Annotated in this window: 57 protein-coding genes, 1 tRNA gene and 1 pseudogene (1 of these 59 running past the window's edge); 27 read left to right on the top strand and 32 right to left on the bottom strand. The window is 52.6% G+C overall.

The features are described 5' to 3' along the window. Positions 1–20: the 3' portion of a carbohydrate kinase family protein gene (locus tag ACXJJW_RS10375; RefSeq protein ID WP_456475672.1), read on the top strand. 907 nt of this gene lie to the left of the window's left edge; 20 of the gene's 927 nt are visible here — the last part of the coding sequence; its start codon lies off the left edge, out of view; the stop codon is at positions 18–20. Here ACXJJW_RS10375 and hypF read toward each other — a convergent pair whose 3' ends face one another. Together hypF and ACXJJW_RS10365 are read right to left on the bottom strand one after the other, a co-directional pair. Next, positions 21–2,288, bottom strand: a complete 2,268-nt coding sequence (gene hypF, locus ACXJJW_RS10370; protein ID WP_456475671.1) for a carbamoyltransferase HypF — start codon at positions 2,286–2,288, stop codon at positions 21–23. It abuts the gene before it with no gap. Between the two features lie 41 nt (positions 2,289–2,329). Beyond that, entirely contained in the window at positions 2,330–2,935 is a 606-nt protein-coding gene (locus ACXJJW_RS10365) for a CDP-alcohol phosphatidyltransferase family protein (RefSeq protein WP_456475670.1), read from the bottom strand. Positions 2,936–2,979: 44 nt separating this feature from the next. Here ACXJJW_RS10365 and ACXJJW_RS10360 point away from each other — a divergent pair, with 44 nt between their 5' ends. From ACXJJW_RS10360 to ACXJJW_RS10345, 4 genes are all read left to right on the top strand, one after another. Continuing rightward, the gene (locus ACXJJW_RS10360) at positions 2,980–4,476 is read left to right on the top strand and encodes a dihydropteroate synthase-like protein (RefSeq protein ID WP_456475669.1); all 1,497 of its coding nucleotides are present in this window, start codon (positions 2,980–2,982) and stop codon (positions 4,474–4,476) included. 63 nt (positions 4,477–4,539) lie between these two features. Then, entirely contained in the window at positions 4,540–6,273 is a 1,734-nt protein-coding gene (oadA, locus tag ACXJJW_RS10355) for a sodium-extruding oxaloacetate decarboxylase subunit alpha (protein ID WP_456475668.1), read from the top strand. A 28-nt stretch (positions 6,274–6,301) separates the two neighbouring features. Further along, entirely contained in the window at positions 6,302–6,715 is a 414-nt protein-coding gene (locus ACXJJW_RS10350) for a pyridoxamine 5'-phosphate oxidase family protein (RefSeq protein ID WP_456475667.1), read from the top strand. Between the two features lie 37 nt (positions 6,716–6,752). Continuing rightward, on the top strand, positions 6,753–6,959 hold the full coding sequence (locus tag ACXJJW_RS10345) for a type II toxin-antitoxin system HicB family antitoxin (RefSeq protein WP_456475666.1): 207 nt from the start codon (positions 6,753–6,755) through the stop codon (positions 6,957–6,959). Here ACXJJW_RS10345 and ACXJJW_RS10340 read toward each other — a convergent pair. The 4 genes from ACXJJW_RS10340 to ACXJJW_RS10325 form a co-directional block, all read right to left on the bottom strand. Beyond that, complete coding sequence (locus ACXJJW_RS10340; RefSeq protein ID WP_456475678.1) at positions 6,952–7,140, bottom strand: type II toxin-antitoxin system HicA family toxin; 189 nt, start codon at positions 7,138–7,140, stop codon at positions 6,952–6,954. The two genes, ACXJJW_RS10345 and ACXJJW_RS10340, sit on opposite strands and share 8 nt — an antisense overlap. Positions 7,141–7,258: 118 nt before the next feature. Continuing rightward, complete coding sequence (locus ACXJJW_RS10335) at positions 7,259–8,167, bottom strand: ABC transporter substrate-binding protein (protein ID WP_456475665.1); 909 nt, start codon at positions 8,165–8,167, stop codon at positions 7,259–7,261. After that, positions 8,157–9,278, bottom strand: a complete 1,122-nt coding sequence (comE, locus tag ACXJJW_RS10330) for a sulfopyruvate decarboxylase subunit beta (RefSeq protein ID WP_456475664.1) — start codon at positions 9,276–9,278, stop codon at positions 8,157–8,159. Before comE ends, ACXJJW_RS10335 begins: the two co-directional genes overlap by 11 nt. After that, on the bottom strand, positions 9,275–10,531 hold the full coding sequence (locus ACXJJW_RS10325) for a cysteate synthase (protein ID WP_456475663.1): 1,257 nt from the start codon (positions 10,529–10,531) through the stop codon (positions 9,275–9,277). The genes comE and ACXJJW_RS10325 overlap by 4 nt, the downstream gene beginning before the upstream one ends. Before the next feature lie 198 nt (positions 10,532–10,729). Here ACXJJW_RS10325 and ACXJJW_RS10320 point away from each other — a divergent pair, with 198 nt between their 5' ends. Then, the gene (locus ACXJJW_RS10320; RefSeq protein ID WP_456475662.1) at positions 10,730–11,650 is read left to right on the top strand and encodes a calcium/sodium antiporter; all 921 of its coding nucleotides are present in this window, start codon (positions 10,730–10,732) and stop codon (positions 11,648–11,650) included. Here the strand turns inward: ACXJJW_RS10320 and ACXJJW_RS10315 are convergent. Then, positions 11,642–12,559, bottom strand: a complete 918-nt coding sequence (locus tag ACXJJW_RS10315) for a sensor histidine kinase (RefSeq protein WP_456475661.1) — start codon at positions 12,557–12,559, stop codon at positions 11,642–11,644. The two genes, ACXJJW_RS10320 and ACXJJW_RS10315, sit on opposite strands and share 9 nt — an antisense overlap. Positions 12,560–12,765: 206 nt before the next feature. On the opposite strand from ACXJJW_RS10315, the gene ACXJJW_RS10310 reads away from it, so the two are divergent. After that, positions 12,766–12,999, top strand: a complete 234-nt coding sequence (locus ACXJJW_RS10310; protein ID WP_456475677.1) for a cytochrome b5 domain-containing protein — start codon at positions 12,766–12,768, stop codon at positions 12,997–12,999. A 289-nt stretch (positions 13,000–13,288) separates the two neighbouring features. Here the strand turns inward: ACXJJW_RS10310 and ACXJJW_RS10305 are convergent, their stop codons facing one another. After that, complete coding sequence (locus ACXJJW_RS10305) at positions 13,289–14,776, bottom strand: phosphatidylinositol-specific phospholipase C domain-containing protein (protein ID WP_456475660.1); 1,488 nt, start codon at positions 14,774–14,776, stop codon at positions 13,289–13,291. Between the two features lie 263 nt (positions 14,777–15,039). Continuing rightward, positions 15,040–15,112: transfer RNA gene (locus ACXJJW_RS10300), tRNA-Thr, on the bottom strand. A 97-nt stretch (positions 15,113–15,209) separates the two neighbouring features. On the opposite strand from ACXJJW_RS10300, the gene rnhB reads away from it, so the two are divergent. Next, on the top strand, positions 15,210–15,842 hold the full coding sequence (gene rnhB / locus ACXJJW_RS10295) for a ribonuclease HII (protein WP_456475659.1): 633 nt from the start codon (positions 15,210–15,212) through the stop codon (positions 15,840–15,842). On the opposite strand, the gene ACXJJW_RS10290 is transcribed toward rnhB, so the two are convergent. Beyond that, positions 15,843–17,255 (bottom strand): DHH family phosphoesterase, encoded by a 1,413-nt coding sequence (locus ACXJJW_RS10290; RefSeq protein ID WP_456475658.1) that lies wholly within the window; start codon positions 17,253–17,255, stop codon positions 15,843–15,845. It abuts the gene before it with no gap. 147 nt (positions 17,256–17,402) lie between these two features. On the opposite strand from ACXJJW_RS10290, the gene ACXJJW_RS10285 reads away from it, so the two are divergent. Next, positions 17,403–18,539 carry a pyridoxal-phosphate-dependent aminotransferase family protein gene (locus ACXJJW_RS10285; protein WP_456475657.1) on the top strand — a complete coding sequence of 379 codons (1,137 nt, stop codon included), beginning with the start codon at positions 17,403–17,405 and terminating at the stop codon, positions 18,537–18,539. Then, positions 18,536–19,006 (top strand): phosphatase PAP2 family protein, encoded by a 471-nt coding sequence (locus ACXJJW_RS10280; RefSeq protein ID WP_456475656.1) that lies wholly within the window; start codon positions 18,536–18,538, stop codon positions 19,004–19,006. The genes ACXJJW_RS10285 and ACXJJW_RS10280 overlap by 4 nt, the downstream gene beginning before the upstream one ends. Here ACXJJW_RS10280 and purQ read toward each other — a convergent pair. The 7 genes from purQ to ACXJJW_RS10245 all read right to left on the bottom strand — a co-directional run bounded on the left by purQ (position 19,003) and on the right by ACXJJW_RS10245 (position 24,705). Continuing rightward, on the bottom strand, positions 19,003–19,806 hold the full coding sequence (gene purQ, locus ACXJJW_RS10275) for a phosphoribosylformylglycinamidine synthase I (protein WP_456475655.1): 804 nt from the start codon (positions 19,804–19,806) through the stop codon (positions 19,003–19,005). The genes ACXJJW_RS10280 and purQ overlap by 4 nt on opposite strands. Further along, complete coding sequence (gene purL, locus ACXJJW_RS10270) at positions 19,803–22,139, bottom strand: phosphoribosylformylglycinamidine synthase subunit PurL (RefSeq protein WP_456475654.1); 2,337 nt, start codon at positions 22,137–22,139, stop codon at positions 19,803–19,805. Before purL ends, purQ begins: the two co-directional genes overlap by 4 nt. A gap of 3 nt (positions 22,140–22,142) precedes the next feature. Next, a complete protein-coding gene (gene purS, locus ACXJJW_RS10265) occupies positions 22,143–22,370 on the bottom strand; it encodes a phosphoribosylformylglycinamidine synthase subunit PurS (RefSeq protein WP_456475653.1) in 228 nt (75 codons plus the stop codon). Next, on the bottom strand, positions 22,367–23,380 hold the full coding sequence (locus tag ACXJJW_RS10260; protein ID WP_456475652.1) for a homoserine dehydrogenase: 1,014 nt from the start codon (positions 23,378–23,380) through the stop codon (positions 22,367–22,369). The genes purS and ACXJJW_RS10260 overlap by 4 nt, the downstream gene beginning before the upstream one ends. A gap of 1 nt (position 23,381) precedes the next feature. Further along, a complete protein-coding gene (locus tag ACXJJW_RS10255) occupies positions 23,382–23,885 on the bottom strand; it encodes an ACT domain-containing protein (protein ID WP_456475651.1) in 504 nt (167 codons plus the stop codon). A 5-nt stretch (positions 23,886–23,890) separates the two neighbouring features. After that, positions 23,891–24,430: a hypothetical protein gene (locus ACXJJW_RS10250; protein ID WP_456475650.1), complete on the bottom strand. Its 540-nt coding sequence runs from the start codon at positions 24,428–24,430 to the stop codon at positions 23,891–23,893. A gap of 89 nt (positions 24,431–24,519) precedes the next feature. Further along, positions 24,520–24,705 (bottom strand): MerR family transcriptional regulator, encoded by a 186-nt coding sequence (locus ACXJJW_RS10245; RefSeq protein ID WP_456475649.1) that lies wholly within the window; start codon positions 24,703–24,705, stop codon positions 24,520–24,522. Between the two features lie 104 nt (positions 24,706–24,809). Here ACXJJW_RS10245 and ACXJJW_RS10240 point away from each other — a divergent pair, with 104 nt between their 5' ends. Then, positions 24,810–25,166: a winged helix-turn-helix transcriptional regulator gene (locus ACXJJW_RS10240; RefSeq protein WP_456475648.1), complete on the top strand. Its 357-nt coding sequence runs from the start codon at positions 24,810–24,812 to the stop codon at positions 25,164–25,166. Here ACXJJW_RS10240 and larE read toward each other — a convergent pair. Continuing rightward, positions 25,163–25,918 carry an ATP-dependent sacrificial sulfur transferase LarE gene (gene larE, locus ACXJJW_RS10235; RefSeq protein WP_456475647.1) on the bottom strand — a complete coding sequence of 252 codons (756 nt, stop codon included), beginning with the start codon at positions 25,916–25,918 and terminating at the stop codon, positions 25,163–25,165. The two genes, ACXJJW_RS10240 and larE, sit on opposite strands and share 4 nt — an antisense overlap. 61 nt (positions 25,919–25,979) lie before the next feature. On the opposite strand from larE, the gene ACXJJW_RS10230 reads away from it, so the two are divergent. The 11 genes from ACXJJW_RS10230 (at position 25,980) to ACXJJW_RS10180 (ending at position 36,937) form a co-directional block, all read left to right on the top strand. Next, a complete protein-coding gene (locus tag ACXJJW_RS10230) occupies positions 25,980–26,990 on the top strand; it encodes an LVIVD repeat-containing protein (RefSeq protein ID WP_456475646.1) in 1,011 nt (336 codons plus the stop codon). Then, entirely contained in the window at positions 26,977–28,416 is a 1,440-nt protein-coding gene (locus ACXJJW_RS10225; protein WP_456475645.1) for an ATP-binding protein, read from the top strand. The genes ACXJJW_RS10230 and ACXJJW_RS10225 overlap by 14 nt, the downstream gene beginning before the upstream one ends. 1 nt (position 28,417) lies before the next feature. Further along, positions 28,418–29,062, top strand: a complete 645-nt coding sequence (locus ACXJJW_RS10220; RefSeq protein WP_456475644.1) for a response regulator — start codon at positions 28,418–28,420, stop codon at positions 29,060–29,062. After that, complete coding sequence (locus ACXJJW_RS10215; protein WP_456475643.1) at positions 29,046–29,597, top strand: thioredoxin family protein; 552 nt, start codon at positions 29,046–29,048, stop codon at positions 29,595–29,597. The genes ACXJJW_RS10220 and ACXJJW_RS10215 overlap by 17 nt, the downstream gene beginning before the upstream one ends. A gap of 139 nt (positions 29,598–29,736) precedes the next feature. Continuing rightward, positions 29,737–31,677, top strand: a complete 1,941-nt coding sequence (locus tag ACXJJW_RS10210; protein ID WP_456475642.1) for an ammonia-forming cytochrome c nitrite reductase subunit c552 — start codon at positions 29,737–29,739, stop codon at positions 31,675–31,677. A 251-nt stretch (positions 31,678–31,928) separates the two neighbouring features. Beyond that, on the top strand, positions 31,929–33,209 hold the full coding sequence (glyA, locus tag ACXJJW_RS10205; protein WP_456475641.1) for a serine hydroxymethyltransferase: 1,281 nt from the start codon (positions 31,929–31,931) through the stop codon (positions 33,207–33,209). Positions 33,210–33,365: 156 nt separating this feature from the next. Continuing rightward, positions 33,366–34,205, top strand: a complete 840-nt coding sequence (locus ACXJJW_RS10200) for a coiled-coil protein (protein ID WP_456475640.1) — start codon at positions 33,366–33,368, stop codon at positions 34,203–34,205. A 41-nt stretch (positions 34,206–34,246) separates the two neighbouring features. Next, positions 34,247–35,320 (top strand): DUF373 family protein, encoded by a 1,074-nt coding sequence (locus ACXJJW_RS10195; RefSeq protein WP_456475639.1) that lies wholly within the window; start codon positions 34,247–34,249, stop codon positions 35,318–35,320. Between the two features lie 21 nt (positions 35,321–35,341). Then, positions 35,342–36,121: an S-methyl-5'-thioadenosine phosphorylase gene (mtnP, locus tag ACXJJW_RS10190; protein ID WP_456475638.1), complete on the top strand. Its 780-nt coding sequence runs from the start codon at positions 35,342–35,344 to the stop codon at positions 36,119–36,121. Between the two features lie 103 nt (positions 36,122–36,224). After that, entirely contained in the window at positions 36,225–36,488 is a 264-nt protein-coding gene (locus ACXJJW_RS10185) for an AbrB/MazE/SpoVT family DNA-binding domain-containing protein (protein WP_456475637.1), read from the top strand. Continuing rightward, positions 36,485–36,937, top strand: coding sequence for a putative toxin-antitoxin system toxin component, PIN family (locus ACXJJW_RS10180; RefSeq protein WP_456475636.1), 453 nt, complete (start codon positions 36,485–36,487; stop codon positions 36,935–36,937). Before ACXJJW_RS10185 ends, ACXJJW_RS10180 begins: the two co-directional genes overlap by 4 nt. 24 nt (positions 36,938–36,961) lie before the next feature. Here ACXJJW_RS10180 and ACXJJW_RS10175 read toward each other — a convergent pair whose 3' ends face one another. Both ACXJJW_RS10175 and ACXJJW_RS10170 read right to left on the bottom strand, forming a co-directional pair. Continuing rightward, the gene (locus tag ACXJJW_RS10175) at positions 36,962–37,882 is read right to left on the bottom strand and encodes a branched-chain amino acid ABC transporter permease (RefSeq protein WP_456475635.1); all 921 of its coding nucleotides are present in this window, start codon (positions 37,880–37,882) and stop codon (positions 36,962–36,964) included. Beyond that, complete coding sequence (locus tag ACXJJW_RS10170; RefSeq protein WP_456475634.1) at positions 37,879–38,757, bottom strand: branched-chain amino acid ABC transporter permease; 879 nt, start codon at positions 38,755–38,757, stop codon at positions 37,879–37,881. The genes ACXJJW_RS10175 and ACXJJW_RS10170 overlap by 4 nt, the downstream gene beginning before the upstream one ends. A gap of 125 nt (positions 38,758–38,882) precedes the next feature. Here ACXJJW_RS10170 and ACXJJW_RS10165 point away from each other — a divergent pair, with 125 nt between their 5' ends. Beyond that, positions 38,883–39,302, top strand: coding sequence for an EamA family transporter (locus ACXJJW_RS10165; protein ID WP_456475633.1), 420 nt, complete (start codon positions 38,883–38,885; stop codon positions 39,300–39,302). Positions 39,303–39,537: 235 nt separating this feature from the next. After that, a complete protein-coding gene (gene cbpB, locus ACXJJW_RS10160) occupies positions 39,538–40,803 on the top strand; it encodes a peptide-modifying radical SAM enzyme CbpB (protein WP_456475632.1) in 1,266 nt (421 codons plus the stop codon). Here the strand turns inward: cbpB and truA are convergent. Next, on the bottom strand, positions 40,793–41,575 hold the full coding sequence (truA, locus tag ACXJJW_RS10155; protein ID WP_456475631.1) for a tRNA pseudouridine(38-40) synthase TruA: 783 nt from the start codon (positions 41,573–41,575) through the stop codon (positions 40,793–40,795). The two genes, cbpB and truA, sit on opposite strands and share 11 nt — an antisense overlap. Before the next feature lie 44 nt (positions 41,576–41,619). Between truA and ilvA the strand changes: the two genes are divergently transcribed. Further along, positions 41,620–42,825 carry a threonine ammonia-lyase gene (gene ilvA / locus ACXJJW_RS10150; protein WP_456475630.1) on the top strand — a complete coding sequence of 402 codons (1,206 nt, stop codon included), beginning with the start codon at positions 41,620–41,622 and terminating at the stop codon, positions 42,823–42,825. Here the strand turns inward: ilvA and hisS are convergent. Next, a complete protein-coding gene (hisS, locus tag ACXJJW_RS10145) occupies positions 42,803–44,098 on the bottom strand; it encodes a histidine--tRNA ligase (protein ID WP_456475629.1) in 1,296 nt (431 codons plus the stop codon). The two genes, ilvA and hisS, sit on opposite strands and share 23 nt — an antisense overlap. Before the next feature lie 49 nt (positions 44,099–44,147). Continuing rightward, positions 44,148–44,633 carry an SAM-dependent methyltransferase gene (locus ACXJJW_RS10140; protein ID WP_456475628.1) on the bottom strand — a complete coding sequence of 162 codons (486 nt, stop codon included), beginning with the start codon at positions 44,631–44,633 and terminating at the stop codon, positions 44,148–44,150. 60 nt (positions 44,634–44,693) lie between these two features. Here ACXJJW_RS10140 and ACXJJW_RS10135 point away from each other — a divergent pair, with 60 nt between their 5' ends. Beyond that, positions 44,694–45,200, top strand: a complete 507-nt coding sequence (locus ACXJJW_RS10135; protein WP_456475627.1) for a YkgJ family cysteine cluster protein — start codon at positions 44,694–44,696, stop codon at positions 45,198–45,200. On the opposite strand, the gene ACXJJW_RS10130 is transcribed toward ACXJJW_RS10135, so the two are convergent. The 9 genes from ACXJJW_RS10130 to cdhC form a co-directional block, all read right to left on the bottom strand. After that, complete coding sequence (locus tag ACXJJW_RS10130) at positions 45,195–45,980, bottom strand: hypothetical protein (protein WP_456475626.1); 786 nt, start codon at positions 45,978–45,980, stop codon at positions 45,195–45,197. The two genes, ACXJJW_RS10135 and ACXJJW_RS10130, sit on opposite strands and share 6 nt — an antisense overlap. Then, the gene (locus ACXJJW_RS10125) at positions 45,964–47,358 is read right to left on the bottom strand and encodes an Eco57I restriction-modification methylase domain-containing protein (RefSeq protein ID WP_456475625.1); all 1,395 of its coding nucleotides are present in this window, start codon (positions 47,356–47,358) and stop codon (positions 45,964–45,966) included. The genes ACXJJW_RS10130 and ACXJJW_RS10125 overlap by 17 nt, the downstream gene beginning before the upstream one ends. A 402-nt stretch (positions 47,359–47,760) precedes the next feature. Then, positions 47,761–48,720 (bottom strand): putative toxin-antitoxin system toxin component, PIN family, encoded by a 960-nt coding sequence (locus tag ACXJJW_RS11435; protein WP_503417201.1) that lies wholly within the window; start codon positions 48,718–48,720, stop codon positions 47,761–47,763. After that, the gene (locus ACXJJW_RS10110) at positions 48,687–49,016 is read right to left on the bottom strand and encodes a hypothetical protein (RefSeq protein ID WP_456475624.1); all 330 of its coding nucleotides are present in this window, start codon (positions 49,014–49,016) and stop codon (positions 48,687–48,689) included. The genes ACXJJW_RS11435 and ACXJJW_RS10110 overlap by 34 nt, the downstream gene beginning before the upstream one ends. Beyond that, entirely contained in the window at positions 48,992–50,404 is a 1,413-nt protein-coding gene (gene acsC, locus ACXJJW_RS10105; protein ID WP_456475623.1) for an acetyl-CoA decarbonylase/synthase complex subunit gamma, read from the bottom strand. Before acsC ends, ACXJJW_RS10110 begins: the two co-directional genes overlap by 25 nt. Positions 50,405–50,424: 20 nt before the next feature. Further along, positions 50,425–50,895, bottom strand: coding sequence for a (Fe-S)-binding protein (locus ACXJJW_RS10100; RefSeq protein ID WP_456475622.1), 471 nt, complete (start codon positions 50,893–50,895; stop codon positions 50,425–50,427). Between the two features lie 3 nt (positions 50,896–50,898). Then, entirely contained in the window at positions 50,899–52,071 is a 1,173-nt protein-coding gene (gene cdhD, locus ACXJJW_RS10095; RefSeq protein ID WP_456475621.1) for a CO dehydrogenase/acetyl-CoA synthase subunit delta, read from the bottom strand. 4 nt (positions 52,072–52,075) lie between these two features. After that, entirely contained in the window at positions 52,076–52,825 is a 750-nt protein-coding gene (locus ACXJJW_RS10090) for an ATP-binding protein (protein WP_456475620.1), read from the bottom strand. After that, positions 52,822–54,198, bottom strand: a complete 1,377-nt coding sequence (cdhC, locus tag ACXJJW_RS10085; RefSeq protein WP_456475619.1) for a CO dehydrogenase/CO-methylating acetyl-CoA synthase complex subunit beta — start codon at positions 54,196–54,198, stop codon at positions 52,822–52,824. The genes ACXJJW_RS10090 and cdhC overlap by 4 nt, the downstream gene beginning before the upstream one ends. A gap of 247 nt (positions 54,199–54,445) precedes the next feature. On the opposite strand from cdhC, the pseudogene ACXJJW_RS10080 reads away from it, so the two are divergent. Beyond that, positions 54,446–55,357 (top strand): annotated as a pseudogene (locus ACXJJW_RS10080) (transcription initiation factor IIB); the annotation flags it as partial. Between the last annotated feature and the right edge of the window lie 22 nt (positions 55,358–55,379).

Here is a 55,379-nt window from a genome sequence, read left to right as displayed (position 1 = left end):
TGGAACACTTTCTGGGGTAGCTACTCCTCCATGCGCTTTGCAGCGATGTAGCACTGTCCCAGGGCGATGCCGCCATCACCAGGCGGCGCAAGACGGTGCTGAAGTAATACAAAGCCCTCCTTCTCCACTTTCTCCTTTACCTTTCTTACAATTGCATCGTTGTAGGCCACGCCACCCGAGATGCCTATCCTTTCCACACCCCTTCGCTCTGCAGCACTAACAGCGAGCTTTGCCATGCTCTCGGCGAGCACAGCCTGGGCAGAGGCGGCAATATCCTCGCAGCGCTCGCCCTCCTGCAGGTATTCCAGGGCCTTCGCCACTATGCTGCCCGTATCAAGCACCATGGCATCACCCTCCCGCCTTATTTGCATAGGCATCTCAAGCTTTGCCTTTCCCTTAAGTGCAAGGGCTTCAAGCTTTATCGCAGGCTCACCCTCGTAGGTCCTCTTTCTACACACACCAAGAAGTGCTGCAATGGCATCGAGAACCCTGCCCATGCTAGAGGTTTCCACCACATTAAACCGCCTATCAAGCTGCCTTACCACCACGTTGGCCTCGCCCTCACGCACACCAAGGCTGATCAAAAGCTCACATAGTTCATCTCCCGAGTAGCGCCTGTACAGCATCCCTGCGAGCATGCGCATCGGGTAGCGCGCCGAGGCGTCTCCTCCAGGGGCGGGGTGATATTCCAGGTGCGCCTCCCTTGAAAACCTGCTGCCTGAGCAGTACAGCACCTCACCTCCCCAGGCTCTGCCATCGCTGCCATATCCAAAACCGTCCACCGCAATGCCCACCATCTCCTCTACCCCCGCCTCTGCGAGAAGGGATGCAGCATGGGCATGGTGGTGCTGTACCTCCAGCAGTGAGCAGCGATAGCGCGAGGCGATCTTCTTGGCTAGCTTTGAGGTAGCAAACTCAGGGTGGAGGTCTCTGACAACATATCCTGGCTTTTCCACGCGGTTGAGCTTCATCAGCGTGGAGCAGGCTTGGTCAAGAAATTCAAGGGTGCGCAGCTTCTTGGTATCGCCAATGTACTGGGTAAGGAAGGCACGTCCTCCCAGGAGCAGACAGCCGGTGACATTTTCCTCAGCCCCAACTGCAAGGACTGCGTGTTCATATTTTAGCTTCAGCTCTATGGGCAGAGGAACATAACCCCGCGAACGGCGCAGGAAAGCTGCGCTGCCTGCAACAGGCTTGATCACGCTGTCATCCACTCGGTTGCTTATCCTGCGGTTGTGCACAAGGGAGTAGTCCTGGTACCTCAGACTCAGAACATCTTTAGGGGTGATCGCCATGGGCTCGCCCGGCAGGTTGGCGGAGGTCATGATAAAAGCCGGCTGCGAGGAGTAGTGGAAGAGCAGGTGATGCACACCTGTGTATGGGAGCATTATCCCCACATTGTGCAGCCCGGGGGCCACGAGGGGGGAGAGGGGCGAAGGACTGCGCCTGCGCAGCAGCACTATGGGACGCTGGGGGCTGAGCAACAGCCTCTCCTCCTCTTCGCTTACATGGGCAAAGAGCTTCGCCGCCTCAAGGTCCCGCGCCATTATCGCAAAGGGCTTCTCTGGCCTGTGGGAAGCCTCACGAAGCTTCATAAGCGGCTCATCCTCAGTAACCTTCGCCGCAAGGTGCGTCCCCCCGAGGCCCATCACCGTAACGATATGGCCTTCATTGATGAGCCTCGCAGCCTCGCGTATCGGGTCGCTGACATCAAGCTTCTGCTTATCCTTATAAAGCTCATAACTCGGCCCGCATCTGGGACATGCGACGGGCTCTGCGTGAAAGCGCCTGTCTTCAGGATTCAGATATTCACTGGCGCATCCTTTGCACATCGCAAAGTCGCGCATCGTTGTATTCTTTCTGTCATAGGGCAGCGCCTCAATAATCGCATACCTGGGACCGCAGTCGGTGCACACGGTGAAAGGGTACATGTATCGCCTGTCTGAATTGTCGAACATCTCCTCCAGGCAGGCATCGCATATCGCAACGTCCGGAGGTATAACAGAGCCCTCACCGCCCCTGCGGGCGCTCCTGAGCACCACAAAGTCCTCATAATCTGCGCTCTCCCCTGCTGGCAGTTCCTGTATGGAGTGGATCTCCGCAAGGGGCGGAAGTTCCTCTTTGAGGCGGTCGATAAAACGCTCAACCCTGCCAATCGCGAGGACCTCAACACTGTTTCCCCTGTTGCGAACATAGCCGCGGATTCCCAGCTTCTTGGCTACACGATAAACAAAGGGTCTAAAGCCTACGCCCTGAACCACGCCGCGTACAATAAAGCGTTTTTTCATTGGTAGAGTATTGGCATTATGGTTTAAAGGGTTTTGCCTGGCTATTTCCGCTGCTTGTCAGCCTTTAGGAGGGCATAGGTGTAGAAGATTCGCTCAAGCGCCGTGGAGTGGGATAGCAGAGCAACGAGCACCAGCGTATAGTAAACTGCACTCTCGGGCTCCAGCACACCGGCAAGAGAGGCGGCGATGGCGGCGATGATTATCACAAGCCTCTCGGCACGCTCCCCCAGACCAACGTCGCAGCGCGGGACGAAGAGCTCCGCCCTCGCACGGGTGTAGCTCACCATCAAGCTTCCGAGGAGGGCAATGAAGGCAATGAGATAATGATTCTCCAGATAGAGGGCAAGACCAATAATAACAGCAGCATCGGCATACCTGTCCAGGGTGGCGTCAAAAAAGGCGCCAAAGTCGCTCACACGCTTTGAAATCCTGGCCACGGCGCCGTCGATGGCATCGAAGAAGCCAGTTAAGAGCAGAAGCACAAAGGCAAGCTCAAGGCGCTTCATAGCAAGGGCATAGGCTGTGGCAAAGCTTGCAAGTAAGCCGAGGAGTGTTAGAATGTTCGGAGGCACATTCAGCGCTGCAAAGAGCCTGGCTATGGGCACTATTACGATGTTCGCTGTTCCTCTGAAGCGCGCACTCAGCATGCTAAGCGTGTAAAGCTTTACTCGTTAAAATACTTATCGCGGGTATGAAGGTGCTCATAGTCACGGGAAAGCTTGCAGCTTCCCGGGCCCTTGCGATAGCCAGGCGCTTCTCTGCGAAGGTGCACATAACCGGCGAGGAGGTGGCAAGCCTTCTCACCCCGAGAAAGATTGCGAAGAGCCTGGGCAGAGTTGGCGATGCCGATATGGTGCTGGTACCAGGCCTGGTGAAGGGCGATGTTGGCGAGATTGCACGCATTATCGGCGTGCCCGTTTACAAGGGTACCCGGGACATCGCCGACCTAGAGGTTCTCCTCAGAAATCTGGATAAAATTGAGCTCTCCACCACAGAACCTGCGGATGCGCCGCTTGAGGACATGGTAATAGCGCAGGCGCTGCATGAGCTGAAGCGTATAGATTCCGCGAAGCTCAGGGAGAAACTGCTGAAGCGCAGGGGGAATATGCTTATAGGCAGCGTCGCTGTGGGCAGGGACTTCCCCATGAGGGTACTCGCTGAGATCGTCGGCATAGAGCACCTGAGCGACGGGGAGATTTTGAAGCGGGCGGAGTACTTTAAGCGCAGCGGTGCGGACATAATAGACCTGGGGATAATGGAATCTTCGCCCAAACGTGTGGCTGAGGTGGTGGAGCTTTTAAAGCCACTGGACGTGCCCCTGTCCGTGGATACAATGGATGCGCAAAACATCGCCTCCGCCATAGAGGCAGGGGCAGACCTCATACTGAGCTTTGACCACGAGCTTCTGAAGGAATTCTCAGGCATAGGCACGCCCTGTGTTATAATCCCTCGCCGTGGAGGTGAGGTGCCGGCAAAGCCTGAGCAGCGGGTGAAGCTTCTGGAGGAGAACATTGCCCTAGCGGAGGAGCAGGGATTTAAAAGGATTGTGGCCGACCCCCTGCTATCACCGCTGAACTTCGGATTTGTGGAATCTGTCGAGGCATATCGCCGCTTCGGTGCGCTTAATCCCGAGCGGGTGACGCTCTTCGGCGCGGGTAATGTGAGCGAACTCCTCGACGCCGACTCCACAGGCGTTAATGCACTCCTCGCGGGCATAGCAAGCGAGGTTGGGGCGAGCATACTCTTTACGCCTGAGGCGAGCGCCAAAGCCAGAGGCAGCGTTCGCGAGCTGAGCGTCGCTGCGAAGATGATGTTTCTGGCAAAGCGGCGCGGGGCAATGCCCAAAGACTTGGGGCTCAGTCTGCTCCTGTGCAAGGAGAAGCGCCTCAGGCGGGAGCCTGTGCCCGAGGAGGTAAAGCGAGCCAGGGTGAAGGCGAGGCAGAGCACCTCACGCAGGATGGATGCGAAGGGCTACTTCAAGATATATGTGGACGACGCAATATACTGCGCCCATTTTAAGGATGGCGAACTAAACCTCGTGGTCACCGGCGAGAGCGCTCGAGAGATAGGCGATACGCTGCTGCGTCTGGGTTTAGTGGGCGAGCTCTCCCATGCTCTGTACCTGGGCCGCGAGCTCCAGCGCGCCGAGGATGCGCTGCGCTTCGGAAGGAGCTATGTGCAGCGGTGAGTTAAAAATTGTTACCGTTGAGACTGCTCGGCCTAATTGCGGCTTTACAAAATTAGAGAGGTTATGAGCGTGGCCAGGGTAAAGATTACAGATACAACTTTTCGTGATGCGCACCAGAGCCTGGCAGCAACGCGCATGCGTATGCGTCACATGCTGCCAATTATTGAGAAGATGGATGAGGTGGGCTTCTTCTCCTTGGAGGTGTGGGGTGGTGCCACCTTCGATTCGTGCATCCGCTATCTCAACGAGGACCCATGGGAGCGCATCCGCACCTTCAAGAAGCACATGAAGAACACGCCAACACAGATGCTCCTCCGCGGGCAGAACCTCGTTGGTTATAAGCACTACAGTGACGACATAGTGGAGAAGTTCGTGGAGAAAGCCCATCAGAACGGTGTGGACATATTCCGAATCTTCGACGCCCTCAACGACCTGAGAAACATGGAGTTTGCTATACGCGTTGCGAAGCGTCTGGGGGCGCATGTTCAGGGCACAATATGCTACACCACATCGCCTGTGCACACCATCGAGAGCTTCGTTGAAATGGCGAAGCGTCTGGAGGAGCTGGAGTGCGACTCGCTGTGCATAAAGGATATGGCAGGGCTTATCTCACCCCAGGCCGCGCGTGAGCTTGTGACAGCACTGAAGAAGGAGATTTCCATACCCATAAACCTGCACTCCCACTGCACCTCCGGCATGGCGCCCATCGCCTACTTCGCCGCTATAGAGGCGGGCGTGGACATTATCGACACTGCCATGTCCCCCTTTGCGTGGGGCACCTCGCAACCGCCTACTGAGAGCATGGTGGCTGCGCTCAAGGGCACGCCCTACGACACCGGCATCGACCTCGAGGCTTTTGCTGAAATCACGCCCTTATTCAAAGAGGTGCGAAGGCGCTACGATGCAATTATCGATGACATCTCAGAGATGGTGGATGTCAACGTTCTGCTCTACCAGATTCCAGGAGGGATGATGTCCAACTTGATATCCCAGCTCAAGGAGCAGAATGCACTTGACCGACTGCAGAAGGTGCTTGAAGAGGTACCCCGAGTGCGAAAGGACCTGGGCTACCCGCCTCTGGTTACACCCACATCGCAGATAGTGGGTACGCAGGCGGTGATGAATGTCCTGGTGGGCGAGCGCTACAAGGCTGTGCCCAAGGAGGTTAAGAACTATGTGCGCGGGTTGTACGGCAGGCCACCTGCGCCCATAGACGAGGAGGTAAAGGCGAAGATAGTCGGCGATGAGGAGATTATAACCTGCAGACCTGCGGACCTGCTCTCGCCCCAGCTCCATCTGCTTAAGGAGGAGGCGGAGAAGCTGGGGATAATTAAGAAGGAGGAGGACCTGCTCACCTATGCGCTCTACCCCGCCGTGGCTGTGAAGTTCCTCAGAGGTGAGCTGCGCGAGGAGCCACTGCCAGAGAAGCGCGAGACAGAAGCAGAGGAGGAGAAAGGCATCCCGACCGAGTACGTGGTGGAGGTAGATGGCGAGGAGTTCAGTGTGCGCGTTAAGCCGGTGGGAGGTTTCATAGAGATTACCCAGGCGAAGGCGGCGCAGCAGCGGGCAGCGCCAAAGGATGTGGAGGGCGGCATAAAGGCGCCGATGCAGGGAATGATAGTGAAGCTCAATGTGAAGAAGGGGGATAAGGTGGGCAAGGGCGATGTTGTAGCTGTGCTGGAGGCCATGAAGATGCAGAACGATGTCGTGGCGAGCCATGCAGGGGTTGTTGAGGAGGTCTTTGTGGAGGAGGGAACCAACGTTGCGGCTGGCGATGTTATAGTGGCGGTAAGATAATAAAGTCCTGATACATAGAGTTTATTTCATGATTCCCGAGGATGTGCTTAAGGCTTTTGACAACCTGTGCTATGCCGAGAAGCCCCTGGTGTGGGTGGCGACCTCCTGCGACGATGAGCCCCACCTCGTACCCGTGTGCTTTGTGAAAGCCCTGGATGATGGGAAGCTGCTTATAGGCAACGTCTTCATAGCGCGCACTGAGCGCAACATTGAGAGCAACCCGCGAATCGCTGTAGCGGTTGCCTTTAAACGCGAGGGCTGGGACGGCTACCTGCTCAAGGGCAGGGCGGAGGTTTTAAGGAAGGGCGAGCCCTTCGAGAGCTTTAAGCGGGAGGTGCTGGAAAGGAGCAGCGGAAAGCGGGAGCTTCGCTCAGCACTGCTCCTGAGCGTGGAGGAGGTCTACTCGCTGGCTCCGCGTAAGGGGAGGAAGAGGCTGGTTTAGCAAAGGTTTTTAATGGTATCTTCCCGGTGGTAGATTGATGAAAATAAAGGTAGTAATAAGAAAGGGGGAAGACGGATACTACATTGCTGAATGTCCAATGTTGAAGGGGTGTGTCTCTCAGGGTAAAACTCCAAAAGAGGCTCTAGATAATATTAAAGAGGCAATAGAGCTCTGGCTTGAAACGTACAATGAGATTGTCAAACCCGGGAATAAAAACGAAGATGTTGTCGAAGTGGTCATCTAAGTAATTTCACAAATTCATCTGTAGATAAACCCGCTTTTTTAATTAAGCTCCTCAATGTTCCTCTATCAAGTTTTCTGTGTAGAGGAATCGTCAGAATAATATGTGAACCTTCTTTTATCATCGTTACATGACTACCCTTTTGTCTGGCCACTCTCCAACCCGCTTTTGTAAAAGCTTTTATTGCATCATAACCAGAGATTATAGGAAGTTTCAGATTACAGCCTCCTTGCCGTTTATTTTAAATGTCTCTCTTTCAGGGTTCCTGATTGTTTAATATATAAAAATACTTCCCAAAACTGCTACAGCCTCAGCCCCTCGCCGTAGTGGTGCCCCTCCTGGTGTACCTCTTGGATAATCTCGGGATAGAAAATCTCTGCCTCGCGGAGCTCCCTCTCCAGGTAGCCCAGCTCCAGCATCACGGGCACAAAACGCATTGTAGATTCAACGTACTCTCTGGGCAGAGCCGCGCAGTACCGCGGCGAAAGCTTAATCGCTTCGAGGGCGAAGTCGCTGTCCACGAAGCCCAGCACCAAGGCAGCCACCTCAGCCGCCTTCCTGGGCTGGGTGATGATTAGGTTGTTCGCCTCCTCATGCACCTCCAGGAAGAGGCGCAGCTCCTTCGAGTCCAGGAAGTCCTCCCTCGCCACTATCCCGTAGCTGGGGTTGAAGCGCCAGAGCTTCGAAGGCGGGATGGCAATCACTGCATTGAGCTCTTGCACGAGAAGCGTCACGAGGGCAGGTGTTCCAATCGCCGCGGATATTTCCCCTGCCTCAAAGGCGAGGGGTATGAAGTCCGCCCAGGGGTAGTTTACAACCTTTGCTTCGATGCTGTGTGCCTTGAGGAGGTGGCGCAGTATTATGTCGTGGATTGAACCTCTCGGTGGGCAGCCTATGCGCGCTTCCTTGAGAGAAGCAACAACCTCTTCGACGCTTCCCCGGATGCCTCCACGGGTGCACAGCACTGTGCCTTCCACATGCCCGCCAGCTACGCACTTCAGCGGCGCGCCTCCAGCTATGCCCACCATCGCCGGCGGCAGACCCACATAGCCCACGTCCACCTCCCCCCGGGAGAGCGCCTCAACTATCGCGGGACCGCCTCCGAAGAGCCTCCAGCTCGCTTTTATACCCCTGCGCTCCAGCAGGCGAAGCCCCCGCATGAGCAGGGCGGTGTGGTAGACCGTTGAGAGGTGCCCTACCCTAATCCTCATCCCTCAGAAACCTCATAACATTGGTTTTAATCTCCTCCGGTGACAAGGGGATGTTGCTCACCTCAGCATTTCCGGGCTTCACCACCACGTGCACAAAGCGCGGCGGCGCTGAGCTCCGCATCGCATGCGCCACTTCCTCCGGCGAAGCGGCGCGGAAGACGCTCGCTATGCCCATGGCGCAGGCAAGCATCCCGAGGTCTGCGCTGCGCAGCGCCGCTGTGGTCTGGTTGCCGGTGCTACCATAGACGCCGTTGTCCATCGCTAAAATTGTCAGATTCCGCGGCGCCATCTCGGCGACTGTAGCAAGGCAGCCGGCGTTCATCAGCAGGCTCCCGTCGCCGTCTATAACTACAACCTCCTTCCGCGTTCCCAGAGCTATGCCCAGCCCTATCGGAGTTGCCATGCCCATGCTGCCCAGCATGTAGAAGTTGGAGCGCTGGTGGAGCACGTGGTAAAGCTCCTTGCTGGGCACCCCCAGGTTGCTCACCACCACCCTGCCGTGGAGTTCTTCCCTTATGCCGGCGAGGATTTCGAAGCGCGTATGCCTTGCTGCAGCCTCTGGTAGGGCGAACCTTCTTCCTGTCACCATCCTTTCGTCCCTTACGCCGGGCATCTCGAGCAGGCTGCCCTCCCACACCTTGGGGCTGAGCAGCGCCGCTGTGACGCAGCTCTCCTCGAAGGCGGCGGTTGCGATGTCCCCTATTTTCTGTATGTCCTCCTTCTCCTTCACCTCCACAAACTCTATTCCGAGAGCTTTCAGGAGCCTGGGAACATACCTGCCCATGGGCTTCTGCGCCACAATCTCCTCCTTATAGACGCCGCGCCAGCTTATTAAAATAAAAAGCGGAAGCCTGTACAGCAGCGTAAGCGATGCCAGGGCGTTGAGCATATTCCCCACGCCCGAGGTCTGTACCAGCATCGCCGGCTTGAGTCCAGAAAGTGCAGCACCCGCAGCGATGCCCACGCCCTCCTCTTCCCTGGTTAATGGTACATGCCTCAGCTCTTCCGCGATGAGGTGATGCAGCCCCTTAACCCTGTCGCAGGGCAGCGTGAGCGCAATGTCCGTGCCGGCGTTCTTTAAGAGCGCCACCACCTCTTCCTCAGGCTTCATAGCTCCAGCTCCTCCAGCTCCTCATCGCCAGCATCCCTGCTCAGGGTATAGTTCTCTCTTAGCCTGCGAAGCTTTTTATCCTTTCGCAGCCTCACGCTTCCGCCGCCAGTGACGTTGAGGAGCACCTTTTCGCGCTTCCCGATGCTCCCCCTCTCCACCGCCTGCAGCAGCGCTGCCACCGCCACGCTGGCGGCGGGCAGAATGTCGATGCCCTCCAGCCTTGCGAACAGCGCCTTAGCGCGCTTTGCCTCGCTGTTCTTAACCCCATACATCTCCCCCCGCGTAGCCACGAGTGCATCGTAGACCCCGCCAGCTACGCCGTAGGGCGGGTAGCGGTTTGAAAGCACCCGCGCGTAGATAAGGTCCAGCACATTCTCCGCCTCTGGTATGTCCCGCTCGGGCAAAATCTCCCTCCTGCCTGCGCGCCATGCGCTGTACATGGGCGCCATTGGAAGATTCTGAGCCAGGTGGAGTTTAGGTAAACTTCTGCCGAAGCGCCCGTCCTCGAGGAGGCGGAGCGCAGCCTCGTAGGCGGCGATTGCGCCGCTGCCGCTCCCCACCGCCTGGAAGTAATGGTGGGGCATACTCCCGATTTCAAGCGCAGCATCAAGAAGCACCGTGGCCAGGCCGTCGCGTCTCGCAATATTTCTGGCGCCTCCCTCGTAGGTGAAGCCCTTTATCCTTGCGAGGCGCTTCGCGAGCGCTATGCTGTCCGAGTAGTCACCGTCGGTGATCATTACCGTCTCCACATACCTGCGATCATAGCGCGGAAGAAAGACGCCACAGAGGCACTTTTTTGGCACCAGGAGAACAACAGGAAAGCGTTCCTGCGAGGCTGCGGCGGCGAAGGCTTTTGCAGTGTTCCCGGCGGAGGCCACAAAAAGCTTTGAGATACCCTTCTCCTTCGCATAGCGTACAGTTACAGTTGCCTCAAGCTCCTTAAAGGTGCACGTCTCCATCCGCATGCCCCGCTCCGGCCAGTAGCCGTTGAAGGTTATGTAGAGATTTTCCAGTCCCACCTCCTCTGCCAGACCCTCGCTTTTGTAGGTCAGCGGTTTCTCAGCATAGCTTGAAGCCTCCTCCACAGGAAGCCAGTCGATAAAGCGCCATATTCCGGCGCGGCGCCTGAGGTGCAGCTTCTTTTTCTGATATATGCTCCTTGTCAAACCCCTGTGAGTGGGGCAGGAGAAGTTGAATGGCTCACCCTTTATAATCTCTCCCCCCTCAAGGCAAAGGAGCTGAAACTTCTCCATGAGGATACCTCATTAATTAGAAAAAATCCTATCATTGTCAGTACAACCTGAAAATCGTCCAAATATCTTTGCAACAAAATTGGGTGATGAAAAATCATAAAGCTGCCCATGCCCCTGGGGAGGCTCCAAGCTGAATGCCGAGGTTATCTTCGTCATTAATGGGGCTGTTAAGCTGCCATAACCGGTGGGATGCTGCTCATGATAATAAGTTTAATTACTCTGGCTTTCTCAATAGTATTGCTGGCATACTCCAGCGACTACTTCACAGAAGGTGCTGCAAAGGTTGCGCGCAGGTTTGGGGTTTCAAAGTTCATTATAGGTGCAGTGGTCATTGGCTTCGGCACCTCTTCGCCGGAGCTCTTTGCCTCTGTTTATGCGTCCTTCTCGGGCAGCGGAGGCATCGCCATAGGAAATGTGGTCGGCTCAAATATTGCAAACATAGGTCTTATACTTGGTTTAGCTGCCTTCATCAGGGCGGTGGTTATCAGGAGAGATGTGGAGTTCAGAAATGGCATCATCTGCCTTTTGCTTACTGTGCTTGCGAGCATATTGATTGTCTATGGCGATGTGGTGTCCTTCCAGGATGGTATGCTCCTCCTCCTGGTATTCGCCTTTTATATCGCATACTCAATTAAAAATCCGGTCAACTCCACCATCGTCCCGGACAAAACTGAGGATGCCAGAAATGCAGCAGCTCACGTCGTGTTCGGACTTGCCGGGGTGCTTGCCGGCAGCGTGCTGCTCGTAAAATCCGCTGTGGCAATTGCCCATGCCATTGGCGTACCCGAATCGGTTATCGGCCTGACACTGGTTGCCTTCGGCACAAGTGTACCCGAGCTTGCAGTCTCAGTGGTGGCAGCAAGGAAGGGCTACTTTACCATGGTGCTGGGAAATGTCATAGGGAGCAATATTTTTAACCTCCTCCTCGTGCTGGGCGCTTCCGCGGCTGTCAACCCTGTTTTTGTTGATGATGGAATAGCTTTTAGGAGCACACCCATAATGCTGATAATTACCGCCCTTATGCTGCTATTTATGAGAACCGGGTGGAAGATTAACAGGAGGGAGGGGATGCTCCTCCTCCTGTGCTACGGCGTATTTCTGGGTGTGAGTTTAAGCTGACCTATGAAGGGGCAGTATAACATAGACGGTGGTGCCCTTTCCAACCTCAGACTCCACCCAGATCTTCCCTCCATGCGCCTCTATTATTCGCTTCGCCACTGCCAAACCTGTGCCTGTGCCGCCGTAGCGCCGTGTTGGGCTTGGGTCGAGCTGGGTGAGGGGCTTGAATACGTCCCTGAGTCTGTCTTCGGGAATACCTATCCCTGTGTCGCTCACAGCTATCATTGCCAGGTCCCCCTCCTTTGATACCTTCACCCTTACCTCCCCTCCGGTACGGTTGAACTTTATTGCGTTATCCAGTAGATTTAAAATTGCCCGCTTCAGCTTAATCGCATCAGCCAGAATCTCACCTTCGTAAGCAAGGTCAACCTCCAGCTTCACATTTCTTTTCCTTGCCTCGTCCTCCTTCTCCTTGACTGCGCTGTTAACTATCTCGGCAAGGCTGACGCTCTTTTTGTGAAGTGTTAAGTCTCCCCGCTGAACAGCTGCCACCTGGATGAGGTCCTCCACAATGTCATTGAGCCTGTGAAGCGCTGCTGTAGCTGACATTAGCTCATCTCTGCGCTCCTCATCATCCTCCTCCATCGCCGCAAGTTCAATAAAACCCTTGGCTATGGTTATGGGTGTGCGGAGCTCATGGCTTACGTTGGCAATGATGTTGCTCTTTAGTTCGTCTATCTCCTTCAGCTCATTGTAGGTGCGTTCCAGTTTCTGGTGTGCCTCCTTCATCTGAAATCTGAGCCGGTGTTCCCGGATGAACCCATATCCCACAAGTATCATCAGGGGAATCAAAAGACCAATCAGCACAGCGGCTACGGGGCTCATCATAAAATGTTCATAAAAGCTCATGTGATATCTGGTTCTCTCATACCCCCAGTATATGATGTTGAAGATTACTCCTGTGCTCATTATAAAAATTCCTAATGCATATACCCTGGGGGGAATCTTCTGTTTCACGGTGGTCCCGTTATTATAATCTAATCGGAACTACTTAAATATAGCGAAGCATATGGGTGTATCCTGTACTGTCCGAGATATTTGCGGTATCAAATTTTAAGTAAAGTTTTTATTGTTTTAGCAGTATATTTACTGAAAAATTTCATGGAGGGAGGTAACTGAAGACTTTTACCAGAGAGGAGCTGAAGAAATACAATGGCTTGGGAGGAAATCCTGCCTGCGTGGCCTATAAGGGGAGAGTCTATGATGTTTCAGAAAGTGCGTTGTGGGAAATCGGCTCTCATATGGCCCTGCACCTGGCCGGCTATGATTTGACGGAGGCTGTTAAGGAAGCCCCTCATGATGCGAGCAGACTTGACAGATTCCCTGTGGTGGGGGTGTTGAAGGATTAAAAACATAACTTCTATGTGACGTGGTTGTAAACGCCGTGCTTAAAGCTGGTGGAAGCATTCGGGGATTGCCGGCGGGACGGTATCATTACGGGGGCAAAGACGCTGAAGCTGGTGTCTCATCAAGTCCGGAAACATCAGAATCAGAATAGCTGATGTCAAGGTAAACCCGGGCTACCGAGCTTTGGTGACCTTGAGGTATCTGCAGCCTAAAGGGGCAGAAGCGGGAGACGAGGAAGAGTTGACTTTTATGTTGCTGGAGTAAGTTTTATAAATACACAGTACGGGGTCATTATTGAACACCTTTGATAAGGCATTCGGATATCGCCTGCTGTACAACGGTAGTTTTCTCAACAAAATCCAGAGAAATAATATTTGCCTTCTGTGCCCATTCGCTACCAGCCTGGAACCAGTTGCCCACATCTGGACTTAGAGGATGGAGGGGTTTAAGAGGAGTTGGTGTGAGAATCGCACAGATTGACCAGAGCCCCTCGTTTTGGTGGCTCTTCTTCATTTCCTCTGATATTGCTGCATAAAGGTCATCTATGTCAGTTTTGTCAAACCACTTCTGGTCAACACCCGGGAAGAAAGAGTTCTGTCTGTCATCACGGTTCCAGGCGACAACAACGCGACCGGGTGTTTTCCATATTTCTTCAAGCGTGGGAATCCTGTTCGGGTATGGGTAAATCAGGTCTCCCAGCGTATCAATTACCACATTCTGAAGTTCATCATAATCAAAATGACCATTAAGCTCTACAAAGCGATGAAAATCCAGAATAACAACTTCTTGCATATTCCTGCTCAGGAAGCCTTTCACCTGCTCCAGTGCATCCTTAAGTGTGACCTTAGTTCTCCAGGTGTCATGAACAAGAATGAACCTCTCATCACCAGATTTGTCGTTTTGGCAGCCAACCCTCATGTCCAGGACCCGTACACCATGGTTCAGCTGGTCATTAATGTTCAAATCCTGACAGGATGCCCAAGGTATGGAAAAAGGAGAAACCATGTCATAAGTTCCGGAATCATGAGAACATACCAGTGTTAGCTCGTTGAGGGGGAGATGTCCGATCACGGGGCCATATGTTTCCATCCAATTTTTGATATATGCCGGACTTTCAATAGCGGTGTAATCCTGTGAGGGATGCGCTTCCTGTAAGGCAATTCCCTGCTCGGGACTCACTCCAAGAGCTTCACCCAGTATTTTATGCAGGTCGCCCTTAGATTTAAGATGCCCGGTAGCTTCCAGCCTGGCTAACAGGTCAGTAAATGACAGTTTCTCGGATTCTGCTCCTGCAAGTGTGAGCAGGTGTTTTTTGAGTTTCTCTTCGGTAGCAGGGAAATCCACCCTTCTGATGTACACTGGTGTAGGAGAGTGTTTAATTGGTACTTTGACTCCCTTCTTGATTGCACAAAAAGTTAAGGTCACCGTTCCATTATGTTTCCAGCCTAGGTCAACAACTTGCGGGAATGGTTGGGGAAAGAACTCTGGATCTTGGATTGTGTTCTGCCAGTCAACCTGCAGATGACGCCATCTTGCCTGAATCTCAAAATGACGCACAGGGTTGGTCCCAACAATCTCATATCGAGCTTCACCGGCATCATCTGACCATGTCTTAAAAATATTTTCACACCACTCAATGTATATACTGGGGCACTGTCCTGGTGAAATTGTTTTTGGAAAGTGGTCGTCCCATGCATTCATTTGATAACTATGAATATATGTAAGCTCCAAAGTATACGGCGAAGCATTAATTATTTTTAGACATCCACCTTGTCCCATATCTCCAACACCCCCCCTTTGGTTATTCTTATTTTTAGGATGTTAAGCTGACTTTCCTACTATATAAATTTTATGCAAATGCTGTAGATGCTGTAGATGCTGTAGTATCTTGTCTCATAATCGGATTTTTTCAAGTTTAAATCTCCTCCACTCCTCTGCCGCTATATAAGCCATGACGGCATAAAATAGGCGATGTTAAACTGAAAGTGTGCGACAGTGTTTCCAATATGGTTTTCAAAAGGGGATTTGTACTTTTTGTCGCAAGCCCCCGGGGGGATTTGAACCCCCGACCTGCTGATTACGAATCAGCCGCTCTTCCAGCTGAGCTACGGAGGCACTTCGTCACGCCGGAAGCAAGCTTCCGGGTAACTACTGCACAAAGAGCACTTTCACATAATATAACTTATTTATACCAAGAGCCCAACTTAGAAGCATGAAGGTCCTGGGCATCGACGAGGCGGGAAGAGGTCCTGTTTTTGGCAGCCTGATAGTCGCAGGCATAACCTGTGAAGAAGAGGAACAGGAAGCCCTTCGGGAGCTGGGTGTAAAAGACTCAAAAAAATTATCCCGGAGGAAGAGGGAGACAATCTTTGAAGAACTGGTCTCTTCCTTCACCTATCGTGTGGTGGAGTTTACACCCCGGGAGATAGACTCAAGGCACCTGCGCAGGGAAACCCTCAATCAGATGGAAGCCCGGGCGATGGTTGAACTCATAAATCACTTCTCCCCAAAGGTGGCGTACATAGACTGCATAGGTCCCAGCGCCAGAAGATTTTCGAGCCTGCTGGCGAATTCTGGTATATCCTGCTCACTGGTGGTGGAGCACCGCGCAGATGAGCGCTACCCAGTGGTCTCAGCAGCCTCAATAATAGCAAAGGTATTGCGCGACAGGAAGCTGGACAGCTTTAAACAATTATACGGCGACTTCGGAAGCGGCTATCCCAGCGACCCAAAAACCCGTGCCTTCCTTGAGAAACACATCAACGAGACCCTTCCCGACTTTGTCAGAAACTCCTGGCGAACCCTCTCCAGATTTAAAAACCGCAGTCTCGACAGCTTCGAGTAGCTACTTCTCCTCAAGCCCCACAGCTCTGAAGAACCTGTCTGTGATTGCCTCCTCCGCCAGCCTGAGAAGTGACTCCTTGTCCTTCACCCTGCCGAACAGACCGAGGGGTATCTTCGCGGCAGCAGCGGTTGCATGCCCTCCGGCGCTGCCAATGTTTCCAAAGGCCTTCTGCATGACGTCGCCCAGGTTAATCCTTATATCCTTATTCCTGCCGGAGATATGAATCACATCACCGCCAATCCCGTACACAAGCACAGTTGAGATGCCCTCCAGGCGGAGAAGATAGTCGGCGGCCTGTGGAAGCGTGTCGCGGTCCCTGATAAAGCCCACATTGGTGAGAAGGAAGCTGCCCCTTACCTTCCTGTTGCGTATCGCCTCACTCAGCACATCGAGGGTTTCAGCCGACATGAGAGGAGTCTCAATCTTGAGGAGGAGGTCGTGGTCCGCCTTTGGGTAGAGAAGCGCCACGGCGCGAAGGTCATCGCTTGTGGTGCCCCGGGTGAAGTTGTTGGTGTCTGTCTTTATTCCGTAGAGCAGTGCCGTCGCGAGTTCTGGGGTTATCTCTATGTTCAGATTTGTGAGGTACTCCGTCAGGATTGTGGACGTGGCGCCCACCTCAGGGCGTATGTCCTTGTATGTCGCCACCACCCTGTTCTCATCCACCGGATGGTGGTCTATGACTATGTCTGGGATTACGTTCTTGGGCAGAGAGTTGTTCTCACCAGGTATGGAGGCTTCGACAAGGGCTATCTTGGAATAATCCCGGAGGTCGCGGACCTTGGCTATGGGTATAAGCGTTATGCCGAGCAGGTTGACAAGGGCACGGTTCTCCTCGTGACCTATCTCGCCGCCGTATATTATGTCTGCCTTACTGCCCAGCTTCTCTATAATCTGCTTTAATGACAGGGCACTGGCAATGGCGTCCGGGTCGGGGTTATCCTGGGTTACTATTGCCACACCCTTGGGGGCATCCTTCAGTATGTTCTGAAGCATTTTAAGCTTCTTCTTGAGGTCAAGGTCCTTCAGCGATTTTATTGCTTCCTCAGCTACTACGGCGGTTGGATATATAATAACGTCTATATCCAGGTTTTCGAAATCCTTTGCACTGCTGTCTTTGGCGGCACGGAGGAGTATTGGAACTTCTCTGCTGAGCTCCCTTACCGCCCTCGCGGCGCGCTTGTTCAGCTCGACATCTGTGGTTAAAATGAGTACCGCTTCTGCCTCATCTACATTTGCAGCCCTGAGCGTGGCGATGTCGGTTATGTCCCCCTTTATCACATTCTCAAAATTCCTCTCCTTGAGGGTCTCAATCCTCTTGTCGTCTATGTCTATGATAACGAGGTTTTTCTTCTGCTCCTGAAGCCTGCTCGCCGCCAGGTATCCTGCAGTGCCGCAACCAAGTATCACGTACATGGGACCCACCTGAAAAACTAGGTGTCAGCTTTCATAAACCTTTCGCATGAAAATGGAGATGTGGTATCCTGAATAGAAATATTTATTAGACTCCCCTGATTTACCTTTAACCCACACATTCTTATGGAGGTACGCAGGTTGAAAGATATGAAGCTTCTGATTCCCGGTCCAGTGGAGCTGGACAGTGAGGTTCTCCTGGCCATGGCGAGGCCGCTGATAGGCCACCGCACACCCGACTTTGAGGAGATACTCGTGGAGTGCTGGCGCATTCTCAAGGAGGTTTACCAGACGCGCAACGATGTGGCGATTATCACCGGCTCCGGCACGAGCGCCATGGAGGCGGCCGTCGCAAGTGTGGTTAAAGAAGGCGATGAGGTAATCTCGATTACAGGCGGAAAGTTCGGCGAGCGGATGGGTGAAATAGCCCAGGCGTTTGGTGCAAAAGTTAAGCAGGTGGATGTGGAATGGGGCAATACCTTCGCCATAGAGGAGGTTGAGCAGGCTGTTGCTGAGAGCAACGCCGTGGCGATAACCCTGACCCACAATGAGACCAGCACAGGCGTGGTGCACAATGCAGAGGCGGTGGGCAAGCTGGCAAGAGAGTACGACCTGCTTTTTATTGTGGATGGTATCACCAGCGTTGGCGGCGATGAGGTGAAGACAGACAAATGGGGCATTGACCTGTGCATCACGGGCTCGCAGAAGTGCCTCGCAGCTCCTCCGGGTTTGGGCTTCGTCGCAGTTAGCGAACGCGCGTGGGAGGCGATAGAGGGCAATACAGGGAGACGCGCCTACTACCTCGACCTCGCCAAGTACAGAAAGTCCCTGGCGAAGAACACCACACCCTTCACACCCTCTGTCACACTCATCTACGGGCTCTATGAGGCGCTCAGGAAGATAGAGGAGGAGACTCCAGAGGCGAGGATAGCACGCCACCGCACGCTTGCAAGAGCAACCAGGGAGGCAGCGAAGGCAATGAACCTGGAGCTGTTTGCAGCGCCTGAGTGCGCCAGTAACACGGTTACGTCGATAAAGATTCCCTCCGGGCTCGGCGACGACGATGTGCGTGGCGTGCTCAAGCGGGAGCACGGCATCCTAGTAGCGGGAGGACAGGCGCAGCTTAAGGGCAAAATCTTTCGCATAGGGCACATGGGCAATGTTGGCTTCGCTGACCTGGTGCAGGTACTCGCCGCGCTGGAGCTTGTGCTCAGGAAGGCCGGGCATAAGCTGAAGCTGGGTGAGGGCGTTGCAGCGGCAGAGCAGGTTCTTGCAGAACAGAAATGAGGGGCACTTCGCCACACCGCAAGCGGAGCCTGCGGGCAATCCTCGATGGCTACATCTCGGGCGGAATATTCCTCCTATGGGTGGCGCTCGGTGCCTATGCGCTGCTGGGCGCTGGAGCTGGCAAAGCAGCCTACCTGTGCGCTGTTATGCTGCTCAGCCTCGCTGTGAACACTCTGCTCAAGCTGCTGTTTAAAAAGGAGAGGCCCCAGGAGATAGACGCGAAGAGCAGGAAATTCTACCTGGGTGCGCAGCGCTACGCCTTTCCCAGCGCCCACGTGCAGCTGGCATTTACAGCGCTCGCCCTGATTCAGAGCTTTTTCCCTTCTCTAGTTGCAGAGGCGGTGCTTTTGAGCTTTGCCACGCTTATATCCCGCCTCTATCTGGGCAGGCACCGGCTCAGTGATGTCGTCGCCGGTGCTGCGCTTGGGTACCTGCTCGGGTACGCGGGAGTTGTGGCATATCCCTAAAACCTCTTGGCGACGTAAGAGAGCATCCCCTCAAAAACAGCGTGACCGTCGCCCTCAGCTTCTTCGTCGTCGCCGCGGGTCCAGTCGGGATACATGTAGCGGTAGAAGGCACGCTCGGGGTGGGGCATCATCCCCATTATTGTGCCCTCCGGGGAGGTTAAGCCGGCGATGTCGGCGTAGCTGCCGTTGGGGTTGAGGGGGTATTCACCCCGTGCCAGTTCCCCGCCTGCAGTGCAGTAGCGCAGCGGAATCTGATGATTCTCCTCAAGCTGTGCAAGCATGCGCTCTTCCTCGCCGAGGGGCAGCACCACCCTGCCCTCTGCGTTTGCCACGGGCATCCGCGCAATGTCCTTAAGCTTGATGGTGAAGGGTGAGGCGTTGCATTTCCGCAGGTAGACCCACCTGTCCTCAAAGCGCGCTGAGACATTCTTCGCCAGCGCCAGAGCTGCCTCGCCAATCTCTGCGAAGGGCAGCAAGCCAGACTCAACCAGCACCTGAAAGCCGTTGCAAATCCCGAGGATGGGCTTACCCTCGTCCACAAAGGCTTTAAGCTCCCTCCTCAGGTTATGGCTAATCATCTTCCCAAATATTGCGCCGCTTCGTATGCGGTCGCCGAAGGAGAAGCCGCCGGGCAAAACCAGAGCATGAAATTCCTCAAGGCTGCGCTTACCCCTTATAAACCTGTTAACATGCACCACCTCTGCCCTAGCTCCAAGCTCGACTATAGCTGCTGCGGTTTCAGCATCGCAGTTTGTGCCCGGACCGCGGAGCACAAGCACTCGAGCCTCGTCCAGCTTCACAGCCTCACCCCGCTCTGCCAGCTCTCCTTGAGTTCCTCTATGCCCTCGCGAATAAGCTCTCTCCCGCGGTGTTTAACCACCACCTCTTCGCCCCGGGTTTCGCCTATCCTGGCGAAGGTGGTGCCCTGCATGAGTGCCTCAAACTCCTGTGCTTTGCCTGGCGGCACCTCAACAAGCAGGCGGGAGTTGCTCTCAGAGAAGAGCAAAAGATCGTAGCGCATGGGCTCAGCCACAGGCACGAGAGAAAGCTCAACCTCGGCTCCAACCTTGCCTGAGAAGCACATCTCGGCCAGAGCCACACCCAGGCCGCCCTCGCTCAGGTCGTGGCACGCTTTAACCAGCCCAGAATCCATCGCTCTGGTAAGCGCCTCGTAGGTAAACCTGGCTTTGGAAGGCTCAACCTTGGGCACACTCTTACCCAGGAAGCCCTTGAGCCTGTAGTAGTGTGAACCTCCCAGCTCTGGCTTTGTCTCGCCAAGGAGGTAGATAAAGCTGCCCTCCTGCTTGAAGTCCATGGTTGTCGCCTTTCGCACATCCTCGACGATGCCAAGCGCAGAGATTAAAAGCGTGGGTGTAACCCCGCCCTGAGGCGACTCGTTGTAGAGGGAGTCCTTGCCGGAGATGAAGGGCGTGGCATATGCCTTTGCGATATCGTAGCACGCCCTAGCTGCTCTGACCAGCGTCGCTAAATTATCTGGTTTTTCGGGATTGCCCCAGCAGAAGTTGTCGAGGAGGGCTATTCTACGCCCTCCCACTGCGATGTTGTTGCGTATCGCCTCGTCTATTGCCGAGGCAGCCATCCAGTAGGCGTCAATCTTGCCGTACTCAGGGTTCAACCCGTTGGAGATTGCTATACCACGCCATGAGCTGCGCAGCGGCTTGAGCACCGCCGCATCACCGGGACCGTCGCATGCTGCACCCTGGAGGGGCTTTAATACCGTCGCCGCCTTCACCTCGTGGTCGTAGGTGCGTATTATACTCTCCTTGCTCGCCACGTTGGGCATAGAAAGAAGGCTGCGAAGGTCTTCCCCCGGGTCTCCCGGTGTAAAGCTGGGCTCTTTTAACCCTGGCGGCGACCAGCTTGCCCTCCTCTCCACACGAGGTATGCCCTCAAAGAGGAAGTTCACATCTAGGCAAGCCACCCTCTCTTCGCGGTAGTAAATCTCGAGCCTGGGCTCTGGGATGAGCTCTCCAACGGGGGTAGCCTCAACCTCCTCCTCCGCGAAGATTTCGAGCACCCTGTCGAGATTTGAGGGGGGCACAATCAGGAGCATCCTCTCCTGCGACTCAGAGACCCAGATTTCCCAGGGCTTCATGCCAGCGTACTTTAGGGGCACGCGCTCCAGGTATACCTTCGCACCGCACCCGAAGCGGTGCGCCTGCTCGCCCACTGCGCTGCTCAGCCCACCCCCGCCCAAATCGGTGATAGCACTTCCCAGCTCCTCCTCGCGCACCGCAAGTATGGCGCGCTTTATCTTCTCCTCCTCTATTGGATCGCCTATCTGCACAGCGGTGCCGAATATCTCCTCCGCCCCCTCCTCCAGCTCCGCACTGGCAAAGGTTACACCATGGATGCCATCTCTACCTGTGCGCCCGCCCACGAGAAGGAGCACATCTCCCGGTTTGGCCTCGCACTTGTACTTGCTCTTCTTCACAATGCCCACGGTGCCGCAGTAAACCAGCGGATTTGTTACATAGCTCTCGTCAAAGAAAATCGCGCCATTAACCGTGGGTATGCCCATGTTGTTTCCGTAGCTTCCTATCCCGGCGATTACATACGTGAAGATAAAGCGCGGGTGCTTTACCCCTGCAGGAAGCCTCCCGTAGGGGTAGTCAAGCGGCCCGAAGCAGAGGACATCTGTATTTGCTATCGGCTCACCCCACACGCCGAGCACATCCCGGATAACCCCTCCGACGCCTGTGGCGGCGCCGCCAAAGGGCTCAATAGCACTCGGATGGTTGTGCGTCTCCACCTTAAAGGCTATGGCATAGTCGCCCTCGAAGTCGACGATGCCGGCGTTGTCCTCAAACACAGAGAAGCACCACTCTGGTGAAAGCTCCCGCGTCACCCTGGCTATGGTGCTTTTGAACAGGCTGTCTATTACCTCGCCGTCGCAGTGTATTACGCCCTTAAACGTCTTGTGCACACAGTGCTCACTCCAGGTCTGGGCAAAGGTTTCAAGCTCCACATCTGTGGGCTCACGCCCCAGCGAGCGGTAGTAGGCCTGTATCCGCCTCATCTCCTCCAGGTTGAGCGCGAGCTGGCGCTCCTCGCTTATCCTCATAAGCTCCTCTTCACCGGCGCTGAGCAGAGGGATAACCTCAACCACCACCTTCTACTCCACCCTCCTTATCTCATAATCCTGACTTACCGGATTCGCAAGCAGACGGCGGCACATGGTCTCTATCTCCTCCCGCCCGTAGTCGCCCTCGATTATAAAGAGCTTCGCTGTATGCACCTCCTTAACCCCATCGAAGCCCAGCATCTTCAGCCCATAGAGTGTCGACTCGCCCTCCGGGTCCTGGACCCCCTTCTTGTAGGACACGCGAACTTCCCACTTCATCGCCTTCCCCTCTTCTTCCATATAGCAATAATATCGCTGAGTATTGCACTCTGCGTCTCTATTGCGCCCGCACCCTTGCCCACGACGGTGACCTCACCGGCGACGTCGCAGTGAAGCATCGCCACATTGAGTGCGCCGTCCACATTGAGGGGATGCGTCTCCGGGATTAGCCTGGGTGAAACCTCGATGTGGTTGTTCTTGACCTCGCCGATGAGCTTTATCACATAGCCCCTGTCCTTTGCGAGGCGAATTGCCTCCGGTGTTATCCGGGTTATTCCCCGCGTCTTAACATCGCCGAAGGTTACGTCTATACCCATTATAGCATTCGCAAGTATCACCAGCTTGCTCGCAGTGTCGATGCCCTCTATGTCGTAGGTGGGGTCGGTCTCGGCATAGCCAAGCTCCTGCGCCTCCTTAAGCACATGCTCAAAGCTCGTACCCTCGCGGGTCATCCGCGAGAGTATGTAGTTGGTGGTGCCGTTGAGTATCCCCTCTATCGCTGTAACCCTGTCCCCGCTCAGCGTCTCTCTCGCCAGGTTTATCACAGGCATCGCACCGCCCACGCTGGCCTCAAAGCGGAACTCCACGTCATGGCGGGCAGCCTCTGTAACTAGGTCGCGGTACCTGAGGGCGAGAGGCCCCTTGTTGGAGGTTACCACGTGCTTACCTGCTTTAAATGCTGCAAGCATGTGGCTCAGTCCTGGCTCACCTGTCTTTATATTCGATGGCGTGGCTTCAACTACCAGGTCGGCGTCTATCTCAGCTATCGCCTCGACGCCCCTCATCTCCAGGGCACCGGGGTAGTTGACTATCGCCCTCGTTCGCCTCGCCACCTGAAGCGCCTTCTCCAGGTCGAGCCCCCCTTCTGCATAGGCGGTGCCGCTTATGTCGGTTATTGACACTACCTCAACATCAAGGGAGTGGCGCTGCTTTAGCTCTTCACGCTTGCGAAGCAGCACCTCCGCAAGCCCCTGACCGATGACCCCAAAGCCTATAATCTGAATGCGCATCCTATACCTCCAGGCTGCGAATTATCTCCAGGTCCTTCTCCTTTGCTATGGAGTAGACCCTGTCCATGACCATGCGCTTGTCAACGCCCTGCGAAACCTCTATGTCAACTATAGCAGAGGACTCCTTCTCTGGATGGGGCATCGCCAGACTGAGGTCCGAGACCATAACCCCCTTCAGGGCGTTTATCCTGTCTATGGTGTCGCGCAGGTCGGTGTCCACCACATGGCCAACGAGGAGGAGGGTGATTGTCTCCTTTTTTGTCGCCTCCCCCACCTTGGCTACACGCACACCGGACTTTTCAAGCTCCTTTATAATGCGCTCAAGGCTCGCCTCATCCGCCACATCCAGGGTGAAGTGCACCGGCACCCGGCCCGCGCGCAGCTTCTCCTCTTCGCGAAGATGGATTATGCTTATCACATTGCCGCCGTACTTTGAAATCGGCTCCAGGGCAAGAAGAAGCTGCCCCGGCGTATCTTTCAGCTCAAGGTCAAGACTAACCCTCATATTTATCACCACAGCTTTCCTTCCTCTCCCCATAAACCAGTGAATGGACCGGACTCCTCCTCTTTAACTTCAGGCTTCTTTTTCTTCTTTCGCTTAACGGTACGCCTTCTCTTCTTGATGCCTCTGTCAGCGAACTTAAGCAGGGTGCCGTAGTCCTCAAGCAGGTGCTCCAGGCTGTGAAGCGAGATGTTCTGGGTGAAGTGCTTGTTGGCCTCATATATCTCGCCGGTGAAGTCCCTGAGCGCCTCCTTCATCTCCGAAAAGGTAGCGTGGTCCGTCAGATTAAAAAGAAAGTCCTTGTCCAGGTAGCGGCAGAAGTCCAGAAGAAAGGTTTGAACCACGTACCGTGCAGCATAGCTGTCGCGGTCCATGCCTGAGATTATGCCGATGAAAAGCCTTATCTGCTCCTCCACAGCCTCGCGGGAGGTGATGTCGGCGAAGAATTTGTTACCCCTTCGCATGGATGTGAACTCATCACCACCCTGCTTGGAGGTCTCTGCCTCATAGGCGCGGAGCGCTTGCCTGAACTCCTCTTCGCCGAACATGCAAGAGAGTTTGAATGAGGGGAATATATAATTTCCGATGGTTCCAGTGCTGGCTCGGGTGGGACGCCCTACCAGCACGACAGTCTATCTCATCCCTGCCTTATCTCCCTTATTGCCTCTTCCACGCCTGCAATCTCCCTTTGCAGCTCCCTCTTGTACTCCTCAAGCATCTCTATCCTCTCCTCTGACGTGAGGAATCGCCTGGCTCCCAGACAGCCGCATCCGCAGGGGAAAGCTCTTCGAAGTTGCACAGGTGCAGTACATTCTCTACACATTTTTCTACCTCCAAAACTTTATGTTCTGCAGTAAGTATAAATAATAAAGTATTTAAACTATCAAGTTTATAGTGGTATAGGAAGTAAAGAAAAGGTGAGGCACTGTGCAAAGAGAAAGTAATGGTTGTATAGAAAACAAAGAAGATGAAATCTGTTTATGCCCTATTGAAGGAATCATAAATATTATCAGCAAAAAATGGGCACTGCTAATTATTAGCGCTCTGGGCAACAATGAAAAACTGAGGTTTAATGAAATAATGGAGAATTTAGAGAGTATAAGTCCAAAGACGCTGTCTGACAGGTTGAAAGAACTGGAAAATGCCGGGTTAATAAAAAGGGAAGTTTTTGCAGAGATACCGCCAAGGGTGGAATATTCATTGACCTGCGATGGAATTGAACTCAGAAATGCAATGCTGCCTTTGATGGAATGGGTTTCTAAAAGAGAGAAGGCGCTAGATTAAACATCCAGAGCCTCCACATCGATAGTGGCATACGCAAACCCCTGACTCCTCGCAGCCTTAAGAATTTCCATCCTCCTCTCCAGAGCGAGCTCCTGCTCACCCTCAAGAAACTGAATCCTGAGCAGAGAGTCGTGAACCCTTGCCCTCACCGCAGAGAACCCGAGCACGCGGATATCCTCCTCAACCCGGCGGACCCTCTCTATAATCTCCCGCCTTATCCACACCTCGTGGGGAATCCTGGTGGCAAGGCAGCTCTCGGGTGCAGGCAGAGGCAGGCTCACCCTTCCCGCATACTCTTCTATCTCCTCCCTGCCCAGCCTCGCGTCTATGAGCGGCGTCAACACCCCCTCCTCGTACAGCGCAATAACAGCCGAGCGGTAGCTGTGCAGGTCGCTCCTGTCGCTGGCGTCCATGACGCAGGTGTAGCCCCGAGCCTCTGCAAAGTCCTTGAGCGCCTTAATCATGTACTTCTTGCAGAAGTAGCATCTCTCTGAACTGTTCTCGATGAAGCCTCTGTCACTGAGCACCTCCACTTCCACAACCTCGTGTCCAATCCCCAGAGTGCGAGCCACATCCTTTATCGCATCCATATTCGGAAGCAACCCGTTGTCCACGGTCACAGCGACAAAGTCCTTACCCATCTCCTTCAGTACATGGGCGAGAAATGTGCTGCTCAGTCCTCCGGAAAAGGCAAGCACTATCCTGTCTCTATCCTTCAGTACAGCTCTGAGTTCCTCCAGCTGAGTGTTCATTACCTAACAGCTCTGTTCTAACAAAGAAAATTTTAATTGACGGTAGGGTTATTAATTCAGAATGGTGAAGGAACAGAAAATGCGCGAGTTTGTGCTGTTGTTCATGATTCTGTTTGCAGGCTGCACAGGAAGCACAGAAGAGAGCTCCTCGCCGGGGGAGAGTATGGAGCAGTCCACCGGCTTTCTCGACGTCTTTGTTGACTACCCCTATGCCTATGTCACATCGAGCTGGGGGGTGAGTATAATTGACTTCTCAGACTTCGACAATCCCCGTCTCGTGGGCAGCATGAGAACCACTGGACAGGCAGAGGGCATACTTGTAAAAGAGGGCTATGCATTTGTGTGCGACGGCCTGGACGGGCTTAAGGTTATAAACGTCTCAAATCCAGAGGCACCAGCGTTTGTTTCAGCTTTCAGCTACAGGGGAAATCTTAAGCAGATTGTGGCGAGGGGCGATGAAGCCTACATAGCAAACTTCGACAGCACGGACGGTTTACTTGTGCTGAACATCTCCAGCATAGAGAACATTACCCTTATAGGCAAATTTGACCCTCCCGGTTATGAACATGTGCGGGACCTCTTTGTGGATGAGAACTACATCTACCTCGCAGATTTCACAGGGGGCATGAGGATAGTCGAGAGGAGGAATCTAAGCCTGGTGGCAACCTATAAAAGCAGGGGCGTGGCATATTCCGTGGCTGTGAAAGATGGAATTGCCGTTCTTGCGGATAGCGATGCTGGCGTTGATATAATAAACATTACGCAGGCAGAAAAACCTGTAAAGCTCAGCAACATCAACACTAAAGGATATGCGATAAAGGTAAAGCTTCTGGGTAACATAGCCTTTGTCACCACCGGTAGCCATGGGCTATACGTGTTCGATATAACCATACCAGCAAAGCCGAGATTGCTGTCCCATTATGACACCCCTGGCAATGCCTTTGGGTTCCACATAGACGGGGATATGCTTTACTTGGCGGACTTCAATAATGGTTTGCTGGTGCTGGACATCTCGGATCCAATCTCTCCGCTGCTGGTATCCCATTTCCTGCTGGGAGGTGAGAGCCATTAGAAGGTTGAGCGTGGGCACCAAGGTTATGCTACTGGTGGGCTTTGTGATGCTGATGCTCATCTTTGGGCTGTTCTCATGGATATACGTCATAAACGAGAGGCACATGGAGAGTCTGCTGAAGGAGCAGGCAAAGGGTATAGCGGATCAGGTTGTTCTGGTGAGGTTGTGGAACGCCCAGAATAAGGAGCGGATTGAACCTGTGCTTTCTGTGCTCTCCAACCGCAAGTTCTCCTATAAGTGGAAGATGGTTTCCAAAAAACCGATAGGAACAGAGAATCTGCCGGAGAATGAATTCCAGAGCATAGCCATAGACAGGTTCCATGATAGCGAGCCCCGCGATATGTACAGGATATACGAGGCAAATGGAAAGAAGTACTTCGAATATGCGGGGCCGATAATAATGGAGGAACCCTGCCTGCGCTGCCACATCGACCAGGGTTACAGGAGTGGTGATGTGCACGGCGCAATTGTGGTGACCATACCCATGGACGAGGCGATGCAAAACCTCCGCGAAACCAGGAGAACCCTCGCCTTTTCGGCGGTGGTACTCCTCTGGAGCATTATTGTTCTCCTGTATTTCATAATTAAAGGCACGATTATTATGCCGATAAACATCCTTAAGGATGCACTGAGCAGGGTGGGAAAAGGAGATTACAGCGTTGCAATAGATGTAAAACGCAACGATGAGATAGGTGACCTGGCGGCAAGCTTCAACCGGATGGTGCGTGACCTGCGCAACAAGGAAAAACAGATTATCAGGAGCGAGAAGCTTGCCACCCTGGGCAAGCTCGCTGCAGGTATTGCCCATGAGATCAACAACCCTCTTGGCAATATCTCACTGTACGCCCAGATGCTGATTCAGAAGGTTAAAGATAAAAAGGCAAAGAAGAAGCTCAGGATCATTGAGGAGCAGGCAAATCAGGCTGCAAGGATAGTTAAGAGTCTTCTGGAATTCTCAAGACAGATGGAACCAAAATTCAGAGATGTGAACTTAAATGAGGTGGTTAGCAAAACTCTCGAGATACTCCAGCCTCAGATATCTATAAATAATATAAAGGTAATAAAAAATTTGAATAAAACTCTGCCGGAGGTGAAGGCAGACCCCGCACAGATACAGCAGGTGCTGGTAAACATAATAAACAATGCAATTGAATCTATGCCCGGAGGAGGTACTCTTATAATAGACACACGGCGAAGAGATGGAGAGGTCGAGATAAGCATCACAGATACCGGTGAAGGTATCCCGGAGGAGAACCTCAGTAAAATCTTTGATCCCTTCTTCTCGACAAAGGGCGTGGGCAAGGGTACCGGTCTCGGGCTGAGCGTGAGTTATGGAATAATTGAACGTCACGGAGGGAGAATAGAGGTCGAGAGTGAGGTTGGCGTTGGGAGCACCTTCAGGATAATTCTTCCACTGGGTGAGTGAAATGGCGAGGATATTGATAGCAGAAGATGATGAAGGGTTGAGGACTGGACTTGAGGAGATGTTGCGGGAGGATGGCTATGATGTGGAGAGCGTGGAAAATGGGGAGAAGGCGCTGGAGAAGATAAAAAATGAGAACTTCGATGTGCTGCTCACCGACCTAGTCATGCCGAATATGAGTGGAATGGAGCTGCTTGCAGAGGTAAAGAGGATAAAACCGGAGGTCAAGGTGATAATAATTACAGCCTTTGCGACCATAGACAGCGCTGTGGAGGCGATTAAGAAGGGTGCAAGTGACTACATAGAGAAGCCCTTCAAGATAAACGAGGTCCAGAATACCATTCGCCGTGTGCTTGAGGAGGCGAAGTTTGAGAGGCGCAGCAGCGCACTCACGGGTACGATTTCCGACGAGATTATTAAGGCACTCTCAAATCCAATCCGGCGGCAAACCCTGGAATACCTGTATTCCCGGGGTAAGGTCAGGTTCAGGGATATCCGTGACCATCTTGGTATTGAGGATCCTGCAAAGCTGAGTTTCCATCTGAAGATTCTGAAGCAGGCACAGCTGATAGATCAGGACCAGGATAGAAAGTACTTCCTCAGCACCACCGGGAGGGAGACCTTAGAGGTGCTTGGAAAGGGTCAGTAGTATGGGCAGGGGCATTTCTGAGGTTAAGGGAGAGGTGGTCATCAGGGTTAATGATGGCACCGAGATGGAAGGATTTCTCGAGAAAATCAGAAGTACTTTGCCCATGATAAAAATTAAAGAGGACGTGGGAGTAACACCTGCGCCCGCACTGCGCATTGGAAACATCTACTACCATGGCATACCAAAGCACAGGGAAGCCGAGGCGTTTGAGGAGATAATCAGGATTATAAGCGGCGTTCGCGAGAGCAATGAGTTGCCATCCATAGACAGCATGGAGATAAAGATATTCACCACGCCCACCTGCAGGTACTGCTCCAAGGCGGTGATAGCTGCAGCAAAGCTCGCCAAAGCAAGCGAGGGAATCACGCTACACATATACGACGCCACGGAGTTCAGCGCGCTGGCAGATTCCTATGAGGTAACTGCGGTGCCCAAGATTGTGATAAACGATATTGTTTTTATAGAAGCCCAGACCACAGAAAAGAAATACAGGGAGCTGCTTCTTAAAGCGATTGAGCATCTGAGGGGTAAGTGAGTACAATTCCGAAATGGGAATAAGTCTACTCGAGGGATTCTTAAATGACAAAGTTTAAAAATTTAATTAAGTAATTATAAAATAATTATGTAAAAAAATTTATATAATCCTCCCCCAAAATTATCTAGGGGTTACAAAAATGAGGTGTGTTTTAAAATATGGCATGGCTGCGTTTGCTCTGCTGGTGGGTATAGTTTTACTCGGCGGCGGTGCAAGCGCAGAGGAATTTAAGGGTCAGTGCAAAACCTGCCACAGTGATGTATATGGTTTCCTTCAGGAGGGCGAGCACACTGCGCTTGACTGTAGCACCTGTCATGGCGACAGTTCAGAGCAGCTTCAAAAACATATGTCCAGCCCGAAAAAAACAAAGCCCAGTGTTAAGCCACTTGAAGAGGGACCAAAGTTCTGTGGTCAGTGCCACCAGAAGTACTACGAGCAGTACATACAGGTGAACTGGAAGTCGACACCCAAAGTGGAGAAGGGTACTCCCGTGGGCAGAGCGCCCGCCTTCGACCTACTCCTGCACCGCTATGGCTTTGTTTTTGAGCACGCAGAGCCCAGGAGCCACATCTTCATGCTGCTGGACCACGTGATTGTGGACAGGGGCTACAAGGGCAGATTCAGACTCCAGGACTACAGGCTCTTTGCTCCGCCTGAGGACTGGGACGGCAACATCCAGAGGCTGATAGTGGACTCCGGTAAAAACTACGAGAATGCGCCCTGGAAGGGCAAGCAGGACGTTGCGGGTATTAAGCCCTGGACTTTCGGTGCAGGTAATAGAGTTTGCCTGAACTGCAAGACAACCGACTATATTGTGGGCTGGGAAACAATATCCAAGGGTGGCAACACCACCGGCTATGCGAAGTTCGTGAGAGCTGGCAACGATGTGGCGGCTGAGGACATAGCGAAGGGCACAATAAAGTACTCCCTAAATTGTGTGCAGTGCCACGACCCGCACTTTGCAAAGATGCGCGTAGTGAGGGATGCGCTGATAGAGTCGGTAAAGGAGCGCGGCCCATTCCCGTACGACGAGGAGAAGAATGAGAAGGCCAATAAGAAGCTCAAAGTAGTCGCCTATCCGGCAGTTAAGAACAACTACAGAGAAGTAATAGTGTGGGACACCGAGGAGAAGGACCCGAAGCTTAACTGGCTAACCTGTGCCCAATGCCACGTGGACTACGAGTGCAATCCGGTAACGGATATAAAGACCGATAAGAAGCTAAAGTTCAGTGACCCGAGAACAAACGTATTTACCTGGCGGAACATCGACGATGGCTATAAGTTCTATACAAAGGAGCTCGGAATCTATACATTCAGGCATGGAATCTCCAAGGCGAGGTTGATAAAGATACAGCATCCAGAGGTTGAAGTATGGTGGGAGAGCAAGCACGAGAAGGCTGGAGTAACCTGCATAGACTGCCATATGCCGGAGCAGGACGGGATTAAGCTCCACTCGCCAATAAGCCCGCAGGACATAAGCATGGACAAAACCTGCCTGAAGTGCCATGCCAACTGGAACGAAGAACAGGCAAACTACGTTGTAGAGGCGATTCAAGAGTACTCGAAGGGCAAGATGAGAGATGCGGAGTTCCATCTCTCAAGGCTTGTTGAGACCATAGCCTTTGCAGACAAGCTTGGCGTAGAGCAGGCCAAGCTTGAAGAGGCGAGAGAGCTCCACAGCCAGGCGCACATGAACTGGGAGTGGTGGACTGCCGAGAACAGTGACGGATTTCACGACCCAGACGAAGCTTGGCTCACTCTGGGCAAAGCTTCCAGACTTGCGGAACAGGGTTGGAAGATGATGGATGAGGAGATAAAGAAGAAGCTTGCAGAGATCGCCGCAAGGTCCCCAGAGACAGGCGCGACGCTGAGTGAGGAGTACATGAAGCTTTCCAGAAAGTACGAGGTACTGAGTCAACAGGTGGCAGAACTTGAGTCTGAGGTAGAGATGGCCACGAAGGAGGCAGAAGAGGCAAAGAGTGCTGCGAAGGGAGCCAAAGGTGTGTGTGGTCCCACTGCAATAGCAGCTATAGCGCTGTTGCCACTGGCTGCATACAGAGCACTGAGGAGGAAGCTTTAAGCTTCCTACCATTTTTATTTTTTTGGGTTCGCTTTTTTTTATGAAGTGGTTAGGGAGATATACTGCAGGAATATTGATAGCTACTTGAAGTGAATACTGGAATGAGTGAGGTATCGGAATCTACGAGATGAGATGTAGGGATATTTTTGAGCTGTGTTTACATTTATAAACCTCGAAGGTATACTCATGACAGCCTTTTCAATCGTTACAGAATTAATAATGAGAGAGTTGGATTTAGTGGTGGTATCTCAATGAGCAATCGCGAGCAGGCATTTAAGGTAAGGGACATCCTTAAGGAACATCACCGCTGGTTTAGCGAGAACCTTCCGTTGATAGCGAGTGAGAATGTTACCTCGCTGCTTGTGCGTGAGGTATGCGCCAGCGACTTCTCCCATCGCTACGCCGAGGGAGAGGCGGGAAGGCGTTTTTACCAGGGGTGCAAGTACATCGATGAGGTTGAGTTTCTCGCAATAGAGCTTGCCCAGAAGCTGTTCAATGCGCACTACGTAAATGTGCAGCCAACTTCGGGTACAGTTGCCAACCTTGCGTGTTTCTTTGCGCTGGCGAAGGCGGGAGATACCATGATGGCACTTCAGGTACCGCACGGTGGACATATATCGCACGCCGAACTCAGCGCCGCAGGGGTGCGCGGATTGAAGGTTAAGAGCTTTCCGTTTGATGTGCAGGAGATGAACATAGACGTGGACAAAGCTGCGGAGAAGATTCGCAAGGTTGAGCCAAAGCTGCTTCTCTTCGGTGCAAGTATATTCTTATTCCCCCATCCGGTGCGTGAGCTCAGCGAAGTTGCACGAGAGGTGGGGGCTACGGTGATGTACGACGGTGCGCATGTGCTCGGCTTGATCGCTGGCGGGCAGTTCCAGCAGCCCCTGGAAGAGGGTGCTGATGTGGTCTCTGCCTCCAGGCACAAGACCTTTCCGGGACCACAGGGGGGTGTAATTCTCGCAAGGGAGGGCTATGCCAAGAAGCTCACCCGTGCAGTTTTCCCTGGCTTGGTGTCCAACCACCACCTTCACCACATGGCCGGCTTTGCGGTGGCCCTTGCAGAAATGCTTGAATTCGGCGAAGCTTATGCAAGGCAGGTGGTAAAAAATTCAAAAGCGCTTGCTCAGGCGTTGAGCGAGGAGGGTTTCGATGTGCTCTGTGAGCACAGGGGCTTTACAGAGTCGCATCAGGTGGTCATCGACGTGGCGAAGCACGGCGGCGGTACCCGGGTTGCAGAGGACCTGGAGAAGGCGAACATTATCCTGAACAAAAACCTCCTGCCCTGGGACGATATAAACAGGAGTGCCAACCCCAGTGGAATAAGGATAGGAACGCAGGAGATAACAAGGCTGGGGATGAAGGAGAGCGAGATGCGCACCATAGCCGAGCTCATTGCAAGGGTCGCTATCAGAGGCGAAAGCACCGAAAAAGTTAAAAAGGACGTTGCAGAATTGAGGAGAGAATTTAACCAAGTGCACTACAGCTTCGATGGTATGAAGAAAGCTTATGAGTATATTGAATTCTTTTAGAAATATTATGATGTGAAAAACATGGATATAGGAAAAGGGTGTACTGCATTCGCAGCTGCGGGCGTATTGCTCGCCTTATCGCCTGGAAAGGCATATCATCTTTACAAAGGTTAAGTTTACCCCCTATATCGCCAATTAGCTAGTGGAGAGTCTGCTATGGATGTGAAGTTGGAAGAGCTCACAGTGAAGCGCGATGAACTTGAAGTTGAGATACGGCGGATGAAGCATGATGTGTCCACAAAGCGCAAGCGTCTGCGCGAGCTGAACAAGCGCAAGCGTGACATCATAGAGGCGATAAAGAAGAAGAATACCGAAGCCAACAAGGCAAGAGAGAAGCGGGACAAGTTAAACGCGGAGATAAAAAAGCTCAAGGCACAGCGCGAAGAAGCCAACGCCGAGGTAAAGAAGATTCTGGATGAGTATAAGCAGGCTAAGGAGCGTGCTCCCAGGGGCGACTTCAAGGGGCTCCAGCGGGAGAAGAACCGCCTGGAGTGGAAGCTTCAGACGAGCGTCCTGGAGATTAAGAAGGAGGATGAGCTTGTAAAGCGTGTCGCCGAGATTGAGAAGGAGCTTGCCAACTACAAGGAGCTTATTGAAATTTCAAAGAGGCTGGAAAAGAAGCGCAAGGCGTCAAAGAAGATTCATGAGAAGATTATAAAGCTGAGTGACGAGTCACAGAAGTACCACGAGGCCTTTGTGGCGGCTGTGGAAAAGATAAAGGAGCTGGAGCAGAAGATAGATGAGATAAACAAGGAAAAGATGGCGCTTACCCAGGAGCTGGACAAACTCAATGCCGAGCTGGATGAGAAGGTACCAAAGCTCAAGGAACTTGAGAAGGAGATTGTGGAGCTGGAAACTGGCCTTGAGCTGCTGCACCGCGAGAAGAGTGAGAAGGAGCTGCGCGAGGAGGCGAAGGCAATATACGAGCGCTTCAAGCGCGGAGAGAAGCTCGACCTGGAGGACATATACCTGCTGAGAAGATTCAACCTCGTATAAACTGCGTATCTACGGTAGCAGGAGGTGATAGGAACCCGCTGGTGGTTCCTATAACGGTTATGGAAACAAGGCGAATATACGTAATCTGCGTTGACCGCGACGCGGATATCACCCGCAAGACCGGGGAGAAGGGTCCCATCGTCGGCCGAGAGGAAAACCTGCGTGTGGCGGTAAAGCTGGGTTTAGAGGACCCCACGGAGAGCGACACAAACACCATATTCGAGGCGGTGAGGCTGTATGACTTCTACCGCGAGCAGGGTCGCGACGTCAGGGTTGCCACGCTGGTGGGGGATGAGAATGTCGGCGTTGTGAGCGACGAGACGCTCTCAGAGCAGCTGGATAAAATCCTCGCCGATTTTTCTCCTGATGGTGTTGTTCTCGTGACCGACGGTGCCGAGGATGAGCATATTTTGCCCATAGTTGAATCCCGCGCCAAGGTTATCTCACTCAGCAGGGTGATTGTGAAGCAGAGCGAAAAGCTGGAGAGCACCTACTATCTGCTTCTGGACTTCATGAAGGGCATAGCCAATGACCCCAAGCTATCGCGCATAATAATAGGGCTGCCGGGCATAGCACTGGTGCTGTACATGCTTCTGGGTCCACACAGCTGGCGCCTTATAGGCGGCGTGCTGGGAGTGTTTCTTATAATAAAGGGGTTCGACCTTGAGGGGATAATTTCGCGCAGCTTTGAGGAGTTCAAGACATCCTTCATAGCTGGCAAACTGTCCTTCTTTACATACCTTGTTGCTGTGATTCTCACCATCCTGGGCGCCTTCGTAGGCTGGCGTGAAGTTGAAGCCCACGGGTATGTGAACCTTGCAGAAGGCATACCCGACTTTATTGTCGCCTCTATAGACTTCTTTATGTTCGCCGCGCTCATTGCCCTTGGAGGTAAGAGCATCGACGCTCTGCTTGAGGAGGAGAATGTGAGCACCTACATGGTTCTCATGGTCTTCGTCATAGCACTTCGCCTGATTCTCGACTCGATGGCACTTTACATGCGGGGAAAAATTGCCAACGAGATGTTCGCGCTCTCACTCACCCTCGGTCTGGTACTCACAATGGTGGCCTTCCTTGGAATACGTGGCAGAAGGAAGAAGCCAACGAAGGCTTAGCCTTTCAGGAGAGCATGCTCTATGCAGCGTATAGCTATTATAGGCGGCACGGGGATATACGACCCCAAGGTTTTCAGAGAGCAGGAGAGAAGGGTCTTAGAAACACCCTACGGCAAAGCTTCGCCTGCGTTTCTAGGCGAGCTCAGTGGGAGGAGCGTGGTTTTTATGCCCCGGCATGGGGTAAAGCATGAACTTCCCCCGCACAGGGTTAACTACCGTGCCAATATCTATGCGCTGAAGCAGCTGGGCGTAACGCGTGTAATAGCCACAAACTCTGTGGGGGGGATTAGCCCGAGGCTTGCCCCGGGTAATGTGGTGGTGCCCCACGACTTCATAGATTTCACACGCTCGCGCAGCTCCACCTTCTACGATAGCGAGGCGGTGCATGTGGATATGACCCTGCCCTACTGCCCCGAGATGCGCTCAGCTATTATAGAGGCCGCAAAGGGTACACTGGGCGAGGTGGAAGAGCGCGGGGCGTATGCAGCGACAGAGGGACCGCGCTTTGAGACGCCCGCGGAGATACGCATGCTCTCTAGGCTTGGATGTGATATTGTGGGGATGACGGGCATGCCGGAGGTGGTGCTCGCCAGGGAGCTGGAGATGTGCTATGCCAGCGTATGCACAGTCACCAACTACGCCGCGGGCATAAAGCAGGAGAAGCTCACCGCCACCGAGGTTATCGAGGTGGTGAAGCAAAATGAGGAGAAGCTCAAGAGGCTGATACTGGAGGCGGTGAAGCTCATTCCCGAAGAGCGCAGATGCCCCTGCGCCCACGCCCTTGAGGAGGCGAGGGTTTAGAATTTTAATTTTTAACAGAGTCGAAATTATCTGATATTTTATGTTGTTACGATGCCAATTTAGATAATGTAAGAAATGTAAGACAGTTTGGAGGGTGAGGAAGATGGAAGTAGAAGTCATAAAAGTAAGCTCCAAGGGGCAGGTTGTTATCCCTGCAAGCATCAGAAAAATGATGCATATAAAACCTTCAGACAAATTTCTGGTTTATGGGAAGGGTGATACCATACTATTTAAGAAAATAGAAAAAACAGCCCTTGAGAGAACCTTTATGGAGATCGCAGAGCCCATCCATGAGGAGATTAGAAAAGCAGGCTTAAAAGAGGAAGACCTGGAAGAGATAATAAGAAGGATTAGGGCTAAAAAATGAAGATTGTCCTTGATACAAATGTGGTGGTTTCAGGTTTCCTCTGGAGGGGGAAACCATCTGAAATCCTGGAGAGGATTGACTCCGAAGAAGCCCAGCTTTTACTTTCAGTTGAAATCTTAGAAGAGGTTGAGAGAGTCCTAGAAGACCAGAAGCTGAAGTCTATAATTGAAAGTTCTGGGCAGAATGTGAAGGTGATAATGAACAAGTTGTATTCTATGGCAAAAATAATCAACCCCCAGATTAAGCTGAACGCAGTTCAGGCTGACCCAGCAGATAACAAGGTAATTGAGTGTGCAGTAGAAGGTAAAGCAGATTATATTGTATCAGGTGATAGACATCTGTTAAATCTGCAAGATTATAAAGGGATAAGGATTGTAAAAGCTTCTGAAATGGCTGAAATCTTGAAACAGCAAAACCAGGATGAAAATTTGAAGGAAATGCGATATTGATTCAAAGTACCAATAAAACAATTACTACCTCCACCTGTCGAAGACGCTGGCCAGACCTCTGGGCATAAATATGACCACCGCCACCAGGAGGAGGCCGATAATCACAAAGCGCTCAAAGTGGAGGCCCAGATTCTTGAGCCCTTCCCATAGCAGTGTTATCGCCACTGTGCCCAGTATGGGCCCCTCAAGCGTCGCCAATCCGCCAGCTATTGCATAAATCACCGGCCAGAAGGATGTGTGCACACTGTATATCTCGGGCGTTATGTACGCGAAGCTGTGCGTCTGGAGTGCTCCGGCCAGGCCTGCGAGGTAGGTGCTTATCAGGAAGGCTATAAGCTTATACTTTGTGGTGTTTACCCCGAGAATCTTGGCTTCGAGCTCATTCTCCCTTATTGCCGAGAAGGCAATGCCAAGCCTGGAGCGCATTATGAAGTATATGAGAAGGGTGGTGGCTATAGCCAGGAGGAGCATGAAGTAGTACTCGTAGAGGTACCGGTGCTCTAGGGTGGCACTGAAGAAGCGCCTCGCCGGCATACCGTCCACACCTCCAAACAGCGAGGTGAACTGATTGAGGAAGATGGTGCCTATTATTATTGAGAAGCCAAAGGTTACCATTGCTAAGAACCACTCCCGCAGGCGCACACATATTATTCCGACGAAGACGCCAACAAGGGCGGCAAATACTGCGCCGATGAAGATTGCCAGGAAGGGCGATGCTCCAAACTTCCCTGCCAGCAGCGCCGAGGCGTAGCCGCCGATGCCGAAGAAGGCCGCGTGGCCTAAAGAAGCCTGCCCTGAATAGGCGAGGAGATTCCAGGCGTGGGTGTAGATTATGAAGATTATTAGTATGATGAGAACCCTCATGAGGTAGGGACTCTCGCCCACCATCAGTGGCAGGAGCAGGGCAATTGCAAGTGCCACTAGCCAGAGGAGCTTCAGCCTCATTCCTCTCCCTCTCCGAATATACCGTGAGGCCTGAGTATCAGCACTGCGATGAGTATCAGGAAGGAAATCGCATCCTTCCAGTAGTTGCCGAACAGGTAGCCGCCTGCATTCTCTGCGATGCCGTAGATGAGTCCGCCCACTATTGCGCCGGGAATACTACCCAGGCCTCCGAGAATTATTATCGCAAAGGCCTTAATCGCAGGGAGGGAACCAGTGTAGGGGTTGAAGAGCTGGCCGCTTATTGCCCAAAGTGAACCTGCGGCGGCGGCTAGGGCTACGCCAAGGCCAAAGCTGAGCATGTCGATGCGCTCAACATTTACTCCCATGAGCATCGCCGCCTTCCTGTTCTGGCTTGTGGCACGCATAGCCCTGCCCAGGCTGGTTTTCTTTAGGAACAGATGGAGTCCCAGCAGAATTACAGCGGTGAAGAACACCAGGATGATGTAGTCAAAGGGGAGGTTGATGCCGCCCAGGGGTATGGTTTTCGCAGAGTAGGGGCTGCGCATGCTCCTGAAGTCGTCGCCCCAGAGAAACGCCACGCCGTTCTGGAGTATGTATATTAAACCCAGGCTGACGAATATCTCATTCAGCTTACCAGTGCCAAGGATTGGACGAAAGGCGAGGCGCTCCACACCTATGCCAACTATGCCGAGCAGTAGCATTGAGGGTATAATTGCAATGTAGGGATTGATTCCCAGAAGGGTAACCACCCAGAAGGTTATGTAGGAGCCCAGCATGAGAAACTCGCCATGGGCAAAGTTCACAACCTTCATAACACCGAAGATGAGGGTTAAGCCTGTGGCAAGGAGCATGTATATGCATCCTGCGTAGATGCCCCAGAAAAGCACCTGCACCACTATGCCAGCCTCTACCATGGCACCACATTTTGTGAATGATAGGCGGAGCTTAAAAATTTTCCTGTAAAAGGGGGGTGAAAGCCCTCGCAGGATACTTTTATTCTGAAGGAATATCTTACAACGTTAGCCTAGCCTTCTGAGCCATGAAACTCGAGATTTCAATATTGGGGGCCATGATAGTCATCCTGTGGGGAACCTGGGGGTTTCTTTACAAGTATGGTGTGGACAGGCTTGGCCTCTTTCGCGCTCTTTTTGTAACAAATGTGGTTTATATGCTCACCAATATCGCCGTCCTGGCATACCTCTACTCCAGGGGTATAGGCTTCACGGCGTCACAGCCTGCGGTATTTCTGTCTCTGGGTACACTAATCGGCGTCGCGGCCTCGCTGCTCTTTCTGTTTGCACTTGAAAGATATCCTGCCAGCATAGTTATACCCCTCACAGCGCTCTATCCCGCGGTGAGCGCCATACTTGCCATGCTCATCCTGGGGGAGAGGATTAAGGCGGTCAATGCCGCCGGCATAGTCCTTGCCATTGTGGCAGGCTACCTCCTCACGAGGTGAAGGCCTTCTCCTCAGTCAGGTAAACTTGATTCTCCGGTCAACGTTATTTGAGAAAAAGCTTAAATATAGCATGGTTGTCAAAATAGTGCGTATACCTTTTGAGGTGGGTTATTTGGAAGATGAAAGCATTGAAATCAGCTACAGGATGGAGTGCAGGTACAGGGGGGCTGGCTTAACCCACTATGTGATGCAGGGTGATGAGTCGCCCTTTTAATCTTCTTTTTTGGTGGTGATAATGTTCCAGAGCCTTACAATCGACGGGACGGAGTTCAAGCTAGACCCTGAGACGAATTTCTGGGGTGTTGGTGAGCAGAAGAAGCTGGAAGAGCTGTACTCCAGAGTGAGGGATGAGCTGATAGGGGAGATGAGGTCTCTGAGGTTCAGCAGAGAGATTATACTGCTCTACGTTAACCCCACCGACAGGTGCAATGCCTCGTGCCCCTACTGCTACCTGCCAAGGCATATAAAGTTGCGCGGGAGAAGCATGGACTACGCTGAGCTCTGCGCCGTCGTTGAGAAGGCAATTGAATTTTTTGAGGACAGAGGGCTTAAGGGCACCATGGTGTTTCATGGAAGCGAGCCCCTGATGAACAGGGAGAATATATTCAGGGTGATTGAGGAGTATCAGGGCAGGCTTAACTTCGGAATTCAGACGAATGGTTTGCTGCTAACAGAGGAGGATGCAGAGTTTATAAGGGAAAGAAAGGTGAACATAGGCATCTCCCTGGATTCTCCCTTGGAGGAGACCAATGACCTGCTGCGCGGGCGGGGGCACTACAGGAAGGTTCTCGAGGTACTGGAGTGGCTCTCCGGCTATAGAGGCCTGAATGTGGTGACCACCATAACAAAACACAACCAGAGACAGCTTGCCGATATGGTAAAATTCCTGCATGGGCGGAAGGTTTCGCTGTGCCTTATGAACCCCGTCAGGGGCACCCAGAAGGATTCTCTTACCCTCCGCCCGGAGCCGCACAGTTTGGCAGAGGATTTTATTAAGGCTGTTGATACAGCGATTGAGCTTACAAAGCAGGGGCAGAGAATTGTGGTGGGCGACTTTGCCAACCTTCTGCTCGGCATAATCGCTCCGGGCGCCAGGGTGCTCATGTGCGACATCTCGCCCTGCGGCGCTGGCAGGAGGTTCTTCTCAGTCGCAGCAGACGGTACCTGCTACCCCTGCGGTGAGTTTATAGGTATGCAGGAGTTCGCAGGAGGCGGCATATTCGACAATACTATTGAGGACATCTCAAGCTCAGAGGGCTTCAAACAGGTAGCGAAGCGTGCGGTTGAGGAAATCGAAGAGTGCAACCTCTGCCTCTTCAGAAACATCTGCGGCGCCCCCTGCCCTGCGGAGGTATACTCCACTCAGGGGAGCATGTACAGCAAGAGCTACTACTGCGATTTCTACCGCCCTGTGATAGAGCATGCCTTCAGGGTGATTCTCCGGGGCGATACCTGGCATGTGCTCCGCAGGACTGCGCTGAGGGAGAAGTTCAGCATTTGAGCTCCTGGTACATGGCCCTTGCAAGCGCAGCCTTTGCGTAGAGCGACGAGAACCTCTCCCTGAGCAGCGCCACAAGCTGCCTCACTGTGTACTCTTCGTGCTCAAACTCAAATTCATAGGCAACCTCCCACAGTACGAGAAACTCAGGCGGTGCCGCTGAAAAAGTGCGCTCCACCCCCGGGTGTAGAGCCTCCTCAAGCACCTCGAGGCTGAGTTCACCCCTCCCCACCATCACCAGCGCACTCGTCAGCCTGCGCACCATCTCCCAGAGAAAGCTCTCCCCTTTAAAGGTCAGCACAATGACCTCACCGTTTTTGTCAGCAGAAACCCTGAGAAGCTTCCGCATGCAGTTTTTCCCCCTGGCGCGGGTGAAGTTGTGAAAGCTGTGCTCACCCTCAAGGAGGCGGCACGCCCGTCCTATCGCCTCAACATCAAAGCCCTCATCGTAGAGGAAGTACTTATAGGTTCTGTGGAGGGCTTTGTAGCGCGGGTGAAAACTTTCAGGCACCTCCCTTATTGCAAGCACCCTTATATCCCTGCTCAGCTGTGCATTCACCGCCCTGGGCTCGGGCTTTGTAGCGATTTCAAAGGCGAAGACGTTGCCCAGTGCACTCACCCCGCGGTCTGTTCTTCCGGCGCTCTTGAAGTTCCTCACCTCGCCAAAGGTGCTCAAAGCGCGGAGAAGCTCTCCCTCAACGGTGCGTTTCTCCGGCTGACGCTGAGAGCCGTAAAATGCCGTGCCATCGTAGTAAACCTTTGCCGCAAACCTCATAGTCTCACAGTAGGTTTATTTATCACTGGGTGATAATAAATCCTATGAGGGAGGTCACCTTTGAAGATATAATGCGTGCGGCTGAGGTTGTTAGAGGCAGGGTGCACCGCACGCCACTTGAGCGCTCCCGGACCTTCTCCGGGCTTACGCGAGGGGAGATTTACCTCAAAGCAGAGAACCTCCAGAAGACGGGTTCCTTCAAGCCCAGAGGCGCAATCAACAAAATCGCCTCTCTGAGCCAGGAGCAGCTGAATCAGGGGGTCATCGCCGCCTCCACAGGAAACCATGCCCAGGGTGTTGCCTACGCCGCATCGCTCTTTCGCGTGCGCTGCACCATAGTCATGCCGGAAAACACCAGCATATCCAAAATTCTGGCCACCCGTGGATATGGGGCTAGGGTCATTCTAAAGGGGAAGAGCTTCTCAGACGCCCTCAGGGAGGCGAAGAAGCTTGCCAGAGAGGAGGGGCTCTGCCTGATTCACGCCTTCGACGACCCCCACATTATCGCAGGGCAAGGCACTGTGGCGCTGGAAATCCTCGAAGACCTGCCCGGGGTGGAGCAGATCATCGTACCCATAGGCGGTGGAGGTCTGATCTCCGGCATGGCAATAGCTGCAAAGGGCATTAAAGAGGACGTTGGGGTAATAGGCGTTCAGGTGGAAGCTGCGGCTGCGATGAAGGCAAGTCTGGCGGTGGGAAAACCCACATCTGTGGAGCTTTCCGCAACCATCGCCGACGGTATAGCGATTAAAAGCCCTGGCAGACTCACCTTCAGGCTGGTTCAGCGCTATGTGGATGATGTGGTCACCGTCACCGAGGAGGAAATCGCCGAGGCGATGCTTCTCCTCCTAGAGAGGGCGAAGCTTGTGGCAGAGGGCGCAGGCGCCGCCTCACTGGCAGCCTGCCTTTCGGGCAGGGTGCACTGTAGAGGAAAGACCACAGCGGTGCTCATAAGCGGGGGAAACGTCGACCTGAATCTGATTTCCAGCGTAATAGAGAAGGGCATGGTAAGGCGGGGGAGGTACCTCCACCTCAGTGTGATTGTCAGGGACCTTCCCGGAGAACTCAGGGCACTGCTTGAGGTAATCGCCAAGAAAAGGGCGAATGTGGTTTCTATTGTCCACGACCGTCTGCAGCGCAACATCGCCCTGGGGGAGGTGAGGGTAGACCTTGTGGTTGAAACCTATGGCTCGGAGCATGCCGAGGAGATAACCCGGGCGCTGCTTGCTAGGGGTTACCGCCTGCTATAGCCGCGAGCACATCCTCAAGATCCTCGACATCAACCTCGCGCTGCTCCTTTGCTTGCATGTCTTTAAGGAGCACCTTACCCGCCTTAATTTCCTCCCCCACCAGGATGACGTAGGGTATGCCCCTCGCATCGGCATAGGCCAGGGCCTTTTTCACCTTCCTGCGCATAACCTCAAGCTCGCATGCATAGCTGCGCCTGAGCAGAGAGGCGACCTCTATCGCCCTGCTCAGGTACTCCTCCCCAAAGGGTATGACCATGAACAGCACCCTCTCGGTGTCAGGGAGATTTATCCCTTCCCTCTCAAGCGCAAGCAGAAGGCGGTCGAAGCCAAAGGCAAAACCGCTCGTAGCCACGGGCTTGCCCCCGAATACCTCCGCGAGGGAGTAGCTTCCCCCACCGCATATCTGCTTCTCTGCACCGAGCCTGGCGGCATATATCTCAAACACCATGCCGGTATAGTAGTCCAGCCCCCGTGCTATGCCCAGATTTAGGTGGTAGTTCTTCACCCCAAAGCTTTCGAGGGCATCCAGGATTTCCTCAAAGCTGCGAAGCTCCTTCAGCACTACCTCTCTCCCAGCAAGTAATGCCTCAGCGCGCTTGATTACCTCACCGCGCCTGCCATTAAGCTCAAGCACACCATAGATTACATCCCTCTCTCTTTGAGGGAGCTGAAGTCTGCCGAGTTCCTCCTGGAGCTGTGCCTCGTCACCCTTATCTATAACCCCCATTATGTGCGCCTGCTCCTCCTCGCCAACACCGTTCTCGGCCAGGATTTTTCTGAGTATACCGATGTTGCCTATGTGAAGCTCATAATCGCTGAGCCCAAGCTCCTTGAGCACCGCACTGGCGAGGGCGATAACTTCAGCCTGCGCCTCCGGCGTCGCTGAGCCTATTAGCTCCGCACCGGCCTGCCAGAACTCGCGGTATCTACCCGCCTGCGGGCGCTCATATCTGAAGCAGTTTCCAAAGTAGCACAAACGCAGAGGTTTCTGCTGATTCTGAAGCTCATTCACATACAGACGCATCACCGGTGCGGTTAGCTCAGGTCTAAGCGCCAGGTCGCGCCCGCCCTTGTCCTTAAAGTGGTACAGGTGCGCTATGATATCCTCACCAGACTTTGCGGTGATTAACTCAAGGTGCTCAAAGGTAGGGGTGGCAATTTCCTTGTAGCCGAATCTTGTAAACACCCCAAGTATCTTCTGCTCTACATAGCGTCGCGCTGCCATCTTTCCGGGAAGAAAATCCCTCGTACCTCTGGGTCTGGAGTACTTCATAATATCGCCTGGTATATTAACACCCGGTAGTTTTAAAAATTTATTCCCTTCAGAAACTCCTCCCCTTCTCAAACAGGTATATGCCGTTCCTGGCCCTTACAGGCATCCAGCCCATGAGCTTAAACTCCCGCGAAACAACTCTTGCTCCATGTTTTAGCTCCCTCTCAATCAGCGGCTTGAGTTCCTCCTGTACCCAGAGGGTGAGGTAGTAGGTTACCACATCGGCATTGGCTACGGCAACTTCGGGATCACCGCCCAGGTGAAGCCAGAAGCGCTGCTCAAAAATATTGCCCTGGAGGATTGTTATCCTGTCGCAGAGCCCGCGCTTCTCCACATCCTCCATTGCCCATTCCACAAGGCGGGAGCTCGCCTCTATGCCAAAGCATCTCGCCCCGAACTCCTCCGCTGCCACAATAAGTATCTCCCCGGTGCCACATCCCAGGTCATAGACCACATCACCCTCCTTTACGCCTGCGATGCGCAGCATCTCCCTAGCCCTGGTTTCGCTTGTGGGCACATAGTCGCAGGTTGCCATCAAAAGATACTTAGGGTACGGGGCTAAAATAAATTTTGGGGCTATTGGAAGGTGGCACACATGGAGGATGCAGTCCTCTACTCCCTTAGGGGTAAAACCCTAAGGTACATCCTGCCTCCGCCTGAGGAGCAGGAGGGTGAGGGAGACGCTGACCTGAGTGAGGTTGATGTCGCCGGTCTGGTTATAGCCGGCAGGTTCTTCAGGCTTGGCAAGAGAGTGGCGAGTCCTGAGAAGTGCAGGCGCTGTGGCAGGTGCTGCCTTACCCTGGGGAGGGCAATTAAAGCTTCACCTGGCGATTTAGAGCGCTGGATTCGCGAGGGCAGGGAGGATGTGCTCCTCTACCTAAAGCTGGAGGAGGATGGGGATGCTCTTGTTACCGATGGAACCCTTGAGATAGGCGACGAAAGCGGAAGGTGTGTATTTCTTATCAAGGACGGCAACGTGTATGCATGCGCCATCCACGAGACAAAGCCAGAGGTGTGCGCTGAGTACCCCCTCAATGTCGGAGGGGTGTGCAAGGGCGGTGTGGGGTGTGAGAGTTTAGTTATTTCTAACACTATACTATAGATGCCATCTAGCTAAGTAAGCTCTACAGATAAAATCCAACATATTTCGATACTCTTTATCAACATCAATCTCCAGAGAATTGGGACGGGGTATGTATGGGGGTTTTACGTTGTCGATATGCACAGGAACAAGCAAAACAAAATCAAATCCATTTTCATGAGTAAGTGCGGGTGCATTTCTGCGCGGGAGCTGCATAAAGTGCTCCATAGTCTTTCTGGGGTCATCTATTCGATTTTTACTGATAGTCCACTTAAACTCTTTCCAGAGTGATTCATCACCTGAGGACAATCTAGGTAAAATTTTATCTCTGAACTCATCCTCTTTTCCTCTAAAAATCTTCTTTACCTGATCTGCTACATTCAGATAACGAGGAGCTACACCAATAAGCACAGTAGCAACAATTATTGTCTCTTTCCTTACGCTATATATAGAATCAAGCAGTTTTTTCAAATCATCAAACCTTGCAGACCGATTCCTATGGGCAGTTATTACAGACTTATTTTCAACTACTATGCGTATTTTACTTAAGTCAGGACCTTCAGTCCCTTTTAGAGGCTCCCCAACAAGCAAATCTATTTTTCTTCCTCTATCGCCAGGTGCAGGAACATTAAACCAGTATTTAACTTTACCTGATTCTAAATCCCTTTTAAAAGGTTCACAGAGATTTTTCAAATCTCGCAAAATCCCCCTCGAAATAATATCAGAGTGTATCTGTTTCCTATGATTGTGATATCCCACACTCTTGATATTTTCAATTAATTCATCAAAGGGGGTTGGCATTTGCCATCACCTCTATAGCATCAACTCGTGGAGTTGTAAGGCTCTTCTTTAGCAGGTCTTCAGGTACAGGTATATTTTTTAGAATATGACTTTGTAAACGTAAAAATCCATTTGCTGCCCGCTGACAGTACGAAATGAGCCATTCTGAAACCTCTGGTGAGTTCAAGTATGAAGCAAGCTCGTGTAGTATGAGAGGGTCTTTTGGAACGATATAATAAACAGAATGTCTAGGAATGATTTCACCTGTTTCGTCCACAACGAAAAAAGGTTTTGATGTGATGTCCTTACACATTATTTTTGGACGAAGAATGTAGCGCATTGGTGGAGTCTCATGGAAAGCGTACCATGGCTTTCGGGCTACACAAGAGCGTGCTTTTAGCTTTCTGTAGTTATTTGGACGCCTCAAATATTCACCCAGTTTACCCAGCTTCTTCTCCGGTATTAGTCTACCATCCCTCGTATATGGAACGAGCATAGAATATTTTGGTTCTGGCATCTCACCTGGTCTTAATTCTTTGCCAGAAATTGTGGGATACGCAAACTTTTTGAGCCCTTCTTCCAGTTTTTTTGTCTCTACCACAAAGACGGAATCCGCACCAGTTGCAACCCCACAACTTATTCTAATACATATATCAGAAAGTTTGAGACCGTAACTCACCTCACCGCCACCAAATATAAGATGAGTCCATTGAGACCCGTCAATTGATAGTATGACATCTTTAACTACGTCGTCACGTGTAACAATTCTCGTAGTTCGACCGTCTCTTCTATTAACAACCGTGGTAATTGTAGGATATGCGACTATGCTCCCAAAACTCCTCTCATTGACCATGTGGATCTCTTCTACATAAAACTTCTTAAGCAACAGACGGAGAGGTTTAGCGGTATTTACGTACGTATATTTTTCGGGTGTTATTAAAACGAGTCTTCCATCAGGTTTAAGATGTCCAAGAGCTTTTTCAAAAAATAGGAGATACAAATCAAACCTCCCACTAGCAGTCTTATATAACCTCCTATATCGGGCTTTCTCCTCTCTAGATAGATTTGTGATAGGAACATATGGAGGATTACCTATAATGTAACCATACTTTTCATCCCATTTATATGTAAGAAAATCGCCTTCTATAATCTTAACTTCTATATAACTATCAAATTTTTTCTTAGCTTCTTGTACATGCTTAGGATTGAGCTCAATTCCCGTAATCTGTGGTATAGGTTTGTGGTATCTTCTGCACCAGCGTATAACACCTTCAATAAACGCACCTCTACCGCACCCTGGATCCAGCAGAGTACTACCCTCAACTGGAGGGGCGTCTCTGAAAAGTTTTTCAACCATAAGGTCAACGAGTTCTTTGGGGGTTTCTACAAATCCTTTCATCTGAAGTCACTATTTTAGTAATAACCATATCTCCAACAAATATTTTTTGTTCTTTATGATCTTAACAAATTCTATGGCACTGGTGATGCCAAGAATCCGAAGATACCTGTAAACATATAGCGGGAGTACCTCACCGTAAGATGATAATTTAGGTAGCTACGCTCGCACTCCACCTGTCGATAATCTTTTTCGCCAGCCCTGCTCCGGTGAACAGCTTGTTAGCATTAAATTTGAGCTTCCTTATTATGTCTGGGCTTCGCAATCAAAGCCTTAGCATTGGGCTATTCAACACTATCCACAAGCTCAGCAAGCTCTCCCTTCTCTTTAAGCAACCATTTCGTAAATTTTCCCAAAACCTCTTTTTTTATCTCTCTATACTTTCTTAGTCATATATTCAAAATATTACATTTTATTTAGGGCCTGCTGGAAGGCTGAGAAGAGCTCCTCATCGAAGGCTACGAGAATCACCCTCTCGGGAAGTGCTTCTCTGGCGAGGTGCGCCCTAATCTCCACCAGCATCGCCCTCGCTGCCTCATGCTTGGCGACGCCCCCCACGCCTGTGCCCATGCCAGGGAAGGCTACGCTCTTAAAGCCGTGTTCTGCTGCAGCGCGAAGCGCAGCACGTGTTGCCAGGCGCACCTCCTCCACACCTATCTTCTGCGCCGGCTCTGCCATTGTGCTGGCGTGAATCACCGCCTTCGCTTTAAGCCTGCCCGCCGTTGTCACGGTGGCGCTTCCCACGCTGATAGGAGCCTTCGCCATCGCCTCACGCTCTATCTCGCTGCCGCCCTTACGCTTAATCGCCAGCGCAACGCCGCCTCCCATTACCCCGTAGCTGTTGGACGGATTAACTATCGCCTCCGTCTCTATCTGGGTTATATCACCCTTTACAACGCTTATTCTGTCTTTGAGATTCATAAACATCTCAAATAACTCTTTCAAACTAATTGCATCATAATTTCCGGCATTTTTTAAAAGATTTTTGTCTTCCGTGAGTATCGGAATTTTCAACACCAAAGCTAATGCTACAAATGGGGTATCCTTTTCATCAAAATCTTTACAGATTGCGTACGCTTCATGAATTTTGGTAAGATATAATTTTTCAGGCTCAAACACAATCTTTGAAAGCAATTCTTCTTTAACCAGCTCAAGATTAGATCTGCTGACACCTCTCTCCTCAGCTTTATTTATGATTAATCTCCAGTATTTACCAAGTTCTTTAAGTAAATATTCCGGGGCATAAAGTTTAATTTTACCCGAAAGGATGATATCTCTGAGTCTCGAATTCTTTGGAATTAGGGCAGAGATAATAATGTTCGTGTCTACAACTACAGCCCCAATCTTTTCTTCTCCTCCCTCCATACATCCTCCCTCACCCTTTCAAGTTTTTTTAAATCCTCCTCGTCAACTGCTAATTTTCCCAAAGTCTCTTCTATGAGTTCTCTTCTCCTTTTTTCTATACTGATTATCCTTTCAATTTGCAACTTAATAAAATCTTCATCCACCCACTCGGGAACTCTAACCAAAATTTCCCTCATAAACTCACCGGTCCTGTTTTTTACATAATAGATAGACCTATAACATGCTTCATCGTTCTTTAAAAAGGGCATCGAGTAAAGGTGAACAGGAAAAACTAACCCTGTCCATTCGCCTTCCACTTCTCCTCAACAAATGCCGGGATTCGCGAAGAATCTATCGGACCCACGAGCACATTCCAGCCGGTAAGGTCCTCAATCTCGCCCGAGATGCGCGCCGCCATACCCGGGATTACGAGCTTGCGGTGCTTCACCTTCTTCGTGACGCCGCTCTCCTCAATTGCCTCCTTGACCAGGCTACCGGTTAGCTTCGCGCCAGCCATAGCAGGTTCGACGGCCAAGCCTTCGGTATCCACCACGAGGAGATAGCAGTCCACCTTCCCGGCCTCTATGTCAGAGGCAACTGTGTAGTAGGTGAGGGCAAAGTTTGTCGTGAGAAACACAGGCGAGTTCTCATCCGGTTTGCCAATCTCATAGAGCTTCGCATCCACCTGAATCGGCACCCTCGGGTCGGTGTAGATGTTCTGCCTCAGGGTGAGCAGAGGTAGCAGGGAGAACATCTCCATAGAGTGGAGCACCAGCAGGTCAGCGTAGCGCAGGAGCTGGGCGCTGGCTATGATACACTCCTGCATCGCAGCCTTGGCCGGCTCCTCGCCGTTAAGCCAGGCCACGAGGGGCACACCCATTATGGGGTAGCCCGCCAGCTTCTCTCTATTCTCGATAGCAAGCCTGCGAAGTATTGCCATGTTCTCAAGGCATGAGCCAAACTTCTCGCCCAGCGGGTAGGTGCCAACATCGAGCACAATGTCCTCCACACCCCTGCTGCGCAGCTTCGCCACGAGCTCGAATAAGCCCTGAATATCGCCCGGCGAATACGCCACGACAGGTGCATTGTGCTTGAGTGCGAGCTCAGCTACGGCATCGGCATTCTCTTTCGTTGCGGCGTATATGAGAGGTCTTCGCTCTATAGCTATCTCAAGCCCAACCTCCAGGTGCTCAGGGTCGAAGGAACACAGCATTAAAGGCATGTCCGAATTTTCAACCGCAGTTACCACAGCCTCGCCGAACTTCGCTACATCGCCGCTCTTTGCGCGAATTGCAATGCCATCGAGGCGGAGCTCCTGACCAACGCGCTCTATAGCAAACCTGCTGATCTTCGCCACCCTATCGGCTAGCTCATCTGCAGGCAGGTCGTCGCTCACGTCGATAAACAGAGCAGTGGGATTAAAGAAGGTCAGCTCATGGCGGTACATAACCTCTTCGCCGCCTATTGTGCAGGCGCGCTCGCCTTCGCCTACAACCACCTCCTTAACCGGGGGGGTTACCAGCTCTATCAGCTTCTCCAGCTTCTTCCTGTACTTCTCCTCCCTGAGCAGAGGAGCGCAGTCCTCGTACTTCTTGCTGCGCTCTATGAGCGCACTCGCAAAGGCCATGCAGGAGTCTTCGCCGCACTCCTTGCAGTTCAGACCGGGTAAATATCTGTATATCTCGAGGGGTGATACCTTAGCCATTTTTCATCGCCTCTCAATAATTACATAAACTCTATTGCCTTATACGGGCAGGAGTCCACACACACATTGCACGGGCGCGACTCACTGGCGTCTTCCTCAAAGCGCCTGCACGCCTTGACATTCACCACCTTTACCACTCCATCTTCTATTTTGAGCACCAGCTCTGAGCTGGCACTGCCCTTGCCTCCGCTTACCTCAAGGCTAACCGCCACGTTGGCAGGGCAGGCGTCAACGCAGTTCCCGCAGCCTGTGCACAGGTCCTCGTGAATCACAAACTTTGTGGTCGTCGCCGCAAGGGCCTTGCTGAGGAGCTCCTTCAGCTCAAGCTTCTGGCGCAGATAGCGCGGCTCATTTATCGTGGGGCACTCCTCCAGATAAGCCCTGCCGCTCACCAGCTTTACTGCAAAGGCCATGCAGCTTGCGTGGCCGCACTTCTTGCAGTTGGTGCGTGGCAGCAGTTTGTGAACTTCCAGCGGCGATATCTTTGTCATACCCTAGACCTTCAGCCACTCCTCGTACTTTATCTCCACGCCGGGGTAATCGCCGAATATGGAATCGATTATTTTCTTAATCGCCTGCATTGCGCTCGGATGAAGCATCATCATTATGTCCGCTCCAGCAAGCATCACCGTGAGAGAGTTTACAGTCTCCCAGAGGGGACCGCGGTACTCCCGGGGACCCCACTCAGGCACATTCATCCATGCCTCGCGCGCTGCCCAGGCATTGGTGACGCCGCAGCTCACAGGGAAGGCGAGTTCCTTCTCACCCTTTAGGGCGTTGCCCTTAATGCGTTCTATAATTGTGTAGGTGTACTCCAGACCATAGCCCAGTGCCGCTGTGGTGGGGTCCTGCACCATCCTGTTGCGGGGCAGGCCCTCCTCAAGGAGGAGCTTGTTCAGTGTCTTCTGATCGTTGATATCCAGAGAAACCCAGCTCAAAACGTTGTGGTTGTACTTAACCGCAGCCTCAACGATGCGCTTGTGGTCCAGGTCCAGATTGGCGCTCGCAAGCAGGCAGCGCTCATTCTCAGCCACCTCAGCAACCTTCTCGAAGAGCGGCGGGTCCTTCTCGGGGTTGCCAGAGCCGCCCACCACTATGGGCACATCTACCGCTTGGAGCACCTCCTCCACGGTTTTTGCCGCCTCCCTTATTGGAGTGTCCTTTACCTTAGGGTCGGTTGAGACCAAGTGAATTGTAACCAGGTCTGCCCCCCGCTTCACGGCCTCCCGTGCCCACTCGGCGGGTGAATCCCAGAAGTCGCCCCATGCCTCTCGCAGGGCCTTCGGGAACTGGGGCTGTGATATATCAAAGACATCAAAGCTCACCGCGGGCTTGTTCAACCAACCTCCCTCAAAGTGGTAGAGGGTGCGCTGCCCGCCTATCTTTATCACCTTACCCCTGCTTCCTCCTTCGCTTCTTGTGGCGCCAAGTGTGATCTCCTCCACTTGCCCGCGATACTCCTTAACAGGTTTCTCAAAGGTTATATCTGGCAAAGCCTCGAGCTTCTCAGGCGCCGCAGCCTGAGGGGCAAGCTGCTGCATCATGGGCATGAGCATTGCTTGCTTTGCCTTTATTACAAGCTCCTCCATGTCCAGCTTAACATTCTCCAGCTCTACGCTATCCGCATCAACCAGGCTTTTTAATACGTCCTCAAGGTTGAGTTTCATGCTCCTACCTCACTATCTTCTCTGCTATTTTTCGCACAGCCTCTAGCGCGGGGGTGTCAGGAGGAAGCTCTATCAGGGGCTTTCCCTCGTGGTCATAGCTCTTGACGTTCTCGTCCTCCGGCACAACGCCTATTACCTCCAGGCCTATCTCTCTCGCATAGTCCTCGAGTCTCTGCTTTGTCTCGGCGGTTGCGCGGTTTATAACCACGTATATGCTCTTAAATTTAATTTTCATCTCCTGTGCAAGCTCTTTAATCCTTGCGGCGGTGGTTATCCCCCGCTTGGAGGTGTCGGTGACCACCAGCATTACATCAACGTTCTGAGTGGTCCGTCGCGACAGGTGCTCAAGCCCTGCTTCTGTGTCTATCACCACGTAGTCGTAGTTTTTGGCGATTGTGTCGATTATCCCGCGGAGCACATGGTTGGCGGCGCAGTAGCAGCCCGCTCCCTCGGGGCGCCCCATGCTGAGCAGGTCAAAAGCTCTATCCTCGACGAGGGCACGCATCGCCTCGTACTCCAGCTGAGAATGCCAGCTCATCCCTGGCGACAGACTATCGCGCTTCTCAAGGAGCTCCTCGCGTATATCACCTATGGTGCGTTCCACCTCAACACCCAGCGCTTCGGGGAGATTCGAATCCGGGTCGCTGTCTATCGCCAGGATATCGTAAGCATTGCGTTCCGTCAGGGAGCGCACCAGCAGGCTTGCTATCACTGTCTTACCAGTGCCGCCCTTGCCCGAGACAGCGATTATCATTCCTTTCTCCTTATTATTACCTTTTCTGCATATATCTTTGCGTTCTTGAAGATGATTGTAATCTCGGTGGGTGAGCCGGCCCGGGGCATGACCTGCGCTGGCAGCGTCAGCTCCTGCATCGTGGCGACAGGCTGTGCCTCCTCTTCGCGTTCCTCTTCTTCCTCCTCTGCGAGGCGTTCGATTACAGGATGCTGCTTCTCCTTCAGGAACTCCTTCAGCGATTCGAGGTCCTGTGCCTCCTGCTCAGTAGCTATCTTGTCGTACAACTCCTCAGGTATGACATCGCGCATCCGCTCCTTGAGCTGAGAGGGTAGCCATACTATGCGCTGCCAGCCGCCGTCAGCCTGCAGAAACTTGGGGGAGCGCAGGTAGGCTATACCTATTCCCAGGAAGCCCTGGCTCTGCATACCTCCTCCTACCTGCCCTGCCATAGTGGAGAAGGGTATGCCGAAGGGGGTAACACCGTGAAAGTCTCTGTGTACAATGCCTATGCCGTCCACCTCAGGGATGTAAAAGGCTATGGCCTCAAAGCACCCGCAGGAGGTGTGGGGATAGTCGAAGAGGCTGTGAAGGTACACGCGTTCTATTGAACCGTTGCTCTTATCGCGTATCATCTCGTTTATTCCGGAGTACTCACCCCGTACCGGGTCTATAACCTCTCCCTTTGGAATCTCGAATAAAGGCCCATTCGGGTCGACCTTCACTGCCGCCCTGCCCTCAAACCAGGAAATTGCACCGCAACCAGAGGTTCTGCTTGGCGTGATTGCACAAACGTGTGTTGGAGCGAAGCCCTGACAGAGCAGGCAGCCGTAGAAAACGTCCACCTCTTCATCCTTGAGTGCCGCCGCCTTTGCATCGCGCCTCTCATAGACCTTCCTCGCTCTCGCAATGTGCTCATCCACGGCCTTCTCGTCGGTATAGAAGGTCACCTGCATCTTCTCTATAACATCAAACTCCGCCTTGTAAAGCTTTATAAGCGCCTCGCCAACGTGGTAGAGCTTTAGCCCCTTTTTCGCTGCATCCTTGCTGACCCTGCACCATATTATGTCACGGGAGTTGAGATGCATAAATCCCTGAACATAGTTGGAGAAGTCGTGAATCCTGCGCTCAAAAACGCCCTCAAGGTCCTCCTCCAGCGTCTTCCCTGCCACCTTGATAAATATGCCCAGAGGATAGCGCCCACCTTCCTCCATCGCATCTATATCCGGTCCAACAACCTCAACCTTGCCGTCTTCAACCTCATCCACAGGTGCAACCAGCAGTAGCTCCGCACCCCTGCTCTTAGGTCCGGCGAGGTCAACGTACATGTTGGACTTTCTTATCCTTTCGCCCTCATAGATCAGGCCCACATCAACAGGAATTTCTTCACCCATCGCATTGCACCTCTCGCATAAAGTTCATGATTTTTCATGATATATATCTTTTTTGGTAACATCTTACGAGGCATTTGCAATCCCCCAGTAGGAGGTTGAACTCTCAGGGCTTCTTAACAACATAAATCTATATTTATTTAACTCGGGAATTTCAGGAATTCAGGTTACATGTTAGAATCATCGACTATATCAGGCTTTTTTTGCAGGGAGCTGAAAACGCTCAAGGGTGGTGAATGAGATAAGCACAGGCGAAGATGTTGTGAAGTGCCCGGAGTGTGGAAGCACAGATCTGTATCACGACTATGAGAGGGCAGAGGTTATCTGCAACCAGTGCGGTCTGGTGATTGATGAGGACCTGGTGGATGAGGGACCTGAGTGGCGTGCCTTTGACAGCGAGCAGGCAGAGAAGCGCTCACGCACCGGGGCGCCCATGACGTATCTCATACACGACATGGGATTGAGCACGACGATAGACTGGCGCAACAAGGATTCTTCTGGCAGGGATATACCTTCGCAGCAGCGTGCCCAGCTCTACCGCATGCGCAAGTGGCAGCAGCGCATCCGCGTGAGCAACGCCAAGGAGCGCAACCTCACCATCGCGCTAACTGAGCTGAATAAAATCGCCTCAAAGCTCGACCTGCCCAAGAATGTGCGCGAGAGCGCTGCGGTGGTCTACCGCAAGGCTGTGGATAAGGGCTTGATACGCGGTCGCAGCATAGAAGGCGTGGTGGCAGCGTGCATATACATTGCCTGTCGCCGGTGCTCTGTGCCCCGCACTCTTGACGAGATAGCAGAGGCAAGCATGATGGACCGCAAGGAGATAGGGCGAATATACCGCTTCATACTCCGCGAACTGGGAATAAACCTCTCACCAACAACGCCCGTGGACTACATCCCTCGCTTCTGCTCTTCCCTCGGCCTATCCCGGGAGGTGCAGATGAAGGCGATGGACATACTGGGCAAGGCAATGAACCTGCAGCTAACCTCCGGGCGAGGTCCCACCGGCGTGAGTGCGGCTGCAATATACATAGCGAGTGTTCTCGTGGGCGAGCGCAGGACCCAGCAGGAGATAAGCGAGGTCGCCGGCGTAACCGAGGTCACAATACGCAACCGCTACAAGGAGATTGCAGAGAAGCTTGAGATTGAGATTACGATGTAGCAAGAATAAAACTCCAAAGCTT

This window comes from Candidatus Pyrohabitans sp., assembly GCF_054014795.1.
Note: the sequence above shows the minus strand (reverse complement) of the source record. Positions and strands in the feature narration are given on the sequence as shown.

Coding starts and splice junctions, on each gene's coding strand:
- ACXJJW_RS10230 (WP_456475646.1), top strand. CDS start 25,980: ATGGTGAAGGAACAGAAAATGCGCGAGTTTGTGCTGTTGTTCATGATT.
- ACXJJW_RS10305 (WP_456475660.1), bottom strand. CDS start 14,776: ATGGGACAAGGTGGATGTCTAAAAATAATTAATGCTTCGCCGTATACT.
- ACXJJW_RS10350 (WP_456475667.1), top strand. CDS start 6,302: ATGATTCCCGAGGATGTGCTTAAGGCTTTTGACAACCTGTGCTATGCC.
- truA (WP_456475631.1), bottom strand. CDS start 41,575: ATGAGGTTTGCGGCAAAGGTTTACTACGATGGCACGGCATTTTACGGC.
- ACXJJW_RS10255 (WP_456475651.1), bottom strand. CDS start 23,885: ATGAGGGTTAGTCTTGACCTTGAGCTGAAAGATACGCCGGGGCAGCTT.
- ACXJJW_RS10260 (WP_456475652.1), bottom strand. CDS start 23,380: ATGCGCATTCAGATTATAGGCTTTGGGGTCATCGGTCAGGGGCTTGCG.
- comE (WP_456475664.1), bottom strand. CDS start 9,278: ATGAAGCCTGAGGAAGAGGTGGTGGCGCTCTTAAAGAACGCCGGCACG.
- acsC (WP_456475623.1), bottom strand. CDS start 50,404: ATGGCTAAGGTATCACCCCTCGAGATATACAGATATTTACCCGGTCTG.
- hisS (WP_456475629.1), bottom strand. CDS start 44,098: ATGAAGTACTCCAGACCCAGAGGTACGAGGGATTTTCTTCCCGGAAAG.
- ACXJJW_RS10245 (WP_456475649.1), bottom strand. CDS start 24,705: ATGTGTAGAGAATGTACTGCACCTGTGCAACTTCGAAGAGCTTTCCCC.
- mtnP (WP_456475638.1), top strand. CDS start 35,342: ATGCAGCGTATAGCTATTATAGGCGGCACGGGGATATACGACCCCAAG.
- ACXJJW_RS10335 (WP_456475665.1), bottom strand. CDS start 8,167: ATGAGGATTAGGGTAGGGCACCTCTCAACGGTCTACCACACCGCCCTG.
- ACXJJW_RS10170 (WP_456475634.1), bottom strand. CDS start 38,757: ATGGTAGAGGCTGGCATAGTGGTGCAGGTGCTTTTCTGGGGCATCTAC.
- ACXJJW_RS10185 (WP_456475637.1), top strand. CDS start 36,225: ATGGAAGTAGAAGTCATAAAAGTAAGCTCCAAGGGGCAGGTTGTTATC.
- glyA (WP_456475641.1), top strand. CDS start 31,929: ATGAGCAATCGCGAGCAGGCATTTAAGGTAAGGGACATCCTTAAGGAA.
- ACXJJW_RS10325 (WP_456475663.1), bottom strand. CDS start 10,531: ATGGAGAAGTTTCAGCTCCTTTGCCTTGAGGGGGGAGAGATTATAAAG.
- ACXJJW_RS10130 (WP_456475626.1), bottom strand. CDS start 45,980: ATGCCAACCCCCTTTGATGAATTAATTGAAAATATCAAGAGTGTGGGA.
- oadA (WP_456475668.1), top strand. CDS start 4,540: ATGAGCGTGGCCAGGGTAAAGATTACAGATACAACTTTTCGTGATGCG.
- ACXJJW_RS11435 (WP_503417201.1), bottom strand. CDS start 48,720: ATGGAGGGAGGAGAAGAAAAGATTGGGGCTGTAGTTGTAGACACGAAC.
- purS (WP_456475653.1), bottom strand. CDS start 22,370: ATGAAGTGGGAAGTTCGCGTGTCCTACAAGAAGGGGGTCCAGGACCCG.
- cbpB (WP_456475632.1), top strand. CDS start 39,538: ATGTTCCAGAGCCTTACAATCGACGGGACGGAGTTCAAGCTAGACCCT.
- ACXJJW_RS10220 (WP_456475644.1), top strand. CDS start 28,418: ATGGCGAGGATATTGATAGCAGAAGATGATGAAGGGTTGAGGACTGGA.
- ACXJJW_RS10345 (WP_456475666.1), top strand. CDS start 6,753: ATGAAAATAAAGGTAGTAATAAGAAAGGGGGAAGACGGATACTACATT.
- ACXJJW_RS10165 (WP_456475633.1), top strand. CDS start 38,883: ATGAAACTCGAGATTTCAATATTGGGGGCCATGATAGTCATCCTGTGG.
- ACXJJW_RS10285 (WP_456475657.1), top strand. CDS start 17,403: ATGAAGCTTCTGATTCCCGGTCCAGTGGAGCTGGACAGTGAGGTTCTC.
- cdhD (WP_456475621.1), bottom strand. CDS start 52,071: ATGAAACTCAACCTTGAGGACGTATTAAAAAGCCTGGTTGATGCGGAT.
- ACXJJW_RS10100 (WP_456475622.1), bottom strand. CDS start 50,895: ATGACAAAGATATCGCCGCTGGAAGTTCACAAACTGCTGCCACGCACC.
- ACXJJW_RS10140 (WP_456475628.1), bottom strand. CDS start 44,633: ATGGCAACCTGCGACTATGTGCCCACAAGCGAAACCAGGGCTAGGGAG.
- ACXJJW_RS10175 (WP_456475635.1), bottom strand. CDS start 37,882: ATGAGGCTGAAGCTCCTCTGGCTAGTGGCACTTGCAATTGCCCTGCTC.
- ACXJJW_RS10315 (WP_456475661.1), bottom strand. CDS start 12,559: ATGAGCACAGGAGTAATCTTCAACATCATATACTGGGGGTATGAGAGA.
- ACXJJW_RS10290 (WP_456475658.1), bottom strand. CDS start 17,255: ATGTACGTGATACTTGGTTGCGGCACTGCAGGATACCTGGCGGCGAGC.
- ACXJJW_RS10125 (WP_456475625.1), bottom strand. CDS start 47,358: ATGAAAGGATTTGTAGAAACCCCCAAAGAACTCGTTGACCTTATGGTT.
- ACXJJW_RS10180 (WP_456475636.1), top strand. CDS start 36,485: ATGAAGATTGTCCTTGATACAAATGTGGTGGTTTCAGGTTTCCTCTGG.
- ACXJJW_RS10210 (WP_456475642.1), top strand. CDS start 29,737: ATGAGGTGTGTTTTAAAATATGGCATGGCTGCGTTTGCTCTGCTGGTG.
- ACXJJW_RS10365 (WP_456475670.1), bottom strand. CDS start 2,935: ATGCTGAGTGCGCGCTTCAGAGGAACAGCGAACATCGTAATAGTGCCC.
- ACXJJW_RS10320 (WP_456475662.1), top strand. CDS start 10,730: ATGATAATAAGTTTAATTACTCTGGCTTTCTCAATAGTATTGCTGGCA.
- ilvA (WP_456475630.1), top strand. CDS start 41,620: ATGAGGGAGGTCACCTTTGAAGATATAATGCGTGCGGCTGAGGTTGTT.
- rnhB (WP_456475659.1), top strand. CDS start 15,210: ATGAAGGTCCTGGGCATCGACGAGGCGGGAAGAGGTCCTGTTTTTGGC.
- ACXJJW_RS10090 (WP_456475620.1), bottom strand. CDS start 52,825: ATGATAATCGCTGTCTCGGGCAAGGGCGGCACTGGTAAGACAGTGATA.
- cdhC (WP_456475619.1), bottom strand. CDS start 54,198: ATGGGTGAAGAAATTCCTGTTGATGTGGGCCTGATCTATGAGGGCGAA.
- ACXJJW_RS10200 (WP_456475640.1), top strand. CDS start 33,366: ATGGATGTGAAGTTGGAAGAGCTCACAGTGAAGCGCGATGAACTTGAA.
- ACXJJW_RS10250 (WP_456475650.1), bottom strand. CDS start 24,430: ATGTTCGGCGAAGAGGAGTTCAGGCAAGCGCTCCGCGCCTATGAGGCA.
- ACXJJW_RS10360 (WP_456475669.1), top strand. CDS start 2,980: ATGAAGGTGCTCATAGTCACGGGAAAGCTTGCAGCTTCCCGGGCCCTT.
- ACXJJW_RS10135 (WP_456475627.1), top strand. CDS start 44,694: ATGGAGGATGCAGTCCTCTACTCCCTTAGGGGTAAAACCCTAAGGTAC.
- ACXJJW_RS10280 (WP_456475656.1), top strand. CDS start 18,536: ATGAGGGGCACTTCGCCACACCGCAAGCGGAGCCTGCGGGCAATCCTC.
- hypF (WP_456475671.1), bottom strand. CDS start 2,288: ATGAAAAAACGCTTTATTGTACGCGGCGTGGTTCAGGGCGTAGGCTTT.
- larE (WP_456475647.1), bottom strand. CDS start 25,918: ATGAACACTCAGCTGGAGGAACTCAGAGCTGTACTGAAGGATAGAGAC.